Source organism: Listeria aquatica FSL S10-1188, assembly GCF_000525795.1.
GTDB lineage: Bacteria > Bacillota > Bacilli > Lactobacillales > Listeriaceae > Listeria > Listeria aquatica.
In genome coordinates this window covers 1-57,671 of the sequence record NZ_AOCG01000006.1, presented here as the reverse complement: position 1 = coordinate 57,671, position 57,671 = coordinate 1, and the positions used below count along the sequence as shown (strand labels likewise).

General features: G+C 40.7%; 51 protein-coding genes and 11 pseudogenes (1 of these 62 running past the window's edge). 48 read left to right on the top strand and 14 right to left on the bottom strand.

The window, feature by feature from the left end; genetic code table 11:
* A protein-coding gene (locus MAQA_RS04230; protein ID WP_036071709.1) for a formylglycine-generating enzyme family protein crosses the window boundary here: on the top strand, positions 1–770 show its 3' portion. The gene continues 88 nt to the left of window position 1, outside the view; 770 of the gene's 858 nt are visible here — the last part of the coding sequence; its start codon lies off the left edge, out of view; its stop codon occupies positions 768–770.
* 105 nt (positions 771–875) lie between these two features.
* Here the strand turns inward: MAQA_RS04230 and MAQA_RS04225 are convergent, their stop codons facing one another.
* Together MAQA_RS04225 and MAQA_RS16040 are read right to left on the bottom strand one after the other, a co-directional pair.
* On the bottom strand, positions 876–1,931 hold the full coding sequence (locus MAQA_RS04225; RefSeq protein ID WP_277619937.1) for an MATE family efflux transporter: 1,056 nt from the start codon (positions 1,929–1,931) through the stop codon (positions 876–878).
* Positions 1,932–1,941: 10 nt separating this feature from the next.
* Entirely contained in the window at positions 1,942–2,220 is a 279-nt protein-coding gene (locus MAQA_RS16040) for an MATE family efflux transporter (protein ID WP_277619936.1), read from the bottom strand.
* A gap of 148 nt (positions 2,221–2,368) precedes the next feature.
* On the opposite strand from MAQA_RS16040, the pseudogene MAQA_RS04220 reads away from it, so the two are divergent.
* From MAQA_RS04220 to MAQA_RS04150, 16 genes and pseudogenes are all read left to right on the top strand, one after another.
* A pseudogene (locus tag MAQA_RS04220) lies at positions 2,369–3,663 on the top strand (NCS2 family permease).
* 64 nt (positions 3,664–3,727) lie between these two features.
* Entirely contained in the window at positions 3,728–4,186 is a 459-nt protein-coding gene (lspA, locus tag MAQA_RS04215; RefSeq protein ID WP_036071706.1) for a signal peptidase II, read from the top strand.
* A 4-nt stretch (positions 4,187–4,190) separates the two neighbouring features.
* Positions 4,191–5,096: an RluA family pseudouridine synthase gene (locus MAQA_RS04210; protein ID WP_036071703.1), complete on the top strand. Its 906-nt coding sequence runs from the start codon at positions 4,191–4,193 to the stop codon at positions 5,094–5,096.
* Between the two features lie 285 nt (positions 5,097–5,381).
* Positions 5,382–5,513, top strand: a complete 132-nt coding sequence (locus MAQA_RS16035; RefSeq protein ID WP_277619935.1) for a hypothetical protein — start codon at positions 5,382–5,384, stop codon at positions 5,511–5,513.
* Between the two features lie 37 nt (positions 5,514–5,550).
* Positions 5,551–5,901 (top strand): P-loop NTPase family protein, encoded by a 351-nt coding sequence (locus MAQA_RS13560; RefSeq protein ID WP_052008459.1) that lies wholly within the window; start codon positions 5,551–5,553, stop codon positions 5,899–5,901.
* A gap of 190 nt (positions 5,902–6,091) precedes the next feature.
* A complete protein-coding gene (gene pyrR / locus MAQA_RS04200) occupies positions 6,092–6,640 on the top strand; it encodes a bifunctional pyr operon transcriptional regulator/uracil phosphoribosyltransferase PyrR (RefSeq protein ID WP_036071700.1) in 549 nt (182 codons plus the stop codon).
* Positions 6,641–6,793: 153 nt separating this feature from the next.
* Positions 6,794–8,080 (top strand): solute carrier family 23 protein, encoded by a 1,287-nt coding sequence (locus MAQA_RS04195; RefSeq protein WP_036071697.1) that lies wholly within the window; start codon positions 6,794–6,796, stop codon positions 8,078–8,080.
* A gap of 79 nt (positions 8,081–8,159) precedes the next feature.
* On the top strand, positions 8,160–9,077 hold the full coding sequence (locus MAQA_RS04190; protein ID WP_036071694.1) for an aspartate carbamoyltransferase catalytic subunit: 918 nt from the start codon (positions 8,160–8,162) through the stop codon (positions 9,075–9,077).
* Positions 9,064–10,341, top strand: a complete 1,278-nt coding sequence (locus MAQA_RS04185; RefSeq protein ID WP_036071692.1) for a dihydroorotase — start codon at positions 9,064–9,066, stop codon at positions 10,339–10,341. The genes MAQA_RS04190 and MAQA_RS04185 overlap by 14 nt, the downstream gene beginning before the upstream one ends.
* The gene (locus tag MAQA_RS04180) at positions 10,338–11,438 is read left to right on the top strand and encodes a carbamoyl phosphate synthase small subunit (RefSeq protein WP_036071690.1); all 1,101 of its coding nucleotides are present in this window, start codon (positions 10,338–10,340) and stop codon (positions 11,436–11,438) included. The genes MAQA_RS04185 and MAQA_RS04180 overlap by 4 nt, the downstream gene beginning before the upstream one ends.
* Complete coding sequence (gene carB / locus MAQA_RS04175; protein ID WP_036071688.1) at positions 11,431–14,616, top strand: carbamoyl-phosphate synthase large subunit; 3,186 nt, start codon at positions 11,431–11,433, stop codon at positions 14,614–14,616. Before MAQA_RS04180 ends, carB begins: the two co-directional genes overlap by 8 nt.
* 26 nt (positions 14,617–14,642) lie before the next feature.
* Entirely contained in the window at positions 14,643–15,404 is a 762-nt protein-coding gene (locus MAQA_RS04170) for a dihydroorotate dehydrogenase electron transfer subunit (RefSeq protein ID WP_036071685.1), read from the top strand.
* Positions 15,401–16,315, top strand: a complete 915-nt coding sequence (locus MAQA_RS04165) for a dihydroorotate dehydrogenase (protein ID WP_036071682.1) — start codon at positions 15,401–15,403, stop codon at positions 16,313–16,315. The genes MAQA_RS04170 and MAQA_RS04165 overlap by 4 nt, the downstream gene beginning before the upstream one ends.
* A complete protein-coding gene (pyrF, locus tag MAQA_RS04160; protein WP_036071680.1) occupies positions 16,312–17,019 on the top strand; it encodes an orotidine-5'-phosphate decarboxylase in 708 nt (235 codons plus the stop codon). Before MAQA_RS04165 ends, pyrF begins: the two co-directional genes overlap by 4 nt.
* A complete protein-coding gene (pyrE, locus tag MAQA_RS04155; protein ID WP_036071677.1) occupies positions 17,016–17,642 on the top strand; it encodes an orotate phosphoribosyltransferase in 627 nt (208 codons plus the stop codon). Before pyrF ends, pyrE begins: the two co-directional genes overlap by 4 nt.
* A gap of 138 nt (positions 17,643–17,780) precedes the next feature.
* On the top strand, positions 17,781–19,280 hold the full coding sequence (locus MAQA_RS04150; protein ID WP_036072157.1) for a polysaccharide pyruvyl transferase family protein: 1,500 nt from the start codon (positions 17,781–17,783) through the stop codon (positions 19,278–19,280).
* A 41-nt stretch (positions 19,281–19,321) separates the two neighbouring features.
* Here the strand turns inward: MAQA_RS04150 and MAQA_RS04145 are convergent, their stop codons facing one another.
* Positions 19,322–20,200, bottom strand: coding sequence for a mechanosensitive ion channel family protein (locus MAQA_RS04145; RefSeq protein WP_173400307.1), 879 nt, complete (start codon positions 20,198–20,200; stop codon positions 19,322–19,324).
* 308 nt (positions 20,201–20,508) lie between these two features.
* Between MAQA_RS04145 and MAQA_RS04140 the strand changes: the two genes are divergently transcribed.
* The 10 genes and pseudogenes from MAQA_RS04140 (at position 20,509) to MAQA_RS04090 (ending at position 28,802) form a co-directional block, all read left to right on the top strand.
* The gene (locus MAQA_RS04140) at positions 20,509–21,003 is read left to right on the top strand and encodes a PTS sugar transporter subunit IIA (protein WP_036071675.1); all 495 of its coding nucleotides are present in this window, start codon (positions 20,509–20,511) and stop codon (positions 21,001–21,003) included.
* Between the two features lie 47 nt (positions 21,004–21,050).
* Positions 21,051–21,882, top strand: a pseudogene (locus MAQA_RS04135) (PRD domain-containing protein).
* Positions 21,883–21,906: 24 nt separating this feature from the next.
* Entirely contained in the window at positions 21,907–22,383 is a 477-nt protein-coding gene (locus MAQA_RS04130; RefSeq protein WP_036071672.1) for a PTS transporter subunit EIIC, read from the top strand.
* A 30-nt stretch (positions 22,384–22,413) separates the two neighbouring features.
* Positions 22,414–23,863: pseudogene (locus MAQA_RS04120) on the top strand (PTS transporter subunit EIIC).
* Between the two features lie 126 nt (positions 23,864–23,989).
* On the top strand, positions 23,990–24,682 hold the full coding sequence (locus MAQA_RS04115) for a copper homeostasis protein CutC (RefSeq protein ID WP_036071668.1): 693 nt from the start codon (positions 23,990–23,992) through the stop codon (positions 24,680–24,682).
* Between the two features lie 72 nt (positions 24,683–24,754).
* Positions 24,755–25,627: a CvfB family protein gene (locus tag MAQA_RS04110; protein ID WP_036071666.1), complete on the top strand. Its 873-nt coding sequence runs from the start codon at positions 24,755–24,757 to the stop codon at positions 25,625–25,627.
* A 96-nt stretch (positions 25,628–25,723) separates the two neighbouring features.
* Positions 25,724–26,437: pseudogene (liaF, locus tag MAQA_RS04105) on the top strand (cell wall-active antibiotics response protein LiaF).
* Positions 26,434–27,486: a sensor histidine kinase gene (locus MAQA_RS04100; protein ID WP_036071663.1), complete on the top strand. Its 1,053-nt coding sequence runs from the start codon at positions 26,434–26,436 to the stop codon at positions 27,484–27,486. The pseudogene liaF and the gene MAQA_RS04100 overlap by 4 nt, the downstream one beginning before the upstream one ends.
* Positions 27,483–28,125 (top strand): annotated as a pseudogene (locus MAQA_RS04095) (response regulator). Before MAQA_RS04100 ends, MAQA_RS04095 begins: the two are co-directional and overlap by 4 nt.
* 17 nt (positions 28,126–28,142) lie before the next feature.
* Positions 28,143–28,802 carry a potassium channel family protein gene (locus tag MAQA_RS04090; RefSeq protein WP_036071659.1) on the top strand — a complete coding sequence of 220 codons (660 nt, stop codon included), beginning with the start codon at positions 28,143–28,145 and terminating at the stop codon, positions 28,800–28,802.
* Positions 28,803–29,151: 349 nt separating this feature from the next.
* Here the strand turns inward: MAQA_RS04090 and rnjA are convergent, their stop codons facing one another.
* Entirely contained in the window at positions 29,152–30,819 is a 1,668-nt protein-coding gene (gene rnjA, locus MAQA_RS04085) for a ribonuclease J1 (RefSeq protein WP_036071657.1), read from the bottom strand.
* A gap of 5 nt (positions 30,820–30,824) precedes the next feature.
* Entirely contained in the window at positions 30,825–31,034 is a 210-nt protein-coding gene (locus MAQA_RS04080) for a DNA-dependent RNA polymerase subunit epsilon (RefSeq protein WP_036071655.1), read from the bottom strand.
* 454 nt (positions 31,035–31,488) lie between these two features.
* Between MAQA_RS04080 and MAQA_RS04075 the strand changes: the two genes are divergently transcribed.
* The 3 genes from MAQA_RS04075 to MAQA_RS04065 all read left to right on the top strand — a co-directional run bounded on the left by MAQA_RS04075 (position 31,489) and on the right by MAQA_RS04065 (position 34,747).
* Entirely contained in the window at positions 31,489–32,259 is a 771-nt protein-coding gene (locus MAQA_RS04075) for a Cof-type HAD-IIB family hydrolase (protein ID WP_036071653.1), read from the top strand.
* Positions 32,260–32,483: 224 nt separating this feature from the next.
* Positions 32,484–34,382 carry an OPT family oligopeptide transporter gene (locus MAQA_RS04070; protein ID WP_036071650.1) on the top strand — a complete coding sequence of 633 codons (1,899 nt, stop codon included), beginning with the start codon at positions 32,484–32,486 and terminating at the stop codon, positions 34,380–34,382.
* Between the two features lie 11 nt (positions 34,383–34,393).
* Positions 34,394–34,747: a hypothetical protein gene (locus MAQA_RS04065; RefSeq protein ID WP_036071648.1), complete on the top strand. Its 354-nt coding sequence runs from the start codon at positions 34,394–34,396 to the stop codon at positions 34,745–34,747.
* Positions 34,748–34,779: 32 nt separating this feature from the next.
* On the opposite strand, the gene MAQA_RS04060 is transcribed toward MAQA_RS04065, so the two are convergent.
* From MAQA_RS04060 to MAQA_RS04050, 3 genes are read right to left on the bottom strand one after another with little or no spacing between them, the layout of a single operon-like run.
* Positions 34,780–35,355, bottom strand: coding sequence for a molybdenum cofactor guanylyltransferase (locus tag MAQA_RS04060; protein WP_036071646.1), 576 nt, complete (start codon positions 35,353–35,355; stop codon positions 34,780–34,782).
* A complete protein-coding gene (locus tag MAQA_RS04055; protein WP_036071644.1) occupies positions 35,342–36,001 on the bottom strand; it encodes an ATP-binding cassette domain-containing protein in 660 nt (219 codons plus the stop codon). Before MAQA_RS04055 ends, MAQA_RS04060 begins: the two co-directional genes overlap by 14 nt.
* 1 nt (position 36,002) lies before the next feature.
* Positions 36,003–36,674: a molybdate ABC transporter permease subunit gene (locus MAQA_RS04050; protein ID WP_036071642.1), complete on the bottom strand. Its 672-nt coding sequence runs from the start codon at positions 36,672–36,674 to the stop codon at positions 36,003–36,005.
* Between the two features lie 172 nt (positions 36,675–36,846).
* Between MAQA_RS04050 and MAQA_RS04045 the strand changes: the two genes are divergently transcribed.
* The 7 genes and pseudogenes from MAQA_RS04045 to MAQA_RS04015 all read left to right on the top strand — a co-directional run bounded on the left by MAQA_RS04045 (position 36,847) and on the right by MAQA_RS04015 (position 41,633).
* Positions 36,847–38,067 carry a molybdopterin molybdotransferase MoeA gene (locus tag MAQA_RS04045; RefSeq protein WP_036071640.1) on the top strand — a complete coding sequence of 407 codons (1,221 nt, stop codon included), beginning with the start codon at positions 36,847–36,849 and terminating at the stop codon, positions 38,065–38,067.
* Positions 38,043–38,531 (top strand): molybdopterin-guanine dinucleotide biosynthesis protein B, encoded by a 489-nt coding sequence (gene mobB / locus MAQA_RS04040; protein ID WP_036071638.1) that lies wholly within the window; start codon positions 38,043–38,045, stop codon positions 38,529–38,531. Before MAQA_RS04045 ends, mobB begins: the two co-directional genes overlap by 25 nt.
* Entirely contained in the window at positions 38,528–38,950 is a 423-nt protein-coding gene (locus MAQA_RS04035; RefSeq protein WP_036071636.1) for a molybdenum cofactor biosynthesis protein MoaE, read from the top strand. The genes mobB and MAQA_RS04035 overlap by 4 nt, the downstream gene beginning before the upstream one ends.
* Positions 38,940–39,179 (top strand): MoaD/ThiS family protein, encoded by a 240-nt coding sequence (locus MAQA_RS04030; protein WP_036071633.1) that lies wholly within the window; start codon positions 38,940–38,942, stop codon positions 39,177–39,179. Before MAQA_RS04035 ends, MAQA_RS04030 begins: the two co-directional genes overlap by 11 nt.
* Before the next feature lie 10 nt (positions 39,180–39,189).
* The gene (gene moaC / locus MAQA_RS04025; RefSeq protein ID WP_241463079.1) at positions 39,190–39,669 is read left to right on the top strand and encodes a cyclic pyranopterin monophosphate synthase MoaC; all 480 of its coding nucleotides are present in this window, start codon (positions 39,190–39,192) and stop codon (positions 39,667–39,669) included.
* 14 nt (positions 39,670–39,683) lie between these two features.
* Positions 39,684–40,690, top strand: a pseudogene (gene moaA, locus MAQA_RS04020) (GTP 3',8-cyclase MoaA).
* Positions 40,691–40,844: 154 nt separating this feature from the next.
* Positions 40,845–41,633 (top strand): SDR family NAD(P)-dependent oxidoreductase, encoded by a 789-nt coding sequence (locus tag MAQA_RS04015; protein ID WP_036071630.1) that lies wholly within the window; start codon positions 40,845–40,847, stop codon positions 41,631–41,633.
* Between the two features lie 40 nt (positions 41,634–41,673).
* On the opposite strand, the gene MAQA_RS04010 is transcribed toward MAQA_RS04015, so the two are convergent.
* From MAQA_RS04010 to def, 3 genes and pseudogenes are all read right to left on the bottom strand, one after another.
* Positions 41,674–42,168: a MogA/MoaB family molybdenum cofactor biosynthesis protein gene (locus MAQA_RS04010; protein ID WP_036071628.1), complete on the bottom strand. Its 495-nt coding sequence runs from the start codon at positions 42,166–42,168 to the stop codon at positions 41,674–41,676.
* A gap of 14 nt (positions 42,169–42,182) precedes the next feature.
* Positions 42,183–43,184, bottom strand: a complete 1,002-nt coding sequence (locus MAQA_RS04005; RefSeq protein WP_036071625.1) for a ThiF family adenylyltransferase — start codon at positions 43,182–43,184, stop codon at positions 42,183–42,185.
* A gap of 65 nt (positions 43,185–43,249) precedes the next feature.
* Positions 43,250–43,803 (bottom strand): annotated as a pseudogene (def, locus tag MAQA_RS04000) (peptide deformylase).
* Positions 43,804–44,541: 738 nt separating this feature from the next.
* On the opposite strand from def, the gene pdhA reads away from it, so the two are divergent.
* The 7 genes and pseudogenes from pdhA (at position 44,542) to MAQA_RS03965 (ending at position 51,212) form a co-directional block, all read left to right on the top strand.
* Positions 44,542–45,657 (top strand): pyruvate dehydrogenase (acetyl-transferring) E1 component subunit alpha, encoded by a 1,116-nt coding sequence (gene pdhA / locus MAQA_RS03995; protein WP_036072150.1) that lies wholly within the window; start codon positions 44,542–44,544, stop codon positions 45,655–45,657.
* A gap of 2 nt (positions 45,658–45,659) precedes the next feature.
* The gene (locus MAQA_RS03990; protein ID WP_036071622.1) at positions 45,660–46,637 is read left to right on the top strand and encodes an alpha-ketoacid dehydrogenase subunit beta; all 978 of its coding nucleotides are present in this window, start codon (positions 45,660–45,662) and stop codon (positions 46,635–46,637) included.
* Between the two features lie 78 nt (positions 46,638–46,715).
* Positions 46,716–48,332: a dihydrolipoyllysine-residue acetyltransferase gene (locus MAQA_RS03985; protein ID WP_036071619.1), complete on the top strand. Its 1,617-nt coding sequence runs from the start codon at positions 46,716–46,718 to the stop codon at positions 48,330–48,332.
* Between the two features lie 4 nt (positions 48,333–48,336).
* Positions 48,337–49,741 (top strand): annotated as a pseudogene (lpdA, locus tag MAQA_RS03980) (dihydrolipoyl dehydrogenase).
* A gap of 182 nt (positions 49,742–49,923) precedes the next feature.
* The gene (locus tag MAQA_RS03975) at positions 49,924–50,175 is read left to right on the top strand and encodes a hypothetical protein (RefSeq protein WP_241463078.1); all 252 of its coding nucleotides are present in this window, start codon (positions 49,924–49,926) and stop codon (positions 50,173–50,175) included.
* Positions 50,176–50,383: 208 nt separating this feature from the next.
* Positions 50,384–50,657 (top strand): annotated as a pseudogene (locus MAQA_RS03970) (UPF0223 family protein).
* Between the two features lie 21 nt (positions 50,658–50,678).
* The gene (locus MAQA_RS03965; protein ID WP_036071616.1) at positions 50,679–51,212 is read left to right on the top strand and encodes a DsbA family protein; all 534 of its coding nucleotides are present in this window, start codon (positions 50,679–50,681) and stop codon (positions 51,210–51,212) included.
* 54 nt (positions 51,213–51,266) lie between these two features.
* Here MAQA_RS03965 and MAQA_RS03960 read toward each other — a convergent pair.
* A pseudogene (locus MAQA_RS03960) lies at positions 51,267–52,210 on the bottom strand (magnesium transporter CorA family protein).
* Positions 52,211–52,410: 200 nt separating this feature from the next.
* Positions 52,411–53,025, bottom strand: coding sequence for a YktB family protein (locus MAQA_RS03955; RefSeq protein ID WP_036071614.1), 615 nt, complete (start codon positions 53,023–53,025; stop codon positions 52,411–52,413).
* A 178-nt stretch (positions 53,026–53,203) separates the two neighbouring features.
* Between MAQA_RS03955 and MAQA_RS03950 the strand changes: the two genes are divergently transcribed.
* The 3 genes and pseudogenes from MAQA_RS03950 to MAQA_RS03940 all read left to right on the top strand — a co-directional run bounded on the left by MAQA_RS03950 (position 53,204) and on the right by MAQA_RS03940 (position 57,103).
* Positions 53,204–53,956 carry an inositol monophosphatase family protein gene (locus MAQA_RS03950; RefSeq protein WP_036072148.1) on the top strand — a complete coding sequence of 251 codons (753 nt, stop codon included), beginning with the start codon at positions 53,204–53,206 and terminating at the stop codon, positions 53,954–53,956.
* A gap of 221 nt (positions 53,957–54,177) precedes the next feature.
* A pseudogene (gene typA, locus MAQA_RS03945) lies at positions 54,178–56,017 on the top strand (translational GTPase TypA).
* Positions 56,018–56,233: 216 nt separating this feature from the next.
* Entirely contained in the window at positions 56,234–57,103 is an 870-nt protein-coding gene (locus MAQA_RS03940) for a DUF5068 domain-containing protein (protein WP_036071612.1), read from the top strand.
* A 74-nt stretch (positions 57,104–57,177) separates the two neighbouring features.
* Here MAQA_RS03940 and MAQA_RS03935 read toward each other — a convergent pair whose 3' ends face one another.
* The gene (locus MAQA_RS03935; RefSeq protein WP_036071609.1) at positions 57,178–57,420 is read right to left on the bottom strand and encodes a YlaI family protein; all 243 of its coding nucleotides are present in this window, start codon (positions 57,418–57,420) and stop codon (positions 57,178–57,180) included.
* A gap of 163 nt (positions 57,421–57,583) precedes the next feature.
* On the opposite strand from MAQA_RS03935, the gene MAQA_RS14370 reads away from it, so the two are divergent.
* Positions 57,584–57,671, top strand: an 88-nt coding sequence (locus MAQA_RS14370; RefSeq protein ID WP_149023301.1) for a DUF1507 family protein, incomplete at its 3' end; no start/stop codon positions are given.

Here is a 57,671-nt window from a genome sequence, read left to right as displayed (position 1 = left end):
TTGAATTGCCTGCCTTTTATATAGATGCAACCACAGTCACTAATCAAGAATTTCAAGAATTTGTTCAGGATACAAACTATGTGACAGATGCAGAAAAATTTGGTTCCTCATTTGTATTTCATTACTTTTTAGACGAAGAAACAAAACAAATCAGTAAAAAAATAAATCAATTAAGTTGGTGGTTTGAGGTAGCTGGCGCAAACTGGAAACACCCAGCAGGACCGAATTCCTCGATTAGGGAAAAAATGGATCATCCAGTAGTACAGGTTTCTAGAAATGATGCCATTGCATTCAGTAATTGGGCCGGAAAGAGACTTCCTACAGAAGCGGAATGGGAAGTTGCAGCAAAAGGTGGTACGGATAGAGAACGTTATCCTTGGGGAGAAGATTTTTTACAAAATGGGACATATCACTGTAACATTTGGCAAGGAGATTTTCCGCTTGAAAATGAGGGGTTGGATGGTTATATGGATACTGCTCCTGTTCAAACGTATGAGCCGAATTTGTATGGTTGCTATCAAATGATCGGAAATGTTTGGGAATGGTGCTTAAATCCTGCTAGAATCAGTTTGAACGAATTTAATCATTATTCAGCAAATCGCTTTTGGAAAAATTTTCAAAGAAAAGATGATCAAATGTATGCGATTCGAGGTGGATCCTTTTTATGCCACCAATCTTACTGTAAGCGATATCGAATCGCGGCTCGTAATGGCAATTCCGGAATGTCCGCAAGTAACAATTTAGGTTTTAGATGTGCAAAAAATGGTTAAATGAAAAACTTCATTTCATTGAAACCTATTTTGTGTGTTTTAAGATAAAAGACCTCGAAAACACTTTTTTCGAGGTCTTTTTAGAATGAAAGAATGCTGAGCTTTTCAAAATGTATAATTCTTTTCGGTATAGCGAACACGAATCGAAAGAATAAAAGCAGCAGTGAAAAGTCCTGTACTGAGTCCGATCCAAAAGCCATAAGCGCCAAGTGAGCTATAGGATAAGAAAATCCCAACAGGAAGACCAACAATCCAGTAAGAGATGAAAGCAACAACTGAAGTGATGGCGACATCTTTATAGCCACGAAGCGCTCCAAGTACTGGTGAGAGGAGAGCATCAGCAAACTGGAATAAAATAGCATATAGTAAAAAGTGTGTGATCAAAGGAATTAAGTTTCCATCACTGGAGTAGAAGCCTGCTACTTGATCCCGGAAAAAGAAAAGGAGAGTACCGTTTAGCGTTCCTATAAAAATGGCTGTGATCATTCCTATATGGCGGTAAGCTTTAGCGCCATCAATCCGCTTTGCACCGGTTTCAAAACCAACAAGAATCGTAAGTGAACTTGCGATGCTGAGGGGGGAAGGCGTAAAGCAATGTACTAACACTGTTTGCTGACTGATGAGCAGCGAAATATCTGTGCCAAAACGACTCATTAAGATGGTGACTGCGGAGAATATACCCGTCTCGAATAAAATCGTTAGACCATTTGGAATGCCGATTTTAAGGATTTCCTTGATTTTTTGGAAGGAAGGTACGGATGGTTTACTGAAAATTTGAAAGTGCCGAATTTTACGGTGTGTCTCAATCAGCAAAATGGAAACGAGCAAAACAAGCCAATAGGTAATTCCTGTTGCATAGCCGCTTCCAGCACCTCCAAGTTCAGGGAAGCCAAAGTTTCCAAAAATGAGAAGGTAATTAAGTAAGATATTAACGGGGACGGTTGCAAGTGTAATCACCATACTGACTCGCGTTAAGCCTAGTGAATCAATAAAAGAACGCAACACAGCCGACAGGAAAAAAGCTGGAAGTCCAATAGAAATTCCTGTCAGAAAATGCCTTGCCGTCGATGTAACAGTGTCATTCAAGTGCATGTGTGTCAAAAGAATCGGAACTAGAAAAAGATTTATAAGGATGAGGATAAAAGCAATAATCAATGCCACATAAATACCATTATGAACGGTGGCTTTTACTTTTTTTGTCTTGTTTAGCGCCGATAAGTTGTGAAACGATTGGAGTAATAGCCATAAGAAACCCGGTCAAACTCGCGTTAACAGGGGACCAAAGTGAGCTTCCGATCGCAACTCCAGCAAGCGCTGTGCTTGAATAATGCCCACTCATTGTTGTATCAAAGAAAGTCATTGAAAAAAGAGCTAATTGTGTGATGACAATTGGAAAAAAGATGATGAAAAATTGTTTCCATTTTTCGAAATAACTACTTGCCTGCTGCATGAATTTCCCTCCCTAACGCAAGAATTATAGCACAGAATGACGCCTTTAGGAGAATTTACTTTTAACTATTTTTCTGCTATAATGGGAAGCCGTGACAAGGCGTATCCTTGTGGGCTGGGAGAGGGACAATTTTATATAGAGGTTATTTATGAAGAAACAACTCGATCGGATTTTTCAGTTAAGAGAGGAAAAAACTTCGATCAAACAAGAGCTTTTAGCAGGCGTTATTGGCTTTTTTTACTGTTGTTTACATCATCGCAGTTAATAGTTCTATTTTAGCGGAAGCAGGAATGAGTCAAGAAGGTGTTGCACTTGCTACGATTTTGATTTCTGCGATTGGCTGTATCTTAATGGGTTTTTGGGCTAATTTGCCGCTCATCTTAATGCCAGGTATGGGAATCAATGCGCTTTTTACGTATAGTCTTGTTCAAGGCGCAGGTCTTTCATTTGAACAAGCCCTGGCTGTTGTATGCGTATCAGGCGTGCTTTTCATGATACTCACCTTTACGCCACTTGCACAGCTTTTGAATGAGGCCATTCCGCTCATTTTAAAGCAAGCTATTACAGTAGGGCTCGGTCTTTTTTTTGATTTTTCTTGGACTGGAAAAAGGAAAAGTTATCGTTCGAGGCTCACACGCTATTTTAGAACTCGGGGCATTAAATGACAAGTTCGTCCTTGCAACTTTGTTAACGCTTCTTGTGACGATGATTCTTATTATCCGCAAGATTCCCGGTGCCTTTTTAATTAGTTTACTTCTAGGAACTGGGATTGGCTATTTATTTGGCGTAAATGGTTCATTCACTGGTGCTGCTTCGCTCAGTTTTGAGCCGTTAAAAAAGGTTTTCATGCAAATGGATTTTAGCGGAGTGACAGATGTTGCATTTTGGAGCGGTGTGTTTTCACTCACGATGGTCGTTGTGTTTGAAACGGTTGGATTAACATTTGGTCAAACTCGCCAGCTTGGGCACGAAAAGCGATTAGGAAAAGTGCTGCAAACAAGTTCCGTCATGGTATTTCTTTCCGGGATATTTGGGACAAGTCCAACGGTTTCGGCGCTTGAAAGTGGTTCGATGTCTGCGAGCGGTGCTAAAACGGGCCTAGCTTCTATTACAGCAGGACTGCTCTTTTTATCCGCCTTTTTCTTGATGCCATTTCTAGCGGTCATCCCTGGAAGTGCGGTTGCACCAATTTTGATTGTGATCGGGATGTCGATGGTGCAAGAAGTGCGCGAAATGAAATTCGAAAACGAAGCTGATATTTTTGCCTCGCTTTTGATCATTGTTTTCATACCGTTTACGTATAGCATTGCAGATGGAATCGCGGCAGGATTTGTCGCTTATCCCATTTTAAATGCGTTTGTAAAACGAAAAGAAAAAGTATCACGCATCTTGTATGTGATTGCAGCTTTATTTTTACTGCAGTTTATCATACAATGGATATAACACTACTTGAAAGGCTGCCCGAATCAAGCGGAGCAGTCTTTCTTTTGAAAAGAGGGACACACTTATGTATTATTATTTGATCACACTTCTTATTCTTATTTTGGATCAAGCGACGAAGTGGATTGTGATTTCGCAGATGGAAATTGGAGAAAAAATCACGGTGATCCCGGGTTTTTTATATTGGCTGAGTTACCGGAATAACGGTGCTGCGTGGAGCATTTTAGAAGGTAAAATGTGGCTCTTTTATATCATTACCGTTGTGGTCTGTGTGGCTATTATTTATATTATGGCGAAATATGCCAAAGGAAAACCACTTTTTTCCATTAGTTTGGCGCTTATTTTAGGAGGAGCGCTTGGCAATTTTATCGACCGGATTCTTCACAAAGAAGTGGTGGATTTTGTTTCAACGGTTTGGGGAAACTATCATTTCCCAATTTTTAATTTAGCGGATGCCTCACTTTCTATAGGTGTTGTTCTGATGCTGATTTACATTGTTTTAGACGATCGGAAAACGAAAGGGTAATCGAATGACTAAAAAAATCGTGCAAGTTGAAGAAAATTTAAACGGGGAACGTTTGGATAAGGCACTTTCGACTTTGACAGGCGAGAGCCGTTCGCTTGTTCAAGTGCTCATAAAAAAACAAGCGGTTCTTGTTAATGGTGAAAAAACAAAAGCGAATTATAAGGTGAAAGCTGGCGATGAGCTGAGCTATGAAATGGAAGAACCTGAAGAGCTTTCTGTTACTCCAGAAAACATTCCACTGGATATTTATTATGAAGATGCAGATGTCTTAGTGGTCAATAAGCCGCAGGGCATGGTGGTCCATCCATCAGCCGGTCATAGCACAGGAACGCTTGTTAATGCGCTACTTTACCATTGTACGGATCTTTCAGGGATTAATGGTGTCGTTCGGCCTGGCATTGTGCACCGGATCGACAAAGATACATCAGGCTTACTGATGGTCGCTAAAAATGACATCGCCCATGAGTCGCTTTCTGAACAGTTAAAAGCCAAAACGAGTGACCGCATTTATCTCGCACTTGTTCATGGTGATATCAAACATCAAAAAGGAACGATTGAAGCGCCGATTGGTCGAGCAAAAGAAGACCGCAAGAAAATGGCTGTAGTGGCGGATGGGAAAGAAGCGCGCACCCATTTCGAAGTGCTTGAACGTTTCGGGGATTATACCCTTGTGAAGTGCGAGCTCGACACTGGACGGACGCACCAAATCCGGGTCCACATGAAATACATTGGTCACCCGCTTGCAGGCGATCCAAAATATGGGCCCAAAAATACGCTAGCAGGAAACGGGCAGTTTCTGCACGCAAGCGAACTTGGATTCCTTCATCCGAGAACAGGGGAGGCTTTGCATTTTAAAGCCCCACTGCCGAAAATCTTTGAAGAAACATTAGAAAAGCTACGTGAAGAGTAAAAAAGAGCCAAATAAAAAACCATTCTTTTCCTCATTAAAAGAATGGTTTTTATGTTTCACTTGGTACAAAGCATCTTTTTTCGTTTTCGTCGCACGCGTTCTAAGATCAAGTGCCGCGTAAGGGCTGCGCTTGATTTCGGGATTAAGCAAGCCTTCACGAACACGCTTTTCACGCTTTTTTTTTGGCTTTTGATTTCGACATCAGCCATTCCTCCTTTTCTCAAACAATATAGAGGATAATACCACAGTGCTACATATTTAGCAATGAAAGAAAAGAGGGTCGCTATGAAAATTTGGATTATAGGTTCAGTTGCGAGCGGAAAAACGACACTCGCAAAAGAGTTACAAAAAGAGCTTGGCATTCCATATCATGAACTGGATGTTTTTGTGCACGGAACAAGCGAAAAAAAGTGCTAAGCGCTCCAAAGACTAGCAGTGGCAACAAATTAAAGAAATGGATAAGGCAGGAAACTGGATTGTGGAAGGGACTTACCGGGAATCTTACCACGATTTATTTACCTTAGCGGATGAGATAGTCTTTTTGGACCCACCGCTTGCGCTAAGAAGAAAACGTATCTTCATGCGGTACTTCAAACAAAAATGCAAACTTGAAAAAAGTCGTTATACCCCTAGCCTAAAAATGCTTCGAGCTATGTGCCACTGGACAAGTGAATTTGAAGCGAACCGGTCGAAGTTTTTACAACTGCTAGAAGAGCATGCAAATAGTTTTATAATAATTAAAAACCCATCTGAACTAGATGCCTTTGTTTGGAATCTAAAAACAAGGCAAGAAAAAAATGCCTAAAAATGATTGACAACAGCTTTATTTTCAGGTAAGCTTGTATCAATTGAAAAGATCCTTTAAATGTAGTCCAGAGAGGCTGAAAAGGTTAACGCTCATTTTGGAGAAGGTTCTCCATTTTAATTCGTGAGGTACGTCTATACCCTTTGCCGCTTTGGCAAAGGTTTTTTTTGTATCAAAGAGGAGGTTCCTTATGACAAATCAAGTTGTTGTGATGGACGGAGCAGCAATTACGCGGGCGCTTACTCGAGTGAGCTATGAAATTCTTGAGCGAAACAAAGGCACTGAGAATTTAGCGATCATCGGGATTAAGACACGCGGGATTTACCTAGCGAAACGAATTAAAGATCGGATTGATTCAATTGAAGGAACAGACGTACCGATTGGAAGTGTTGATATCGCACTTTACAGGGACGATCTTAGCTTCAAAAACGAAACCACCAAAGAACCCTCTGTAAATGGTTCAGAGATTCCTTTCTCGCTGGAAGGAAAACGAGTTGTGCTGGTTGATGATGTACTTTACACGGGGAGAACAGTGCGTGCCGCAATGGATGCACTGATGGATATTGGCAGACCGGATCAAATCAGCTTGGCTGTGCTTGCAGATCGTGGGCACCGGGAATTACCCATCCGAGCAGATTTCGTCGGGAAGAACGTCCCTACTTCCAAAGGGGAACGCATCGAAGTCCACTTGGAAGAAGTTGACGGCGCAGAAGATGCTGTCTTTATCTTAAAACCTTAAAAATCGCATACACCACTTTTTAATTGCAGTCCAGAGAGGCAGCGAAGAGTGTATCCATTTTCTAAAGAAAGCGTAGCTAGCTTTCCTTTGGGGGATTTATAAACTCTTCGCAACTTATTGCGAAGAGTTTTTTTGTAGAAGGGAGAATTTATAATGACAGAACAGCAAAACACAGCTTCAAAACCAGTACTTGATATTCATGAAAAGCCGGCGTGGCACCGGTGGATTATTTTAAGCATTCAACATCTTTTCACAATGTTTGGCTCAACGATTTTTGTTCCAAGCGTAACCGGGATGAGCCCAGGGGTGGCACTTGTTTCAAGTGGACTTGGGACCCTCGCTTACCTGCTTATCACACGCGGCAAGATTCCAGCTTATTTAGGCTCATCGTTTGCCTTCATACAGCCGCTTAGCATGTTCATTATGGAAGAACATTCCCCCGGATCCGTCATGGTCGGAACGTTCTCTGTAGGGGTAGTTTACGCTATTATCTCGTTGATTGTTTATTATGCCGGCGTAGACTGGATTCAAAAAGTCTTACCACCAGTTGTTGTTGGACCTGTCATTATGGTTATCGGTCTTAGCCTTGCACCAAGTGCCGCAAACATGGCAATGGGAACAAGCGCTGACATTGCGGACTATAGCTTCCGTTCTGTTGCTGTCGCGTTAATTACGCTTGCTGGAGCAATTATTGCTATGATGTTCTTTAAGGGATTCCTTGGGCTCGTTCCCATTTTGTTTGGTTTCTTTGTGGGCTACATCGCGAGCATTCCGTTTGGACTCGTTGATTTCACACTCGTTAAACAAGCCAGCCTCTTCCAAATTCCAGATTTCACGATTCCATTTTTGGATGCTGATCCGGTCGTAACCTTGACCGTGATTATCAGTATGGCGCCACTTGCTTTTGTTACGATGGCTGAGCACATGGGGCACCAACTTGTTTTAAATAAAATTACGAATCGTAACTTCTTTAAAGATCCAGGCTTACATCGTTCCTTGCTGGGTGATGGAACTGCATCGATCATCGCGTCGCTTGTCGGAGGTCCGCCAGTTACGACATATGGGGAAAATATTGGTGTACTTGCGATCACACGTGTCTACAGCGTATTTGTGATCGGCGGTGCTGCGGTATTCGCGATTTTGTTTGGCTTTATCGGCTACATCAATGCAATTATCACTTCCGTCCCACAAGCGGTGCTTGGTGGAATTTCCTTCCTACTTTTCGGCGTTATCGCTTCAAGTGGACTGCGAATGATGATCGATAACAAAATTGATTTAAATATTAACCGGAACTTAATTATTACATCCGTCGTTCTTGTAATCGGAATCGGTGGCTTTTTCGTCCAAATCAATTCAGTGAAAATCACTGGAATGGCGATGGCCGCTGTTGTTGGTATTATTCTCAACTTAATTATTCCTGAGAAAAAGAACGCAAAATGAGTTCATAAGGCCTCTTTTAGACCCTCTAAAAGAGGCGTTTTACTAACTGAATTAAATCTGTAGAAAGTTGGGATGCAAAATGAAACGTTTAGTATCAATGGAAGAACTATCACTTGGAGACATTGAAAACCTTCTTACACGTGCCGCAGCCTTTAAAAACGGAGAAAAAGCAACGATTGACGCCGGTCATTTTATCGTCAATATGTTTTTTGAACCAAGCACAAGAACACACTATAGTTTCGAAGTAGCCGAGCGGAAATTAGGATTTGAAGTGCTGAGTTTTGAGGCGAGTGAATCAAGTGTGACAAAAGGCGAGACCCTTTACGATACCCTCCTCACCATGCAAGCGCTTGGCGTTGAAGCTGCCGTTGTGAGGCATCCCGATGAAAAATTCTACGACGAACTTAACGATCTTGACATTGCAATTATTAGTGGCGGAGACGGTTGCGGGGAACATCCCAGTCAGTGTTTGCTAGACTTGTTTACTATTAAAGAACAATTTGGAAGCTTTGCAGGCTTGAAAGTAGCCATCGCCGGTGACATCTTACATAGCCGCGTAGCCAACTCTAATATGCGAGTGCTCAAACGACTCGGCGCAGAAATTTATTTTGCAGGACCAAAAGAATGGTTTGATGAAGAATCGCTAGCTTATGGAACCTACTTGACAATGGACGAAGCAGCGCAACAAGTAGATGTCATGATGCTACTTCGAGTGCAACATGAGCGGCACCAAAATGGAGCGATAGGGTTTCAAAAGGAAGACTATCATGAACGCTTCGGTTTAACTGAAAAGCGCGCCCAAATGCTGAAACAAGAGGCTATTATTATGCACCCTAGCCCAGTAAATCGAGACGTAGAAATTGCGGACTCGCTCGTTGAATCCAAGCAATCTCGGATTGTAGAGCAAATGACAAATGGCGTTTTTGTAAGGATGGCCATTCTAGAAACCATATTAAACGGAAAGCGTAAAGGAGCGGAAAAACATGTATTTAATTAAAAATGGACACATTTTAAGCGAAACAGGGGAACAAATTCAGCAAGACATTTTAGTGGAAGATGGGAAAATCATCAAAATCGCCTCTCATATCGATAAGCCTGAGGCAGAATCTTTTGATGCTGCTCGGAAGCTTGTCACCCCCGGATTTATTGATGTACATGTTCATTTACGCGAACCAGGCGGTGAACACAAAGAAACGATTGAAACGGGAACAAACGCCGCTGCAAGAGGGGGCTACACAACAATTTGCGCAATGCCCAATACGAAGCCAGTTCCTGATTCCCCTGAAATCATGACAAAACTTGTAGACCGAATTAAGGAAACCGCCAAGGTGCGAGTCCTTCCATATGCCTCCATTACAAAGGCACTGGGAACGGAAGAATTAGTTGATTTTCGTGGCTTAAAAGAAGCAGGCGCATTTGCATTTACAGATGATGGCGTTGGGGTGCAGTTAGCTGGAACAATGTATGAAGCAATGCTTGAAGCTTCTAAACTAGATATGGCTGTTGTTGCGCACTGCGAAGATAATTCGCTCGTCTATGGTGGCGTGGTTCATGACGGCTCCTTTGCTAAGAGTGAAGGCCTTAAGGGGATTCCAAACATTGCGGAATCCGTCCAAATTGCGCGCGATGTGCTTTTAGCAGAAGCAGCTAACTGTCACTATCACGTTTGTCACATCTCCACAAAAGAATCCGTTCGCGTCGTCCGAGATGCTAAGCGAGCAGGAATTCGTGTGACGGCTGAAGTTTCACCGCATCATTTACTTTTAAATGAAGAAGATATTCCGGGAAATATTGGAAACTGGAAAATGAACCCACCACTGCGAAGCAAAATCGATCAAGACGCTTTGATTGAGGGACTAGAAGATGGAACCATTGATTTCATCGCCACTGATCATGCTCCTCATGCAACCGCAGAAAAGGACGTTCCTATGCAAGAAGCGTCGTTTGGAATTGTCGGATTAGAAACAGCTTTTCCGCTTTTATATACGCACTTTGTGAAAACAGGAAAGTGGACGCTAAAACAGCTTGTGGACTGGATGACAATTAAACCGGCTAAAGCTTTCAAGTTGCCATTTGGCGAATTAAAATTAGGCGAAGCGGCTGACTTAACAGTACTTGACCTTGAAAAAGAGCAAGCCATTGATCCTAATCAATTTGCATCAAAAGGAAAAAATACGCCCTTTACTGGCGTTAAATGCGTAGGCTATCCAGTACTCACGTTATTTGAAGGAAAAGTCGTTTATAAGGGGGAAGTAAAATGAAAAAAAGAATTTTACTACTAGAAGACGGGACACACTTCATAGGCGACGCAATCGGAGCGGACAAAGAGACAGTCGGGGAAGTCGTTTTTAATACAGGGATGACAGGCTATCAGGAAACGATCACAGATCCATCGTATTACGGACAGATGATTACTTTTACGTATCCGCTTGTTGGAAATTATGGAATTAACCGCGACGATTTTGAATCCATTCAACCCGTTGTAAAAGGAGTAATCGTTCGAGAAGCTGCTAGGAACCCGTCCAATTGGCGAGAACAAATGACACTCGATGAATTCCTAAAAGAAAAAGATGTTCCGGGTATTGCTGGTATCGATACTCGCAAATTAACAAAAATGATTCGACAAGAAGGAACCCTTAAAGGACTTCTTGCTCCTTACGAAAATGAGACGGATAAAGAAAAGTTGCTCCATCATTTACGATCGGTTCGATTAAGTACAAGTCAAGTTGCTGAAGTCTCATCTTCCAAGCCATTTATCAGCCCAGGCGAAGGAAAACGCGTTGTCCTTGTTGATTTTGGTGTCAAAGGTTCCATCTTAAAAGAACTCAACAAGCGCAATTGCCATGTCACCGTTGTGCCGTATAACACGAGCGCTGCTGAAATCTTGAATCTTCATCCAGATGGTGTCATGCTTTCAAACGGGCCCGGGGATCCAAAAGATGTGCCAGAAGCTATCGAAATGGTAAAAGGCATTCAAGGAATTGTTCCGCTCTTTGGCATTTGCCTCGGGCACCAACTATTCGCACTTGCAAACGGAGCAGATACATTCAAAATGAAATTCGGGCACCGCGGTGCTAACCATCCAGTTAAAGAACTCGCAAGCGGTCGCGTGGACTTCACTGCACAAAATCACGGCTATTCAGTGGAGCAAGACTCGGTTCAAAATAGCGATCTTGTTGTGACTCACGTGGAATTAAATGACGGCACAATCGAAGGACTAGCACATGCTGAATACCCAGCTTATACCGTGCAGTACCATCCAGAAGCGAATCCGGGACCAGGCGATGTGAATTATTTATTTGATCAATTTATGGAAATGATGGATTTAGAACGGGAAGGACGGGTGGATCATGCCTAAAAGAACAGATATTGAAACAATTCTTGTTATCGGATCGGGACCAATTGTCATTGGACAAGCTGCTGAGTTTGACTATGCAGGAACACAAGCGTGCCTAAGTTTAAAAGAAGAAGGATACCGGGTCGTTCTTGTCAACTCTAATCCAGCGACGATTATGACGGATGCTGAAATGGCAGATAAGGTTTATATCGAACCGATCACACTAGACTTTGTCTCTCGAATCATTCGAAAAGAGCGACCTTCAGCCATTTTACCCACACTAGGTGGACAGACAGGGCTTAATATGGCGATGGAACTAGCTCGAGCTGGCATTTTAGAAGAAATGAATGTCGAAGTCCTTGGAACAGATTTAAGAGCGATCCAAAAAGCGGAAGATCGCGAAGAATTTCGGAACTTAATGAATGAGCTCGGGGAACCCGTCCCAGAAAGTGAAATCATTCATTCCCTTGAAGAAGCACATCAGTTTGTTTCGGAAATCGGCTACCCTGTCATTGTTCGCCCTGCTTATACACTTGGCGGGTCTGGCGGCGGGATTTGCCATAACGATACAGAACTCGAAGAAATTGTTGCAAGTGGCTTGAAACTTAGCCCCGTGACACAGTGTCTACTCGAACGGAGTATAGCGGGTTTTAAAGAAATCGAATATGAAGTGATGCGCGATGCAAATGATAATGTGATGGTCGTCTGCAACATGGAAAATATCGACCCAGTCGGTGTACATACAGGCGATTCCATTGTCGTTGCACCTAGTCAAACCCTTTCAGACCGAGAATATCAAATGTTGCGTGATGTCTCGCTTCGAATCATTCGCGCGCTTGAAATTGAAGGAGGTTGTAACGTCCAACTTGCCCTTGATCCAAACAGCTATGAGTATTATGTGATCGAAGTGAATCCGCGAGTTAGCAGAAGCTCGGCCCTTGCTTCAAAAGCAACAGGTTATCCGATTGCAAAACTAGCGGCTAAAATTGCGGTGGGGCTTACACTGGATGAAATCAAAAACCCGGTAACAGGGACAACTTACGCTCATTTTGAACCAACACTAGACTATGTGGTGGCGAAAATTCCTCGCTTCCCATTTGATAAATTTGAATCCGGAGATCGTCGCCTTGGAACGCAAATGAAAGCGACAGGCGAAGTCATGGCGATTGGACGAAACTGGGAAGAGGCGCTCTTAAAAGCAGTTCGCTCACTTGAAATCGGCTGTGACCACTTGTACCTTGAAGAAGCAGAACAGGCAACAGATGAAGTGCGTGACCGTAAGATTCGCTTTCCTGAGGATGACCGCTTGTTTTTCCTTGCAGCGGCTCTCCGGAAAGGAGAAAGTGTCACAAGCTTGCACGATAAAACGAAAATTGATTTATTTTTCTTGCACAGCTTTGAAAAAATCATTAAGACAGAAAGATTGCTCGAAGAACAAAATGGTGAGGCGAGCACACTTTATGAAGCGAAGCGCCTCGGCTTTTCCGACGCCTTTCTTGCTCGTCTGTTAGGAGAAACGGAAGACGAGATCTATCAAAAACGCAAACAGCTAGGAATTTGGCCGGTTTTCAAAATGGTGGATACTTGCGCCGCCGAGTTTGAATCCACAACGCCTTACTTCTACAGCAGCTATGAAGAAGAAAATGAATCGCTGCGCTCAGAAAAAGAAAGTGTTATCGTGCTTGGCTCTGGCCCCATTCGGATCGGACAAGGCGTCGAATTCGACTATGCGACCGTTCATTCCGTGTGGGCGATTAAGCAGGCCGGTTATGAAGCCATCATCATTAATAACAATCCAGAAACGGTTTCAACGGATTTCTCGATTTCCGACAAACTTTATTTCGAGCCGCTCACACTAGAAGATGTGATGCATGTGATTGAACTTGAACAGCCACGTGGCGTCATCGTGCAATTTGGCGGGCAAACTGCAATCAACCTCGCTGAAGGCCTAGAAGCGCGCGGAGTGAAAATCCTTGGAACCAGCCTTAGAGACATTGACCGCGCGGAAAACCGAGATGAATTTGAAAAAGCCTTGTATGAACTGAATATCCCACAACCAGCCGGAAAAACCGCAACATCAGTAGACGGCGCTATCCAAGTAGCCACAGAAATTGGCTATCCTGTCCTTGTGCGCCCATCTTACGTACTCGGTGGTCGCGCCATGGAAATCGTCGAATCAGAAGAAGCCCTGCGCTACTATATGGATCATGCTGTGAAAGTCAATCCGAAGCATCCCGTTCTTGTTGACCGCTATCTTCAAGGTCAAGAAGTCGAAGTAGATGCCATTTGTGACGGCGATCATGTACTCATCCCAGGCATCATGGAACACATTGAACGTGCAGGTGTCCATTCAGGAGATTCGATTGCGGTTTATCCCGCGCAAAGCTTAAGCGCAGCAGTCAAGGAAACCATCACCGATTACACGACAAAGCTTGCCAAAGGGCTAGGCATCATAGGAATGCTTAACATTCAATACATCATTAGTGGCGAAGAAGTCTTTGTGATCGAAGTGAATCCGCGTTCTAGCCGGACAGCACCATTCTTAAGCAAAATCACGGACATCCCAATGGCAAATGTGGCCACTAAAGTGATCCTCGGCAAGACACTTCAAGAGCTTGGATACGAAGCCGGTTTGGCCAAAGAAAAATCCGAGATTTTCGTTAAAGTGCCGGTCTTCTCATTTGCGAAACTGCGCAGCGTCGATACCTCGCTCGGCCCAGAAATGAAGTCAACAGGAGAAGTTATGGGGAAAGATGCAACGCTTGAAAAAGCGCTCTATAAAGGTTTTGTCGCAAGCGGGACTAAAATGCCGGACTACGGAACAGTTCTTCTAACTGTGGCTGACCGTGATAAAGAAGAAGCAATCAAACTCGCAGAACGGTTCAACAAAATCGGCTTTACGATCATGGCAACGTCTGGAACAGCAAAATCTCTTGAAGATGCAGAAATTCCTGTCCAAGCAGTGAAAAAAATCGGAGAAAATCACGAAACTTTGATTGACTATATTCGTAACGGACAGATCACGCTTGTAGTTAATACAATGACAAGCGGGAAACGAAAGGAACGCGATGGCTTCCAAATTCGGCGGGAATCGGTGGAAAATGGAGTGGCAGTTTGTACCTCCCTTGATACTGCCGAAGCGATCTTACGAGTTTTAGAGTCGCGCTCCTTTGAGATTGAAGCAATAGAATCTGTTTAAAATAAGCAGGAAACGGTGGTTTTGAAATGAAGCTAGAAAAAATGCGTGTCATCAGTCAAAAAGAAATTGCCGATCAAGTGTTTGAACTTGTTCTAATGGGCGATTGCGTAGCAGAAATGGCGCCAGGTCAATTCTTGATGGTGCGCTCAAACCGAAGCGATTTGCTTTTACGTCGTCCGATAAGCATTGCTTCTTATGAAAAGGAAGAAGGAGTTTGTACGCTGATTTATCGAGCGCTCGGAGATGGCACAAAAGCTATGTCCGAGCTTCAAGCAGGAGAATTTGCCGATGTGATGGGGCCACTTGGGCATGGTTTCCCACTTGAATCACTTGCAGGTAAAGAAGTGTTTCTCATCGGAGGAGGAATTGGTGTTCCACCGCTTTATCAGCTGGGAAGAGAACTAGCACAACTTGGAGCAAAACCGATTTTCATCAATGGGTTTGAATCAGAAAAAGACATTTTTCTTGAAAAAAGGATGCAAGCGCTTGGAGATGTTTATATCAGCACAGTAGATGGTTCGTATGGGACAAAAGGGTTTGTGACAGATGTTACAGAAAAACTCACAACACAGCCAGCGCGGGTGTATAGTTGTGGACCGCTTGCCATGCTTAAAGCTGTAAAAGCCGCATTCCAAGAGTCACAAACTTTCCTTTCGCTTGAGGAGCGGATGGCATGTGGGATTGGTGCCTGCTATGCTTGTGTGTGCCAAGCTGAAGATGAAACAAAACAACAGTTCAAAATTTGTACAGATGGCCCAGTTTTCCGGGCAGACGAGGTGAAATTATGAACCGATTACAAGTAGAACTTCCTGGTCTCCATCTTAAAAATCCGATTATGCCGGCATCTGGCTGTTTTGGATTTGGTCGCGAGTACGCGGAACAATTTAATTTAAATAAGCTTGGCGCGATCATGGTCAAGGCTTGTACGCCTGAGCCACGCCTTGGCAATCCAACGCCTAGAATTGCAGAAACACCCAGTGGAATGCTAAATGCTATCGGGTTGCAAAATCCTGGACTCGACCGCATTATGGAGGTAGAACTCCCGTTTCTTGAAAAATTTGAAACACCCATCATCGCAAATGTTGCTGGAAAAACGGAAGAAGATTATGTCACCGTTTGCGCGCGAATCGGGGACAGTCCTGTTGTGAAAGCGATTGAACTTAATATTTCTTGTCCGAACGTAAAAGAAGGAGGCATCACTTTTGGGACTGATCCTGATGTGGCCTACCGTTTAACGAAGGCAGTGAAAGCCGTTGCGAAAGTTCCTGTTTATGTGAAATTAAGTCCTAATGTCACAGATATTGTTGCGATTGCACAGGCCATAGAAGCTGCGGGCGCTGACGGGTTTACGATGATCAATACATTACTTGGAATGCGAATTGATTTGAAAACACGAAAACCAATTATTGCCAACCAAACAGGAGGCCTTTCAGGACCTGCAATCAAGCCCGTTGCCATTCGAATGGTTCATGAGGTGCGGAATGCTTCTGCTTTACCAATTATCGGTATGGGTGGGGTGCAGACGGTCGATGATGTATTAGAATTTTTGATGGCCGGTGCAGATGCTGTTGCAGTTGGCACACTTAATTTTACGGATCCCCTCATCTGTCCAAAACTAATTGAAGCTTTACCCAAGCGGATGGATGAACTGGGCATTGACAAATTAACGGACCTGAAAAAGGAGCGAAATAAAGCATGAAAAACCAGCCAATTATAGCTTTGGACTTCAGAAATGCTCAAGAAGCAGAGGCTTTTTTAAACCTTTTTGAAAATGAACCGCTTGCCCTTAAAATCGGCATGGAGCTGTTTTTTTCAGAAGGACCTGAATTTGTTTTGAAATTAAAAGAAGCGGGACATTTTATCTTTCTCGATTTGAAACTTCACGATATTCCAAATACCGTTAAAAGTGCGATGCGTTCGCTTGCTAAACTTGGCGTTGACCTCGTAAATGTACACGCGGCAGGGGGCAAGCAAATGATGGTGGAGGCTCTAAATGGATTAAATGAAGGAACACCTAAAGGAAAGACACGTCCGAAGCTTATTGCCGTGACGCAATTAACGAGTACAAGTGAAGCGGAAATGCAGCAAGAACAACTTATTTCCGTCTCACTCGAAGACTCAGTTCTACACTATAGCAAACTTGCAGAAGAAGCAGGACTTGATGGGGTGGTTTGCTCTTCTTTTGAAGCGAAGAGCATTAAGAAGCATACGAATGAAGCTTTCTTATGCGTAACTCCGGGTATTCGACTAGACACTGATTCGAAAGATGATCAAAAGCGTGTAGTGACTCCGAAAGAAGCAAGAAAGCGTCAAGCGAGTGCGATCGTTGTAGGTCGCCCGATTACACGAGCAGAAAATCCAAAAGTCGCTTACGAGCGTGTATTAAAGGAGTGGGAAATTTGATAGCGAAACAAACTGCCGAACAATTACTTAAAATTAAAGCCGTATTTTTGCAACCGAACGATCCGTTTACATGGGCTTCAGGAATTCGGTCACCGATTTATTGTGATAACCGTCTAACACTAGGGTTTCCGGACATCCGCAAATTTATTGCGCTTAACTTAGCCAAAAAAATCAAACAGGAATTCCCAGGCTGTGAGGTTATAGCTGGAACGGCGACAGCAGGAATCCCACATGCCGCGTGGGTAAGTGACTTACTCGACTTACCAATGGTCTATGTTCGCGGTGAAGCTAAAAAACATGGAAAAGGGAACCAAATCGAAGGTCCAGTCCAAAAAGGACAAAAAGTGGTCGTTATTGAAGATTTAATTTCGACGGGTGGTAGTTCTTTAAAAGCAGTGGATGCACTGAAAGAAGCCGGCTGTGAAGTGCTTGGTATTGCTGCGATCTTCACATATGGATTAGAAGAAGGGGAAACTCGTTTTGCGCAAGCAGGCGTAAAGCTTGAGACGTTAACGGATTACGAAACACTCATTGAAGTGGCATGTGAAGAAGGTTATGTCACAGAAGCGGATATGAGTACCTTACGAGAATGGAAAAAAGATCCGACTGCATTCGGGAAATAAATTTCATGAAATAACTAAAAGTATTGCTAGTTTTTTGATATAATGCTAGTGATACTTTTTTTATTTTGCAAAAATGGAACTTAATGAATGCTTAGGGACGTGACAAATTTATGAAAAAAAATTTTGATTCGTTCGGGAATGCGGCCAACAGATGTTTATACTGCAGAAGATATGTATTTAAGAGACCGAACCGGTTTTAATAATGGAAATTTAGCTTATCAGTATAGTATTTACAGAACACTTTGGCAAGAAGAAACAGAACTTGTTCCAGATGGACTTTCAACAGACCCAAGCCGAGCAGCACGATATAATGAAGAATATGATGCCTATATCATTCCACTAGCAGATGCTTTTCGCGAAGATTTTAGGCCGCAACTGCGCAACTATACAGCACTCATTAAACAATTAAACATCCCGGTTATCGTAACGGGCGTCGGTCTCCGGGCAGCGTATGAACCGCAACTTGAACAAGGCTTTTCGTTTGATGAAGACGTAAAAGAATTCGTTAAAGCTGTGCTAGAAAAATCAGCCAAATTAGGCTTGCGAGGCCAGATCACTGCTGACTATTTAAAGCAGCTTGGATTTAAAGAACAAGAAGACTATGAAGTGATTGGCTGTCCATCACTTTATACCTTCGGATCTGAACTTAAAATTCGCGATTTAAACTTGCAAAGAGACTCCTTAATTGCGATCAATGCTTCTCCCGTATCAAGTGAAGCTTCTTTGCAATTTTTAAACGAGGTGATCCAGAAGCATCCGAATTACTACTTCATCCCGCAACATTTGGATGAGTTCCACTTGATGTATGCAGGTGGTCCAGATATTTCCAGTGATCGGCAAAGCTACCCCGTTTCCATCCTTGATTGCTATTATAAAGAAGGCCGCGTAAAATATTTTACTAGTATGCCTAGTTGGTATGACTTTATGCGCCAAGCATCATTTAGCATCGGGCCACGATTACATGGGAATGTTATCCCGACAATCGTTGGAACACCGAATGTATCTTTTGTTCAAGATGCCAGAATGCGCGAACTAGCGGCTTATCATAACTTGCCTCACGTAACGGCAGAAAAACTATCGGAAATTCAAAATCTAGAGGAATTACTTGGACAAGTGGATTTAAAGTCAGCTGAAAAAGTTCAAAAGCAAAATTTTGATCGCTTTATTGACTTTTTAGATGCCAATCAAGTCCCGCATATCTATACGGAAAATAGAGACCGAAAAGAAGCGCCCCTTGATATTGAGATTGCGGCACTTACCTTTCCAGAAAGCGCCGAGCCGATTACGGTGCTAACGGGAGTACCCCTCTATGAGCGGATTCAAACTGCATCTAGGTTGTTAAAAGAAAGACACCAAGTCAAAGTGGATTATGAAAATCACAGACGCGATTATCAAATTAAACAATTGACGGCCCAATTAAACCAAACTAAAAATCAGTTAACAAACGAACAAAAAGCTAAACAAAGCCTAGAAACAAAGCTAAATGAATCCGAACAAAAACTTACGCAAGCAAATACTCGGCTTGAGAAACAACAGGCAGAAATCAAACACTACAAGGGCACGCTAAACCGTAAAGCTGTCCGCGCAACGTTAAAAGTAACAGATTCACTTGCCAAACTAAAAGGACGTACTCCATAAAAAAACCTGTTTTCCAAATTCATTTTGGAAAACAGACTTTTTTAAGTTTGTGCTGTTTTAACAACGGGGGTTGCGATCGGTAAATCGATTCCAGCTTTTAGCAAGGCTTCGCGAATTTTTTTCAGTAAATCGCGCTGAACACCAAATTGTTCCCCATTTACGGCCGTACCTACAATGCGAATTACTTGGTTGGTTCCGTCTGAGCTTTCAACTCCGAGCACAGCAGGTGTTTCAACAATGTTTTTGTTGCTACTCTTTTCTTCTTCACAAATTTGTTCGATGATTTGAATCGCTTTTTCTGTGTCCGCTTTTGGACTAATCGCAACATCAACAAGCACACGCATATTGCCGCGAGAATGATTGCTTACAATCATGATCTGACGGTTTGGGATAAAGTGAAGTGTTCCATCAAAGTCACGAACTTGAGTAGTACGTAGACCTAAGTTTTCCACATATCCATTGACGGTATCAAGGGTGATACTATCTCCGACATCAAGCTGACGCTCTAGCAAGATGAAAAAGCCTGTCACAACGTCACTTACAAGCCCTTGGGCACCAAAAGCAATCGCTAAACTCGCTACTCCAGCTCCAGCAATTATAGCTGTTACATTAATAAAGTTTTGCAAAATTAAAATCGCAAATACGAAGAACAACACATACCCATAAAAGTTTAAAATCAAGCCTTCGAGCGTATCCGCGCGGTTGTTTGAAACAGCTGGATTGCGCCGGTACTTTTTGAAAAAACTTTTGATGATCTTAGAGCCCGCGTATTTTAAAATAAAGTAAAGGATGATTAAAACGAGAATCTCAAGACCAACACTGATGACTTTTGAAATCACGGCATCCCAATCAATGGATTTAAACCATTTGGTAAAGTAGTTCACGCTTTCAGCCACATCCTTTGTTGTTTCTTTTTCCATTTCATCCAACCTTTCTTTCAATGAAATGTCCCTTCTCATTTTAACAAAGGCTTTCTAGTGAGACAACCGAAATGAAGATGAGAACGAAGTTTAAAAAGCAGTTTTCTCCGTTTCTTGCGAAAAATACTTGCTTTTTCTAACAAAAAAAGGTAAAATAGGCGTTGCAATTAATAATATCGTTTTCATGTTACTGTTACGAACAGGCATGGAAGGTTTGAAGAGACAACTGTGTCCCATTCTAGACTTTCCGTGTCTTTTTTTTATTTTTTGTCTCACTTGTGTGAAGTAGCTTTTGAGGAGGAATACGTATGTTTAAAAAAAATGTTCAAAAAAAGAAAAAAGATGAAAGCATCTACGCGCATGCAACAGGAAATTTTGTGCCACTTGAAGAAGTTCCAGATCCTGTTTTTAGCGGGAAAATGATGGGTGAAGGCATTGCCATTAAGCCAACTGACGGAACAATTGTAGCGCCTGTTGATGGTGAAATCATTCAACTCGCTGAAACAAAACATGCTTTTGGGATCCGCACAGCTTTAGGAGAAGAAATTCTTGTCCACATTGGTCTTGAGACCGTAGCCTTAAAAGGAGAAGGTTTCGAAGTACTTACTAAAATGGGGGAAAAAGTGAAAAAAGGCGAACCACTTATTAAAGCTGATCTCGCTTATATTGAAGAAAACGCAACAAGCACAATTGTTCCAATGGTTGTGACAAACAGCCCAGAAGGAAAGTTTGATTTTGATTGGAAAAAAGTAACAGAAACAGTTGCTGGCGAAACGGAAGTCTTCGTTACAACACTTAAATAAAATAAGAAATCGTATACATTCACTTGAAAGCAAAAGAGGGAAGCTAGATGAAAATCATTCGGATCTTAAATAACAATGCAGTCGTGCTAAAAGATGGCAACGAAGAAAAAATTGCCATTGGTGCGGGTATTGCCTTTAACAAAAAAAAGAAACGATGTTGTTGCTACCAATAAAATTGAAAAAATGTTCGTGATGCAAGATGAATCTGAACATTTTCAAGAACTATTGAAGCGCATCAATGAAGAATATTTTGCGGTATCCGAAGAAATCATTTCCTATGCAGAGGTTACGCTTCCCTTCAAGCTTAGTGAACATATTCATATTTCGCTAACAGACCATCTGGCTTTCTCGATTGAACGATTAAAAGAAGGAATTATTCTTCAAAATCGTCTCTTGAATGAAATTAAAGTTCTTTACGAACCAGAATTTAAAATCGGTCTTTGGGCGATTAATCATATCAAAGAACGTTTTGGACTCGATATGCCTATTGATGAAGCAGCCTACATTGCGCTTCACATTCATACAGCTAAAATCGGTGCTGGAGATATTCATGAAAGTGTTAGACAAGCATCCATCATTTCGAGCATGATTGAAGTGATTACATCAAGTCTTCGGATCACACTTTCAGGTCAGGATATTGCTTACGAGCGTCTTATTACTCATCTGCGTTTTGTACTCAATCGAGTGGAGAAAAAAGAACTTCACACGATGGATGACGAAATGCTTACAATGATCAAGAAAAAATTTGAATTTAGTTTTAATACTGCGAAGAAAGTGGCAGATTTGCTCAAAGAAAATTACAAGTTGCTACTTCCAGAAGCAGAATTAGGATATATTGCCCTTCATGTGGAAAGATTGAGGAGCTTTTGGGAAAAATAAATTTTTAGGAGGCATTTTAAGATTATGGACGTATTAAAACGATTTGCAATCGGTGCGGTTTATCCGATCATTGCGCTTGTAATCATTGGGGTTTTCTGGCTTGCGTATGCAGCAACAGGCATGAAAGCCATTGATTCAATTTATCAAGGACTCATTCTTATGTTCCCGCTGATTGTATCGATGGGAATCGCGATTGGAATTGCAAAAGATCATAGTGGAGCATCTGCTCTTGCAGGAGCAGTTGGCTGGCTCGTTTACGCGGCTGTTATTGTTTCTCTGAATTTTCCGAAAAACGGAGTCTTTACACCTACAGAATTCTCCGCTAATTTCAACTTTTTAAGTGGAATTTACATGGGGATTGCAGCGGGAGTACTTTATAACAAATTCTACAACATTCGTCTTCCAGAGTGGTTGGCGTTCTTTGGTGGTCGTCGTTTTGTTCCGATCGTCACATCTGTTGTAGCCTTGTTTATAGGGGCTTTTGTAGCGGCAATTTTCTAAGGAATTGAAAAGAGAAATGGAGGAAATAACATGTTAGGTGGATTACAAAAAATTGGGAAAGCCCTTATGCTTCCAATTGCCGTACTTCCGGCAGCGGGACTTTTAAACCGCCTTGGGGCTGATGATGTTTTCAATGTACCATTTATTCACTCAGGTGGGGCAGCACTATTTACATTCTTATCATTATTATTTGCAATCGGGATTTCAATTGGACTTTCAAAAGACAATAGTGGAGCAGCAGGACTAAATGGTGCGATTGTCTTTTTCATTTTAAACTTTGGAGTTATCGGCGTAAATTCAAGTATTAACATGGGTGTTTTTGCAGGTTTTATCGCAGGTTTAACAGCGCCGATTCTTTATAATTATATGTATGACAAAAAAAATCTTTGGAAACCAAGAATTTTTAGATGGCAAACATGTAGCCATTATTATTAATGCCGTATTAACTTTACTTCTCGTTGTTATCTTTGGAGCTGCTTGGCCAACAATTCAAAACGGCTTAGACGCACTTAATGGCTGGATTACAAGTGCAGGAGCATTCGGTTCAGCAATCTATGGAATTTTAAACCGTGCACTCATTCCAACAGGCCTTCACCACGTACTAAATACGTATTTGTGGTTTGGGTATGGGGACTTTGTGGATGCTGCCGGACAGATGGTTCATGGTGACATTAACCGCTTCTTCGCAGGCGACCCAACAGCAGGGACATTCCAAGTTGGTTTCTTCCCAGTCATGATGTTTGGTCTTCCTGGGGCTGCCTTTGCGATGTACCTAGCAGCGAAAAAGAAAAATCGTGCTGAAGTTGGCGGAATGATGTTATCGCTTGCTGTTACAGCTTTCCTAACAGGGATTACAGAACCGATCGAATTTACATTCATGTTTATTGCACCATTCCTATACGCGATCCACGCAATTTTAATGGGTGTATCGATGTTTGTGACGAATTTACTGGGCATTAAACTTGGCTTTACCTTTAGCGCTGGGGCGATCGACTTTGTCCTTAACTTTACGAAAGGACATAATGCATGGCAGCTAATTCCGATCGGACTCGTATTCGCAGTTATTTATTTTGTTCTCTTCTATTTCATCATCAAAAAGTTCAACTTAAAAACACCAGGACGTGAAGATGAAACAGAAGAAAGCCTCGCGATGGAAATGCCAAATGCAGAAGTGCAAGAATCCGCAGCATCACTTGGCGCAACAGAAGCAGACCTTCCAAATGGGAAAGTAGATAAGTACGAACAAATGGCGCGAGGATACCTTGGTGGACTTGGCGGAGAAGACAACCTTGTGAAAGTGGATAACTGCACCACACGTCTTCGCTTACAAGTAAAAGATGCGGATTTGATGAACGAAGCGGCACTGAAAAAATCAGGAGCACGTGGGGTTGTGAAAATTAATAAAGAAAATGTGCAGATTATTGTTGGAGCAGACGTTGAGTTTGTGGCAGATAAGATGCGAGATATTACGGGTAAATAATAAAAATACAAGCGACAAGCGAAATGCGCCGTGTAACTCGGACATTTCGTTTGTCGTTTTTTTACGATTGAAACTTGAAATTTGTTTCGTTTTTCTAGATAATAAAAAAGATTGGAGTGAAGCGAAATGTTAGAAGTGATTGTGGAAAATGCAGAAGATGCCAAGTTAGCTGAAATATATGGAGCAAACCGGCTGGAAGTTGTTTCGGCTATCAGTGAAGGGGGACTTACCCCGAGCTACGGGGTGTTAAAAGAAATTGTCGGAGCGACAAGCTTACAGACGATGGTCATGATACGCCCACATAGTCATTCTTTTGTATATAGTGAAAGCGACCAGCGAGCGATCCAAACAGATATAGAGGTTGTAAAGGAGCTAGGAGCATCAGGCATTGTGTTTGGAGCAGTGACAGCTTCCGGGGAGATTGATACAGCACTACTTGAAAAAGTGCTTGAATGGAAAGGAAATTTGCGATTTACATTTCACCGCGCGATTGAAGCGACAAACGACATAGAAAAAGCATATGATACCTTGAAAACTTATGGCAAGAAGATTGACCAGGTTTTGACTTCAGGCGGCACAAAAAGCGCTATGGATTCGATTCCGCTACTTCAAAAATGGATAACAGAAAGTCGCGAAGATCCTGATGCGTTGTCAATTTTAGTAGGCAGTGGTGTGACCGATCAAAATATTCGTGAGCTACATCTCGCTCTTTCAAATGACGCTTATCACGTAGGTGGCGGAGCAAGAATTTCTGGAAGCTTTGCTAATTCGCTAGATCCTGAACGAATTGAGCGCATCCAAGCGATAATTAACAACTGAAACACGTGTAGCCATCAAGTAAGGGATAAGGTATAATGAAGCAAAGAAGAAAAAACGAGGTGGACCAGATTCGTGAATAATCTAATTGGAAAAAGCGTGACCATGAGCGTGAAAGAAATCATGGAAGATGGCTTCTTGCTTGAAAAAGATGGAGCAACTGTTCGGATGAAAAAAGGAAATACGAGCCGACTTGACTTAACTCCTGGCGAAGAAATTTTAGTTTTTCTTTATGTCGACTACGATCACGAACTAACGGCAACAACGACGATTCCAAAGGTACAAGTAGGTCACTACGGTTTTGGGACGGTAACGGAAGTTCGAAAAGATCTAGGCATCTTTATGGATATTGGAATTGAAAAAGACATTGTGATCTCTATGGATGATATGCCTGCACTATCGCATCTTTGGCCGAAAAAAGGAGATCGTTTAATGCTTGCTTTGCGCGTGGATGATAAGGAGCGAATTTGGGGTGTTCTCGGGTCTGAGACAGAATATAAAACGATTGCTCATGCTGCTAAACAAGAAATGTTTAATCAAAATGTCTCTGGGACGGTATATAAGTTATTAAAAGTCGGTTCGTTTGTTTATACGGATAATGGCTATATTGGCTTTATTCATGAAAGTGAGCGAACTTCTGAACCACGACTTGGCGAATATTTGAAAGCGCGAGTGATCGCCGTTAAACCAGACGGATCACTTAATCTTTCTCTTCGTGGGCGCGTTCATGAAGTCCTTAGCGATGATGCGGAAATGATTTTGACCTATCTGCGAAGCGTGGGGGGAGAAATGGGCTTTGGCGACAAGTCTAATCCAGATGCTATTCGCGGGAAATTTGGGATCAGTAAGGCACAATTTAAACGTGCACTTGGGACGCTTATGAAAGCAGGAAAAGTAACGCAACAAGCGGGCCTTATTACAAAATTAACGGAAGAAGATTCAGACTAAAGTCTTAGTGAGGGGTACACCTGTAGCGGTTTGCCCCTTATTCGACTTCTTTTTATAATAGAAAAAGGTTCAATGTGAAAAAAAGGAGGTGTCGCTATGAAAAAAATCGAGAGCTCTGTTCTTTTTTTTGTTTATTGTAATTGTGGCGCTTGGTATTGGACTTGAAATGCTGTTTAGATGGCAGCTTCTTGTTGTTTTTGCGCTTGGAATTATTTTTTTATACACATCAAGAAAAGCTGGGATTTCTAAGAAAAAGCAGCGCAATCGTTTATTTTTAGCCGCTGTTTTCATTTTACTGGCTGTGCTTTTAACGACATCTTTTTAAAATCGGAATTGTTATTTTCGGCATTTTTGCGATTTTTCATTATATCAACCGTAAACGTGCACCTGAACTTTTAATGGTAGAAACAAAAGAACCAGGAAAAATAGATCGTGTTAATCATTTCATTAAAAATCAGTGGTTTGGAAACCAGCGTGTACTTGATGTGGTTTACGAGTGGGAAGACATTAACATTCAAACTGGAATTGGAGATACAATCATTGACCTAGGCAATACGGTTTTACCAACCGGTGAAAGTGTCATCATGATTCGTAGCATTTCAGGGAAAATTCGCTTGCTTGTTCCGTTTGACCTAGGAATTTGTCTAGAGCACTCTGCAATTTTTGGAAAATTACAGTACGATAAAAAAAACAACATCCGTTCAAAATGATTCAATCAAACTTTATTCAGACAACTACGAGACAGCTGCGCGTAAAGTGAAGATCGTGACTTCTGTTGTGCTCGGTGATTTAGAGGTGATTCGTCTATGACCTATACACGCACGCAGATGATTCTTTGCTCGACACTAATTTTTATCACTTCAATGGTTGGCAGTTTAATTTATTTTTTTGTCAGTGGTTTAACGTGGTATGAATTTTTAATTGGAGTCAAAATCTTGTATTTGCCCTTTGTGATTTTTGTACCTCTTACTTCTATTTTGGCGGGGTTAATGGTTGGAGCTGTTTCAGGCTATTTAATCAAACAAAAGTTTGAAGGAATTGATTTTGAGATTCGCTTGCTAGAGCAAGGGGATCTTGAGAAAAAATTTCAAGAGGAAGAAAATTTAGTAGAAGTGGCGCAAGTCTACAAGCAAATTGATCGATTACGTGATAAAATGAAATCGCAGACTTTACTGACACAAAAAATTGCCAATGAAAAGGCTGAAATTAGTGGTGAAACAAAAGAAGCGATTCTTTCGGAGGAACGGCACAGGATTGCACGTGAACTGCATGATTCTGTTAGTCAGCAATTGTTTGCCGCAATGATGCTTTTATCGGCTTTAAACGAGCAAGTCGCAAAAGATGATTCCCCCGTTTTGAAAAAGCAACTTCGAATGGTAGAATCGATCGTAAATGAGTCCCAGTCAGAAATGCGCGCGCTCCTCTTGCACTTGCGTCCAACTCAACTAGAAGGAAAATCGCTTAAGAAAGGGATGGAGCAACTTCTTAAAGAATTGACAACTAAACTCCCTATTAAAGTGGAGTGGCAAATTGAGAATCTTCAGCTCCAAAAAGGTATTGAAGACCATCTATTTCGAATTGTACAGGAACTGTTGTCCAACACTCTTCGGCATTCAAAGGCAAAGCTTCTAGAAGTTCGCTTTGTAGAAATTGATAATATGGCGGTTTTGAAAGTCGTTGATGATGGAGTCGGATTTGATATGAATGCTGTTCCACAAGGCTCATATGGTCTACAAAACATGCGTGAACGGGTGCAGGAGTTCGGTGGAACGATTAAAATTATCAGTTTTCCAAATAAAGGAACAAGTGTTGAAATTAAAATCCCTTTAGTGGCTGAGAAGGAAGTGGACGAAGAATGATAAAGGTATTACTTGTAGATGATCATGAGATGGTACGGATCGGGGTATCCGCTTATTTATCCGTTCAAGATGATATGGAAGTTGTTGGTGAAGCAGAAAACGGACGTGAAGGTGTAGAAATGGCTCTTGAGTTACGTCCAGATATTATATTGATGGATCTTGTCATGGATGAAATGGATGGAATTGAAGCCACCAAAGAAATCCTTCAAAACTGGAAAGAAGCAAAAATCATCATTGTCACAAGTTTTATTGATGATGAAAAAGTATACCCTGCACTTGAAGCAGGGGCAAGCAGTTACATGTTAAAAACATCAACGGCAGGAGAAATTGCTGATGCAATTCGTGCTACATACGGCGGGGATTCAGTGTTTGAACCGGAAGTAACAGGCAAGATGATGCAACGCTTAACAGCAAAACCAGAAAAAAAACTTGCATGATGACCTGACTAACCGCGAACAAGAAATTTTACTTTTAATTGCGGAAGGAAAATCCAATCAAGAAATTGCCGATGAGTTGTTTATCACGCTAAAAACAGTGAAAACACATGTGAGTAATATTCTCTCTAAACTAGATGTACAAGACCGTACCCAGGCGGCAATTTATGCGTTTAAACATAATCTAGTGAAGGAAGATGAGTAAGAGAGGAGAGAATTCGTATGAAGGAAGGATTTGCGGTTATTGGCTTAGGACGGTTTGGCGGAAGCATTTGCCGTTCACTTGTTGAGCAGGGGATGGAAGTGCTCGCGATCGATTCTGATGAAGAACGTGTCAATGAGTATATGTCAGTTGCTACCCACGCAGTTATTGCGAATTCAACAGATGAAAATGCATTACGTCAGCTAGGAATTCGGAATTTCGAACATGTGATCGTTGCGATTGGTGAAGATATTCAGTCGAGTATTTTAACGACTTTAATTCTAAAAGAAATGGGTGTAAAACTCGTTACAGCAAAAGCAACGAATGATAAGCATGCAAAGTTGCTCGATAAAATTGGTGCAGACCGAGTGGTCCATCCAGAACGAGATATGGGACGAAGAATTGCCCATTATATTGTCTCAAAGAACATGCTAGACTATTTGGAGTTGTCGGATGAATATAGCTTAGTTGAAATTTCGGTTTCCGATCCACGCTTTTTTGACAAAAGTTTGCAAGAACTTGATTTTCGAAATGCCTATGGCGTAAACATTGTGGGCATTAAGCGTGATCAAGAAATGATCATTACTCCTGAGGCGACAGCAATTTTGCAGGATGGAGATATTTTGATTGTTATTGGCTCCGATGATGATATTGAACGATTACAAGAAAAAATTCAATGAGAGTTTTATGATAAGTCGAATCAACTTAGTTGGTCGGCTTTTTTTGTTTGGGCATTTTTTCGTAGAAAGCCAATTAATTAGCGCTGATTAAATTTGAATGCAAGTGGATAATTTTTTACTGTCACTATATAGTTTGGTGAAAAATGAAAATACTTTTGAGTAGGCTAATCCGTTATTTTTACTTGAAGATGGCAGATTTTTTTGGCTTTTCACTTCAGAGTCTTGATTTCTAGATAACGATGGTTCTCGTGCTTTTTGTACTTTCATTTATTTTTCACTGGAGAATGGCGAGTAATGAAGAATAAATAAAAAAAGCTTGATGTCAGCAGTTAAACTGACATCAAGCTTTTTATACTTCCATAATAATTGGTAAAATCATTGGACGACGCTTCGTTTTTTCATATAAAAATGGTTGAAGCGTATCAGTGATTTCATTTTTTATTTCCGAACGTTGTGGATTCTTACTCTTCATCAGTTTTTCTAACTGACGTTTTAGTAAGTTTTGCGCTTCGCCAATCAAATTCCCGGATTCACGCATGTAGATAAACCCACGTGAGATGATGTCAGGGCCAGCCATCACTTTTGCTTTATCCATATCGACGGAAACAACAACAGTAACGAGTCCTTCTTCTGAAAGAATACGACGATCACGCAAGACAATATTTCCAATATCGCCAATACCACTACCATCAATATAGATGCTCGCAGCTTGGATTTTACCAGCTACATGTGCAGACTCACTTGTTAATGCAAGCACATCTCCGTTTCCACATATAAAGCTATTTTCTATTGGAACATCACATTCTTCAGCCAGTTCAGCATGAATTTTTTGCATCCGGTATTCCCCGTGGATGGGCATGAAGAATTTTGGCTTCATCAAACGAAGCATAAGTTTTTGTTCTTGTTGACCACCATGTCCAGAAGTATGAATATTGTTGACTTTGCCATGAATCACTTCTGCACCAGCTTGATACAGTAAATTGATCGTTCTATTCACACTAATCGTGTTTCCTGGAATAGGGGACGAGGAAAAGACAACGGTGTCACCAGGTTGAATCTGGATTTGTCTGTGCGTACCATTTGCGATTCGAGATAATGCGGCCATCGGTTCCCCTTGGCTTCCTGTACAAAGAATAGTGAGTTCGTTTGCTGGGATACGATTGATTTGATTAGCTTCAACAAATGTATTTTTAGGCGCTTTAATATAGCCAAGCTCTTGACCAATGGTAATAGCAGATTCCATGCTTCTACCAAATACCGCAATCTTACGTCCAGTTTCAATAGAGGATTCAACCACTTGTTGAAGTCGGTAGATATTAGAAGCGAATGTAGCGAAAATAATTCGTCCAGGAACATCCCGAAAGATGTTTTTGATGCTTTCACCAACAACGCGTTCACTCATTGTGAAATTTGGAACTTCGGCATTTGTACTATCGGATAATAAGCAAAGCACTCCTTCTTTTCCGATCTCTGCCATTTTAGTTAAGTTTGCAGGTTCGCCGACTGGTGTAAAATCGAACTTAAAATCACCAGTATGAACAATATTTCCAGAAGGAGTCTTAACGACAACTCCATAAGTATCAGGGATACTATGCGTTGTTCTAAAGAAAGATACACTCGTTTTACGGAACTTAAAGACGTCATCTTCTTCAAACTCATAGATTTTAGTTTGACGTAGTAAGCCGTGTTCTTCTAATTTATTGCGGATAAGTGCACTTGCAAGCTTTCCAGCATAAATTGGAATATTGATTTCACGAAGAAGGTAAGGAACTCCACCAATATGATCTTCGTGACCATGGGTAATAAATAAACCCTTTATTTTTTCTTTGTTTTTAACGAGATAATTATAATCTGGAATAACATAATCAATTCCGAGGAGCTCATCTTCCGGGAATTTAATTCCAGCATCAATTAAAATGATTTCATCTTGAAATTGTACGCCATACGTATTTTTACCGATTTCGCCAAGTCCACCCAAAGCGAAAACAGCTGTTTCATTGTTTTTAACAAATTTCATAGAGCTTATTTCTTCCAGAGCTTAAAGTCTGGTTGCCTTTCTTCATAAGCAAGGTGCTTTTCACTAAGCGCATCAATATGTTCGATGTGGAAAGGCTCAGTTTTTAAATTTTGGCGCACTTCAACTTCATCATTTGCTTCGATATAAAGTGAACGTGTTTTTTCACGCACCGGTGTTTCGGTGCTTGTTTCTTGATAAAATACTTTAAAAATCATTTTATTCTCTCCTTTAATAGTAAATATTCAAAAGTCAGGAAATCTAGTCTTGATCCGAACTTTTAAGTCGATTTTTGGCGGATATATTTAGTTATACAGCATCAGAAAAACTGAAAAAAGGCAAAACGAAAACAATCACAGTTCTCGAGTTTTCAAACTTGTGTCGCGTTTTTCTTTTGCAAGACTTTAATCGCAAAGCAGCTCGTCATGAATTTTCACAAATTCTTTGAAGAGCAAACTGCATTAAAATCTTATTTTTTCCGTTTCGTTGTAGGTTTCTTACTTTATCCGAACTATATCCTTGCTTTCTAATATACCATAAAAATGTATAAATGCTACAGGAAAGTGCTTTTTATTTTTTGAAAAAAAGTTCTTTTTCATGATTTTACAACCATTTTGGGTTGATTTTTGATATACTGGTAGCGGATAAATTGATTGGGTGAAGGAGTAGATTATGAGTAAAATTGTCTTTTTTGATGTGGATGGGACGCTTTTTGATGACAACAAGGAAATTCCAGCTTCCACAAAAACTGCTGTGAGAGCACTGAAGGAAAAAGGGATCTATGTAGCGATTGCAACGGGGAGAGCCCCTTTTATGTTGGACGATGTTAGAAGGGAACTGAATATCGATTCGCTTGTTTGCTATAACGGTCAGTATGTGATTTTTGAAGGAGAAGTCTTATTGAAAAATCCACTTCCGCAAGAATCACTTGAACGCCTAATCACAGTAGCAACAGAAAACGATCATCCTATTGTTTTCTCGGCAAGTGATACGATGCGTGTTAATTTGCCGAATCATCCTGGAGTTTCTAAGGGAATGAAATCACTAAAACGGGAATATCCGAAAGTGGATGCTAACTACTATAAGGGGCGAAATATCTATCAGTGCTTGCTCTTTTGTGAAGAAGAGTTTGATTCGTTTTATAGTGAAAACTTCCCGCAGTATCGCTTTATGCGCTGGCATGATGTTTCTGTTGATGTTTGTCCAAGTGACGGCTCTAAAGCTCGCGGAATTCGTAATATGATCAAGAAATTAGGCTTTTCAATGGAAGATACTTATGCATTCGGCGATGGTCTAAATGACATTGAGATGTTACAAGAAGTAGGTTGTGGTGTTGCAATGGGAAATGGACGACCAGAAGTCAAAGCTGTTGCTGATTATGTGACGACATCTGTATCTGATGATGGGATATTAAATGGTTTGAAGCAAATAGGGTTGTTGTGAGATTATTCTGATTGTTTGAAACGAAAGCAATTTTTATAATTTAAAAGTCCTGTATTGTGGAAAAATAACTTTTCCTTTGTGGGGTCAATTGTCATTTTTTGTATGATTTCTAGAAAAAGGTTTGTCAAATCGCCCGTGGGAGTGTAAGATATTAACAGTTGCTTTTGTGCTGTAAAGCAAGTAATTAATAAAAAAAAGTTCATTAATGAAAAAGGGGTGTTTAAATGAGTGAGCAAAAAGGAAACAAACCATTTGTTCCTTATGTACCGGCATCAAAATCCCTTCCAGAAATCACAGGTTTTTCGATTGTATTAGGGGTTATTTTAGCGATTCTTTTCGGTGCGGCTAATGCTTATCTCGGGTTGAAAGTTGGTTTAACGGTTTCGGCGTCTGTTCCAGCAGCCGTTATTTCAATGGGGATTCTAAGAGGTATTTTTAAACGTGATTCAATACTTGAAAACAATATCGTACAGACGATGACGACAGCCGGGGAAGCATTAGGTGCTGGAGCTGTATTTACAATTCCTGCCTTATTCTTACTCGGTGTTGAAATCAATCAAATCATGTTGATTTTCATCGTGCTAACTGGGGGATTCTTGGGTGTGTTCATGATGGTGCCGCTTCGTCGGATGCTGATTGTCAATGAACATGAAACATTGCCATATCCAGAAGGGACTGCCTGCGCGGAAGTACTTAAATCCGGCGAAACGGGTGGTTCACAAGCTAAGCTTGTCGCACTTGGTTTTGTAGCAGGAGGACTTGTTAAGGTATTAACAGATGGTTTTAAATTGTTTAAAAGTGAAGTTCAGGTGGGTGTTTTTAAATTTCAAAATGCTTTCGTAGGAACACAAATTTATCCTGCACTTGTAGGCGTCGGCTTTATTATTGGCCCTAAAATTGCTGGACAAATGGTTGCCGGTGGTTTGATGGCTTCACTTGTACTTGTTCCAACTATTGCCTTTTTTGGTGGAGAAAGCGCTCAAGTGATTTTCCCGGCAACAGAAGCTTTGCGTAGTTTAGACGTAGCAGCGATCTGGGATAATTACATACGCTATATCGGTGCTGGAGCTGTTGCGGCCGGTGGTTTGATTACACTTATTAAGACTTTACCAGCGATTTTCCAAACACTTCGTAGTACAGTGCAAAGCATGAGTAAGCATAAAAAACATCATTTAATGGAATTAGAACGGACTGACCGCGATATTCCGATGAAATGGGTTTTAATTTGTACAGCTGCCATTTTGCTTATTATTGCATTTGATCCATTTACAAATGTTGGAATTATTGGTGCACTTGCAATCGGAATTTTTGGATTCTTATTTGTAACCGTAGCATCCCGAATTGTTGGGATTGTCGGAAGTTCATCCTCACCTGTATCCGGAATGACCATCGCAACGCTTCTTATTGTAGCGCTTGTGTATAAGGCATTTGGATATCACGGTAATGAAGGAATCTTGTTGACATTAACCGTCGCTGCCATTGTATGTTCGGCGCTTGCGGTTGCAGGAGACATTTCACAAGACCTTAAAACAGGTTATCTTGTTGGAGGTACCCCGTGGAAGCAGCAAGTTGCCATGATGATTGGTGTTTTAGCAAGTGGTCTTGTGATGGGGTATATCTTGACGCTACTTGATAACGCTTATGGAATGGGTTCAGCAGAACTTCCAGCTCCTAAAGCGATGTTAATGAAGATTCTTGCGGAAGGAATTTTAAATGGAAACTTGCCGTGGGATTTGATCTTCATTGGTGTATCCATTGCCGTTGTCGTTGAATTTATGGGACTTAATTCGCTTGTATTTGCCGTTGGTCTTTACTTGCCGCTTAACATCAGCGCGACAGTTATGTTCGGTGGATTTGTCCGCATGATTGTTAACGGTGTTATTAAGCGTAAGAAAGAAAAAGAAGAAGGCAATACACGGATTGAACGTGGAACGTTATTTGCTTCTGGGTTGATTGCTGGGGAATCTCTTCTTGGCGTTGTGATTGCCTTTATCATTTCGCTCAACTTAAACATTATTCCAGCGAATGTTCTAATTGAGAACCAGTGGCTGCCATTCATTGTCTTTATCATCATCTGTGCACTGCTTTATATCGCGACAGTTCCTCGTAAGAAAACAAACTAAGAGGTGAAAAAGTGTGGCGAGAAAAAAAAGTCAACTTGATTGATCAGATTCCTGTGTTGAAAGAAAAACTACAGGTCATAGATGAGGGGAAAGCGAGCTTTCTTGTGATTGAACGAAAAAATCCAATTGAAAAAATCGCGATTCGTTTTTTTAAACAGCCAGCTTTCCGAAAAATTAATTTAGATGTTGAAGGAGCGTTTATTTTAAAACGTCTTGATGGCATTAAAAATGTGGCCGAGTTAGAAGTGGATTTTAATGAAGCTTTTGGAAATGATGATGGAATGAGCCTTGCGCGCTTGGTTCGTTTTCTTCAGATCGTAGATTCATACGGTTGGTTAAAATGGAAAAACAAACCGCAAAACTAAAAATGAGCATCTGCTAAATCTAGCAGATGCTCTTATTTTGTATTTTGATTAAAAAAGTGAGGCTCAGCCCAAGAAGGAAACATCAGCGGCTCGCTAGTAAGCAAGTCGAGCAAACTTTTGACTCGGTGTTCCCGAGATGCGATCGCCTCTTCAATTTCCGTTTTGAAAAAGGGAAGATGTGCAACTAAAAAGTGTTTTTTAAGAGGCGTAGCCGCGTAAACATTAGTAGCTTGTACAAGCATGCGAAGTTCGTCATCAGTGAGGCGCGGTAAATCAACTGGAAGAATTAAATAACTTTGCCCCGTATCAAACGAGTCTTTTTGGCTGACACTATAAAGTCCCCCCAGTGGTCCATATTCCGTAACTTCACTTAAGTCAGGAACCAGCTGGATGTGCTTTTTGGAATGAAAAAGCCTTTGCATTGGCTGAATTTGAGCTTGATTGACTGAAATAAAGATCTCACGAGTGAACTTTTCAAGCTTTTGAATAGTTTGCTCGACGAAACAAAGCGAGCTCCCTTCGGGTCTATAAAAAGCTTTGTCACTACCAAAACGACTTGATTTTCCACCAGCAAGGACAATTGCTTTCAATGAATCAGTCTTTTTCAAGTTGACCACCCTTTAAACGAAGAATTTCATCTGTGAGCATTTGCGCTTCTGAGCGATAATGCGTGACAAAAATAACTGGAATGTCAAAATCACGGGCCATTTCTCGAACGAGATCCATACAGATAAAGCGGGTTTCTTCATCAAGTCCATTAAAGGGTTCATCTAGTAGTAGTAGCCTTGGATTTACGATCATTGCTCGTGCCATAGCGACTCGTTGCTTCTCACCACCAGAGAGTTTTTGTACAGACGAATAGAGGAGATGGGAAATTTGTAAATAATCACTTATATAACGAACTTGTCTTTCAATCGCTTCCTTGTTTTTTCGTGTTGTTTTATTTACTTTTAAACCAAAAGCAATATTTTCAAAGACATTCAAGTTAGGAAAAAGCGCCAAGTTTTGGAATAAATAACCAATCTTACGTTCAGAAGCAGGGAGACGTAGAGCAATTGAAGTATCTTCAAATAAAAGCTCTCCAAACTCGATTTTCCCTTGGTCGATCGGCTTTAATCCACTGATACATTGAAATAAAGTAGATTTACCAACACCACTTGCTCCCATAATAGCTGTGATTTGTGCATTAAACTCATAGTCCACTTTTAAATCATGAAACGGCATTTGTTTAGAGAAGGCAAGCTTTAAATTCATCCTACATCCCCCTCATGAGCTGACTTTGGCGAATAGTGAGGATATGAATAATAAAAAGAGCCGCAACGCCAATGAGTAAGTTAAATAATCCTAAATAGAAGGCGGTACGTAAATCACCTTGTTGAACCATGAAATAAATGCTTGAAGCGATGGTATCGGTTTTTCCTTCAATGTAGCCTGCTACCATAAGCGTCGCCCCAAATTCGCCCATCGCTCGGCAAAAACTAAGCAAAATACCAGCTAGAATCGGTTGCCAACAATTGGGCAAGATGACTTTTCGGAAAATCTGACCAGAAGTAGCAGAAAGCGTTTCAGCTGCCCAAACGAGTTCATGATCAATTGAAAGAAATGCGGCTTTCAATCCCTGATACATAATGGGTAAGATAATAATCGTTGTTGCAACAATCGCCCCAGCTAAAGAAAAAATAAAACTAAAGTGGAAAGTATCATATAAAAAAGCTCCAAACCCGTTATTTTTTCCGAAAAGACTTAGAAGAAGTAAACCAACAACAGTTGGCGGTAAAACAAGCGGCAGTAAAATGAGCGTTTCAATAGGAAGTTGCCATTTTGAATTGCGCTTTGCAAAAAAGTAACTGAGCGGTAACATCGCAAGAAAAGCAATGACCGTTGATAAAAGTGCGATAAAGATCGAATGCCAGACAGGTGTAAACATAGAAATCCTCCAAGTTAGCATAAAATAGTTTTTCTTTTATTATGGCGCCATAAAGCGAGAACTGTCAAACAAGAATTAAGAAAAAAAGAGATTTGCTGTTCATTTTTCTTGAATTACGGTATTATAGTAATGAAAAAAACGGTTAGAGATTGTGAAAAGGGGATAGGTAAATATGATAGAAAGAAGAACAACGATTCCTTTTAGCGAGGCAAGACAAATTGTTACGGAGCACGTGGAGCAGTTGAAGCCTGTTTCAGCTGGGCTGTTTCTTGCAAGAGGGAGGGTTTTGGCTGAGTCCATTTATGCACCTTTTCCGTCGCCTTATTTTCGTCGTTCTGGCTATGATGGCTTCGCAATATGTGCAGAAGACGATCATGATTTCCCGATCACACTTGATGTTGTGGCTGAAATCCCGTGCGGGGCTACTTATAACAAACGCCTGAATCCAGGCGAAGCTGTGCGAATTATGACGGGAGCAAAAGTTCCTGAAGGTGCAGACAAAATTATTATGCTGGAACAATCACAAACAACTGAAAAGAGTAATGAAATTCGCTTAATTAATACACAACCAAGCAGTAACATCACAGAAATAGGCACAGAGTTTCAAAAGGGTGATTTACTGCTCGAAAAGGGACACCAATTAAATGCGGGTTCGCTTAGTTTGCTTGCTTCTTTTGGGATAACAGAAGTGAAGGTTTGGTCAAAACCTAAAGTGGCAATTCTTTCGACAGGTTCTGAACTGGTTGCGGCAGGGGAAAAACTGCCTGATGGTAAAATTTATAATAGCAATGAGCCACTTCTCGTTTCTCTTGCGGAAGAATACGGAGCTGAAGTGGTCTATCATGAGGCGCTTTCGGATGATTATGAGGTGACATTGACTCGTTTGCGAGAAATTGCTGGAAAAGTAGACTTGATTTTAACGACAGGTGGCGTTTCTGTTGGCGATTTTGATTTTATGGCTGAAATTGCTAAACACGAAGCCCAGTTACTTTTTAATAAAATTCAAATGCGGCCGGGAAGTCCGACAACGGCCATGATATTTGAAGATACGCTACTTATTGCGCTGTCAGGAAACCCTGGCGCTTGCTTCACAGGCTTTCACTTATTTGCGGAGCCAGTTATTCGAAAGTTTTCTGGAGAGGCTTCGAGTATTGTTGAAGTAAGGGGTGTGATGGCTCGGGATTATTTGAAAAATAATGGTTATGATCGCTTTTTGCGCGGGAAAGCTAATTTTTCGGAAGGAAAGTACCAGGTAGAGCCTATAGGAAGCGATATGTCGAGCGCACTTGGGAATCTTCCATTTGCGAATTGTCTTATAATGATTCCACGTGGTAAAGTCGGAAAAGCAATAGGAGAAGAGGTTCGAGTATGGCTGCTATCCTCCAAGTTGTAGGGTATAAAAAGAGTGGGAAAACGACATTTATGAATCAACTCATTCAACAAGCGAAAGAGAAAGGTTTTACGGTCGCTGCTTTAAAGCATGATGCGCATAACTTTGATATGGACCATCCAGGAACGGATAGTTTTAGTTTTCGCGAAAACGGAGCAGATCATGTGGCACTTACTTCGAACCGGCAGTTTGCACTTCTAAGCCATATAAGTCTTTCTTTAAAGCAAGCCTTAGAGCGCTTACCAAAAACCGATTTGGTGGTCATCGAGGGATTCAAAGATGCCTCGTTTCCTAAGGTTGTGTTTGTGAAGAGTTTAGAGGAATATGTGGAGCTTAAGACAAGTTTAACCGAAGTACTTGCCTTTGCTTCCTTTTGCCCGCTTGCTAACGAACACATCCAGTTTATAGCAGAAGATGAAAAATGTGAACAACTGGCTGAATCACTGATAGAGGAGTTTTTAATATGAAATACGTAGCGCTTACAGAGGAAAAAATTGAGATTGAGCCGTTGTTTGCCAAACTAATTGATCCGAAATATGGAGCAATCAATACATTTACAGGAACGATTCGCGAATGGACTGGTGAAATACATACCGAGAAAATCCGTTATACTTCTTATAAAGAAATGGCCTTAAAAGAAATGGATCGACTTGCGACTGCTGTAGAGAAAGAGTATGATGCAAGCGTTGTTGTCGTACATCGTTTAGGAGAACTAGAACTTTCGGATATTGCGGTTTTTATTGGAGTTGCTACGGCACACCGAGCGGAAAGTTATGAAGCTTCCCGCATGATCATTGAAGAGTTGAAAAAAAGAGTGCCGATTTGGAAAGAAGAGTTTGACACAGATAAAATCAGATGGGGAGGTTCAAGCAATCATGAAAATTAAGTTTTTTGCTCATCTGGCTTTAAAGGTGGGAGAAGAGAGCCAAATTAACCCAGTGGGCTGCAAAGTCGTCGGAGATTTACGTGATTTAATCAGTAGTGAATTTCCTGAAATTGCGTTAGATTTGCCGAATTGTATGCTTGCTGTTAACATGGAATTTAAACAGGATGAAGATCATCTTCCAGAGACGATTGAAGAAATTGCCGTGATTCCACCTGTAAGCGGCGGATGAGGAAGTGAAAATGGGAATGGATCAACTGACACATTTTAATGCAGAAAACCGCGCTCAGATGGTTGACGTTACGGAAAAAGAAGAAACACGTCGCGTTGCGGTTGCAGAAGTGAAAGTTTGGATGCAAGAAGAAACACTTACGCGCATCAAAGCTGGACAAATTAAAAAAGGTGATGTCCTTGCTGTTGCGCAAGTAGCCGGAATTATGGCTGCCAAAAAAACAAGTGAACTGATTCCGATGTGTCATCCACTGATGACGACAAAAGCAGATTTGTCGTTTCAAGACAATGGGAAAGATACTCTCCAGATAACGGCAACGGTTGTCACAGTTGGAAAAACAGGTGTGGAGATGGAGGCACTCACAGCAGCGACTGTAGCTGGGCTTACGGTTTATGATATGTGTAAAGCAATGGACCGGGGGATGGAACTAAAAGAAGCACGTCTGCTCAAGAAATCTGGAGGAAAAAGTGGCGATTATTCGTCAAAATAGCAGGAGGTTGTAAAATGGAATTGTTAACAGACCGTTTTGGACGCGTCCATGATTATATTCGAATTTCCGTTACAGACCGTTGTAACTTGCGGTGCGTCTATTGCATGCCAGAAGAAGGGCTGAAATTTTTGCCTCATGAAGAAGTGCTCCAAAAAGATGAAATCATTGATTTTATGAAAATCATGGTGCAATTTGGAATAAAAAAAAGTGCGAATAACTGGTGGTGAGCCGCTACTTCGAACGGATATTGTAGAAATCATTCGGGGGATTTCTGCGATTCCAGAAATTGAAGACATAGCTGTTACGACAAACGCCATGTACTTAGCCAAAAAAAGCAGAGGCTTTAAAAGAAGCTGGATTGACGCGAATTAATGTTAGTCTTGATTCACTTCATGAAGATCGTTTCCGTGAAATCACTCGTGGCGGTAGGCTTCAAAAAGTGATCGATGGTCTGAAAAAAGCAGAAGAGGTTGGACTCTTCCCAATTAAACTCAATGTTGTTTTAATAAAGGGTCAAAATGACGATGAAATTTTGGATTTTCTTGATTTTACGAAGGATAAAGAAATCAATATTCGTTTTATTGAATACATGCCAATTGGTCATGCTGGAAACAGTTGGAAGGAAAAATATTTATCCCTTGAAACGATTTTTGAAAAATGCAAGGAACAAGGTCTTGAATATGAGCCAATCGATACCGTAACGGGCAATGGACCATCTGAAAATTATCGCTTAAAAGGCGCTAAAGGTTCCTTTGGTTTGATTCACCCTGTAAGCTCGCATTTTTGTGATAATTGTAATCGTTTAAGACTAACAGCGGATGGATACATCAAAGCTTGTCTTTACTGGGATGAGGAGTTAAATATCCGTCCCTTTATCCAAAATGATCCAGAAGAATTGATTCGTTTAGTGAAACAATCTATTGATAATAAACCAGAGAACCATGAAATGGCGCTAAAGTTGCAAGATGAAAACACCTCACATAAACCGACTTGGCGGCGTATGAGTCAAATAGGTGGTTAATAACAAAAGAGAGAAGCTTGTTCTAGGGGGAACAGGCTTCTCTCTTTATATTAGGTGAAGTAAATAGTGGATCTCAATCCTTTGACAAGCTTATTTGAGCGGCGTAAACTTAAAATGTAAAGCGCTTTCAAAAATGACGAAGGAGAGATAATTCATGAAATTACAAGACAAAGTTGCAATCATTACAGGGGGAGCGGCTGGAATAGGTTTTCAAACCGCATTACTTTTTTTGAAAGAAGGGGCACGTGTTGTCTTCACAGATGTAAATCAAACAGCTGGGGAAGAAGCTTTAAGCGAACTAAAAAAGGTAAGCCAAGAAGTCCTTTTTGTTAAGCAAGATGTAAGCCAAGAAGTCCTTTTTGTTAAGCAAGATGTAAGCCAAGAAGCTGACTGGGAAACAGTTGTCAAGAAAACGAAAGAGACTTTTGGACGAATCGATATTCTATTTAATAATGCTGGCATCTACGTGATTAAGCCTATTCCAGAAATTACAATGGAAGACTGGAACCGAATGATGGGAATTAATGTCACGGGTGTCTTTTTGGGATTAAAACACGTTCTTCCAGAAATTGAAAAAACAGGTTCAGGCTCCGTGATTAATGCTTCGTCCATTGCAGGCCTCAAGGGAAGCCCAGGACATCTTATGTACGGAGCTAGTAAAGGAGCCGTTCGTTTGATGACGAAAGATGCAGCAGCAGAATATGCGGCAAAGGGGATCCGGATTAATTCGATTCATCCTGGATACATCACAACACAAATGGCTAACTACGCTTCTGAAACACTCAATTTAACAAAACGCGAACTCGATAAGAGTTATCCACTTGGACGGATGGGGAAACCAGAAGAGGTAGCGAAGATGGTTCTCTTTTTGGCTTCTGATGATTCTGCCTTTTCAACGGGCGCTGAATTCGTTTTGGATGGCGGCGTAACCAATATTGTTTGAGCCTAAAAAAAACGCTTCAGAAATTTTTCTGAAGCGTTTTTTATAGTTGTTTTCTTCGCTCGGCAATTAAATGAGGTAGCTCAGGTAAAATCAAATTTTGCATGCCTGTTTGGACAGCGTTTTTTGAACCTGGCAAAGCGAAGAATAAACTATCCCGTTTGGTGAATCCGGCAAAAGCCCGAGATGCCATTGCCTTTGATCCGATTTCTTGATAGCTGATCATTCGAAACAACTCCCCAAACCCAGGAACCTCTTGCTCAATTTGTTGGAATAGGGCTTCAAAAGTTACATCCCGTTTCGAAATTCCTGTTCCCCCCGTTGAGATTAAGCAAGAAATTTGTTTTTCTTCTAGTCGCTTGAGAGCTAGGCGGATTTCATCAGCATCATCAGGGACAAGGACACGCTCTAAAACAGGATGCCCACTTGCTTCCAGTAATTCTTTAATCATCATTCCGCTAGCATCGGTTTCAAGTGTTCGGGTATCGCTGATTGTGAGTATCGCGCAGTCTACCTGTAAAACATTAGAATCGTGCAAAAAACAACTCCTCCTCAATTAAAAAAATGGTGGTAAGCTTTTTTAGCATCAGTCAAGTCACTCGTTCCATGGATGAGCACTCGACCATTTTTAAAGACAGAAAACGTATAAGCAAGAAACTCGAAAGTGAGGATAAATGGATTTTGACTGAATTCGATTTTCTCGGCTTGAAGTCGATTTATAATTTGTATAAATTCAGCACGCTTACGATCAGGAAGTCGAAACTGAACGGTATCTTTCCCACAAAGCGCGATTGGCTTTTCCGAAAAATTTATTTCAGGAGCGACTTTTGAACTGCAGGAAGGGCAATCCGACCTTTTGGCAACTTTTAGTGGCTGAAAGGTCATCGTCCAATTATCTAGTTGATAGAAAACGTTATATTCAAAGTGCTCATCCAAAAGTAGTCGAGTGAGCAATGAGACTTGAAATCCAGCAGTAATTGGAACAAGCGGTGCATGAACGCCAACTAATTCACAACTCGTTTCGTTCGTTTGCGGTGTTTCGCCAATTAAACAAGTTAGACAAGCAGAGTTTTGGCTTCGAACTGGAAATAAACTGGCGTATGTTCCTGCACAAGAAGTGTAGATCCACGGCAAATCATGTGTGTGGCAAAAGCTATTTAAAAAGCGCCTCGTTGTAAAGTTGTCGGTACAATCGAGGACTGCATCCACTTCGGAAGCATACTCAGAAAGGGTTTCAGCATTAGCATCGTCAATCACACTCTCGATTTGAACATGTTGATTGATGGCTTCAAGATGCTTTTTAGCAGCATAAGCTTTTGGAAGTTTATCGCGAACATCTTGTTCTGTAAAAAGCGTTTGCCGCTGCAAATTACTCCACTCAACGAAGTCACGGTCAATCAAAATGAGTTTTTTAAATCCCATTCGAGTGGCAAGTTCTGCCGCGTAACTTCCAAGCGCCCCAACCCCGACAATTAAAAGGGTAGTTTGCATAATTTTCTTTTGACCATCCGTGCCGATTTGACGGACACGCATTTGGCGATCGTAGCGATCCATTTTGATCCTCCTTTACTCAAAAAAGATGCCCACTTTCGTTTTAAAAGGGGCATCCTGTGGATAAGTTAACCTAATACATCGACATCTGGTGGCAGATAGGAAGGATTGTTCTTGTTGATGTGATCGTAAAACATGATGCCATTCAAATGATCAATTTCGTGTTGAACAACAATCGCTGGGTATTCTCGTAACCGGAGCTTAATAGGGTTTCCGTCCTCATCAAAAGCTTCAACTGTGATGCGTTCATTTCGAACAACATAACCCGGCACCTCTCGATCAACCGATAAGCAACCTTCTCCGCCAGCAAGGCAAGCTTCCTGTACAGAATAACTTTTAATTTTAGGATTATAAAGGACATAACTATAAAGTTTTTCTTTATCATCATGAACATGAACAGCAATGATTCGTTTCGTTACAGCAAGTTGGGGAGCAGCTAAGCCAACGCCTCCACGAAGACCATACTTTTCAGCAATCTCTTCGTCTTGACTGTTTTTTTAAAAAAAGTAAGCATGTCTCGCCCTAATTGTTTTTCTTCTTCCGTTAAAGGAAAAGTCACTTCTTTAGCTACTTCTCGAAGTGCAGGATGACCTTCCCGGACAATATCTTTCATTAAAATCATTTTTTTCGCCTCTCCTGTTTTTGTTCTCTTCCTATTGTAACAAAAGTTTTAAAAAAAAAGGAATGAATTGCTTTGCGCTGGAACAGTTTCTTTTTTTTTTTAGATTAAATCCGAACGATTGGGAGGATTTAAACTTTTATATTCGTTTTCATTGTTTTGATTAAATCTAATTAGTTTGTGATTTCACAAACTATATTATTTTCCTTTGATTTTTTCATAAAGGGGTGTAATAACATGAGGATTTCAATATTATATAACAGGTGGATTTGGTGTGTCAGGATTTTAGTACAGAAGATGAAAAACGAATAATCTAAGTGATACAGCGATTGTAAGCGATAAAAAAAGCGGATTCATTATATTGACTTCAATTGAATACTAGTGTAAATTAAAAGAGAAGGTTAGTGTGTTACTAAGGTTTGGAATGGAAAATAAAACAGTTAATTTTTTCTTTTGAAAAGAGAGGTTTGCTCAGTTTGTGAATGAACACTATTCAATTCAATATGAAAAGACCCCAACTCATAATTAACTGTAGCCCGATAAATCAGTGCGATAGAAGGAGGATTCCTCAGGTTTAGCCGCAAAGTGGATGCAATCAGGAAAATTTCTTCTATATTATTATGGATTCTCAATCTTTGTAGTGCATAATCAGGTTTTGCAAAAGAGTGTTTCGGGAATGTGAATGATGGCGCATTCATTTTTTCGATTACGAATTTTTCTAACGAAAGGACGATGTACGTAATGGCTTCTAAAACGAAGAAGGCAATAGTTGATGTGAAAAAGCAATTCGATGCGATTTCCAAGCAATTTGAAATGGTTCAAATTCTAAATGAAAAAGGAGAAGTGGTGAATCCTGATTTAATGCCAGATTTGACTGATGAACAACTGGTTGAACTGATGACACGTATGGTTTGGACTCGTGTTCTTGATCAAAGATCGATCTCGTTAAATCGTCAAGGCCGTTTAGGATTTTATGCACCAACAGCTGGACAAGAAGCTTCTCAACTCGCAAGCCAATATGCGCTTCAAAAAGAAGATTATATTCTTCCCGGCTACCGTGATGTACCACAAATGATTTGGCACGGTTTACCACTAACAAAAGCATTCTTGTTCTCTCGTGGACACTTTGTTGGTAACCAATTACCAGAAAATCTGCATGTACTTCCTCCTCAAATTATTATTGGGGCACAAATTGTACAAACAGCAGGTGTGGCACTTGGACTTAAAAAACATAAAAAAGATGCGGTGGCAATCACTTATACAGGTGATGGCGGCTCATCACAAGGGGATTTCTATGAAGGTATGAACTTTGCTGGTGCTTTCCATGCTCCTGCCATTTTTGTTGTCCAAAATAACCAATTTGCGATTTCAACACCTCGTGAAAAACAAACAGCTGCTCCAACGCTTGCTCAAAAAGCTGCTGCAACAGGAATTGTGGGTATTCAAGTAGATGGAATGGATCCACTTGCAGTTTATGCGGCAACTAAGTTCGCTCGTGAACGGGGTGTGAGTGGAGAGGGCCCTACTTTAATTGAAACAATGACTTACCGTTATGGTCCACATACACTTTCTGGAGATGATCCAACTCGTTACCGTACGAAGGAACTTGACGGTGAATGGGAACTTAAAGATCCAATCGTTCGTTTCCGTGCTTTCCTTGAAGGAAAAGGCTTATGGAATGAAGAAAAAGAAAACGAAGTGATTGATCGTGCGAAAGAAGAAATCAAACAAGCCATTAAAGAAGCAGACGCGATACCAAAACAAAAAGTAACGGATCTGCTTAAAAATATGTATGAAGTTCCAACAGCCAACGTAAAAGAACAATTGGCAATTTATGAAGCGAAGGAGTCGAAATAATCATGGCGCAAAAAACAATGATTCAAGCGATTACAGATGCGCTTGCAGTTGAACTTAAAAACGATGAAAACGTCTTGGTTTTTGGAGAGGACGTAGGTAAAAACGGTGGGGTATTCCGTGCAACTGAAGGGTTGCAAGATGAATTCGGTGAAGATCGTGTTTTTGATACACCGCTTGCTGAATCAGGAATTGGCGGTTTAGCAATTGGTCTTGCTCTTGAAGGCTTCCGTCCTGTACCTGAAATTCAGTTCTTTGGCTTCGTTTTTGAAGTAATGGATTCCGTAGCTGGTCAAATGGCTCGTCTTCGCTACCGTACTGGTGGAACTCGAAATGCACCGATTACAATTCGTGCACCATTTGGTGGTGGTGTTCATACGCCTGAACTTCACGCTGACAATTTAGAAGGTTTGATGGCGCAATCACCTGGTCTTAAAGTGATCATCCCATCAACTCCTTACGATGCAAAAGGATTACTCATTTCGGCAATTCGTGACAACGATCCAGTCGTGTTCCTTGAACACATGAAACTTTATCGTTCTTTCCGTGAAGAAGTTCCAGAAGGTGAATACACAGTTGAAATCGGAAAAGCTGCTGTTCGCCGTGAGGGAACAGATGTGACGATTATTTCTTACGGTGCAATGGTTCAAGAATCGATCAAAGCAGCTGAAGCACTTGAAAAAGAAGGGATTTCTGCTGAAGTGATTGATCTTCGTACAATTAGCCCATTAGATACAGATACCATTATTGCTTCTGTTAAGAAAACAAATCGTGTGGTCATGGTTCAAGAAGCTCAAAAACAAGGTGGAGTGGCTGCTAATGTGATTGCTGAAATCAATGATCGCGCTATTCTTTCTCTTGAAGCACCTGTTATGCGTGTAAATGCTCCTGATAGCATTTTCCCGTTCTCGCAAGCAGAAACTGTTTGGCTTCCAAACCATAACGATATCATTGAACGAGTGAAAGAAGTTCTAGCATTTTAATTGAAAGAATTGGTCAAAAGGCTTTTTTAAAGCCTTTTGACTTTTGGATAAACGACTAAAACAGGAGGCTTAATTAGAATGGCATATTCATTTAAATTACCGGATATTGGTGAAGGTATCCACGAAGGCGAAATCGTTAAATGGTTTGTAAAACCGGGCGATAAAATCGAAGAAGACGAGTCTTTATTCGAAGTGCAAAATGATAAATCGGTCGAAGAAATCACTTCGCCTGTTTCAGGTACGATTAAAGAAATTAAAGTAGCTGAAGGAGAAGTCGCGACTGTTGGACAAGTTCTTGTCACTTTTGATGGAGTAGAAGGTCACGAGAATGACGCTGAAGAACAAGCAGCACCTGCCGAAGCAAAAACAGAAGCTGCTAGTGGTGGCGGTAAAGGAATCTTTGAATTTAAACTTCCAGATATCGGTGAAGGGATTCATGAAGGCGAAATCGTTAAATGGTTTGTAAAACCTGGCGATCAAGTTGAAGAAGATCAAGCCATTTTTGAAGTGCAAAACGATAAATCGGTTGAAGAAATCACATCTCCAGTTGATGGAACGGTTAAAGATATTTTAGTTGACGAAGGAACAGTCGCGACTGTTGGACAAGTTCTTGTCACTTTTCTAGGGGACTTTGAAGGTGCTGAAAGTAGTAGTGCGGCCCCTGCAGCTGCAGAAGAAAAAGCGGCGGCACCCGAAGTTGCAAATATTGCGGCTACTCCAGCTACTGGTGGAAACGGTGTTCCGTCCGTTCAAAAAGATCCAAATGGACTTGTGATTGCAATGCCATCTGTTCGCAAATATGCACGTGAAAAAGGCGTAAATATTCGCGAAGTTGCGGGTTCTGGTAAAAATAACCGTATCTTAAAAGCGGACGTAGATGCTTATCTAAACGGAGAACAACCGGCACAAGCGGCCACTTCTGCAAGTGAACCAACAAAAGCAGAAGCAACTCCACAAGCAGCGAAAAAACCAGTTCCTGCTGCAGGTGAGGAATTCCCAGAAACACGTGAAAAACTTACACCGACTCGTCGTGCGATTGCAAAAGCAATGACAAATTCGAAACATACAGCACCGCACGTTACGTTAATGGATGAAATTGAAGTTTCAGCCCTTATGGCGCACAGAAAACGTTTCAAAGAAGTGGCGCTTGAAAAAGGCATTAAACTTACTTTCTTGCCATATATTGTAAAAGCGCTTGTAGCAACTTTGAAAGAGTTCCCAGTGCTTAATACAACGATGGATGATGCAACTGAAGAATTGATCTATAAACATTATTACAACATCGGAATTGCAGCTGATACGGATCACGGTTTATATGTACCGGTTGTAAAACATGCAGACATGAAATCAGTGTTCACTATTTCTGATGAAATCAACGAATTAGCTGGAAAAGCACGCGACGGAAAACTTACTGCTGATGAAATGAAACATGGTTCAGCAACGATTTCGAACATTGGTTCTGCCGGTGGACAATGGTTCACACCAGTTATCAACTATCCAGAAGTGGCGATCTTAGGAGTAGGACGTATTGCTGAAAAAGCGATTGTTCAAGATGGCGAAATTGTAGCAGCACCAGTCTTAGCACTTTCTCTAAGCTTTGACCACCGTGTTGTTGACGGTGCAACAGCTCAAAAAGCGATGAACAATATCAAACGTTTACTGAACGACCCAGAATTATTACTAATGGAGGCGTAAAATAATGGTTGTAGGAGATTTTCCAGAAGAAAGAGATACAATAGTTATCGGTGCTGGCCCTGGTGGTTATGTAGCTGCAATTCGTGCTGCACAACTTGGACAAAAAGTAACGATTATTGAAAAAGAATATTACGGCGGCGTATGTTTAAACGTTGGCTGTATTCCTTCAAAAGCATTGATCACAATCGGTCATCGCTTTGAAGAAGCTCGTTTTTCCGAACACATGGGTGTGAAAGCAAAAGAAGTAGACCTTGATTTCACAAAAGCACAAGAGTGGAAAGGCGGCGTTGTTAACAAATTAACAACAGGTGTTAAAGGTCTTCTTAAAAAGAATAAAGTGGAAATGGTGAGCGGGGAAGCGTTCTTTGTGGATGAACATTCACTTCGTGTTATTCATGAAGACTCTGCACAAACGTATACCTTTAATAATGTCATTATTGCTACGGGATCTCGTCCAATTGAAATTCCAGGTTTTAAATATGGTAAACGTGTCTTGAATTCAACTGGCGCACTGGCACTTCAAGAAGTTCCTAAAAAACTAGTCGTTATTGGTGGCGGATATATTGGAACTGAACTTGGCGGAGCTTTTGCAAATCTTGGTACAGAACTAACTATTTTAGAAGGTGGCCCAGAAATTCTGCCAACGTATGAAAAAGACATGGTTTCACTTGTAAAACGTAGCTTGAAGAACAAAAACGTTGAAATCGTTACAAAAGCACTTGCTAAATCTGCAGAAGAAACAGAAGATGGCGTGAAAGTAACCTATGAAGCGAACGGTGAAACACACACAATTGATGCTGATTACGTGCTTGTCACTGTTGGTCGTCGTCCGAATACAGATGAAATTGGGCTGGAACAACTTGGTGTGAAAGTTTCAGAACGCGGTTTAATTGAAGTGGACAAACAAGGTCGGACAAATATTCCAAATGTATTTGCGATTGGCGATATCGTTCCTGGTGTTCCACTTGCACATAAAGCAAGTTATGAAGCAAAAGTTGCTGCAGAAGCAATTGCTGGTGAAAAAGTGGAAAACGATTATACTGTACTTCCAGCTGTCGTATTTAGTGATCCAGAACTTGCATCTGTTGGTATGACTGAAAAAGAAAGCGAAAGAAAAAGGTATCGACGTAAAAGCATCGAAATTCCCACTTGGTGGAAATGGACGTGCCTTGTCACTTGATGCTCCAGAAGGTTTTGTTCGTCTTGTTACGCGTAAAGAAGATGGACTTGTTCTTGGCGCTCAAGTAGCCGGAATCAACGCATCCGATATCATTTCTGAAATTGGACTTGCCATTGAAACAGGCGTTACAGCAGAGGATATCGCACTTACGATCCACGCGCATCCATCGCTTGGTGAACTAACAATGGAAGCAGCCGAGTTAGCTCTTGGTCGCCCAATTCACATTTAAAGTCAAATACGCTGTTTACATGTTTGTAAACAGCGTATTTTTTTGCTAGAATGAGAGTGCGAAGGAGAAGCACTTATTTCATAAAATCCAATAAGAATCCAGGTGTTAAAAAATGGAGAGACAATTTCATATTCCGCGTTTTTTTATTTGTCATCTTGATGATCTTAACAGGCGGTTTATTCGTGCTCACACTGATCAATTTTGGTGTCGGTTTTATTCATGAAATGCATGCGACAGATGGTTGGCGTGCAGTAGTTCGCATTATCATGACACCATTTACTAATCCCGTCATCGCACTTCCAATTGCTAGTGTTTTCTTGCGTTACAGTATCGTTTTCGTTTTACAATATCTCATGCCCGTTTTGTTTTTTATCGGTCTCCATTTTGCGAGGATCGATTATATGGAACGACATGCAGAAGCGCACAGCTATTAATAACAAGGGGGACTTCAGTTACAAGAAAACTGAAGTTTTTTTATGGCGTGAAGCGCATTTTTTGAAAACGAAAATAGGAACATGCTAAAATAGATCTAAGGAATGAAAGCTAGAAACAGCAAGATTCCCTCCAGAAAATGAGGGGAGAAGCTCGTTTTAAAAAGACTGCTTTCGGATTTTAGAAGTCTTCCGAGAGGAATGAAAAAAAATGAATTATAGCTATCCATTAAATATGGACTGGTCGAAAGAAGAAATTGTTACTGTAATTCGATATTTTGAGTCGATTGAAAAAGCATATGAGTCAGGGATTGACGTACAGGAACTAAAAAAAACGCTATCGTGATTATAAGCAAGTTGTGCCTTCCATTGGAGAAGAAAAACAGCTTGGAAAAGAATTTGAAGCGGTAAGCGGCTATTCGCCTTATCAAGTTATGAAACTCGTAAAAAATACAACGACTAGTACAATCAAGATGCGACCTTAATAAAAAGAGGAGGAATTTGAAATGGATATCAGTCAAATTAAAGCGGCGGAAGTAAAACCAGAAGTAGGCATTCATCTTACAAGAAGTGAGAATGCCAAAGTGAAAGTCATGTCCTTTATTAATTTGCGTTGCCCGTATTGCAAAAAATGGCATGAGGAATCACGAGATGTCTTGTCGAGGTTTATCGAAGAAGGCAAAATAGAGCTGATCATCAAACCGTTTGATAAAGAAAAAGAATCCTTACAACGTGGTAATGTAACCCATCGCTATTTAAATTATGATGCGCCGTTTGAATCGCTACAAGCGATAGATAAGATTTTCGAAACACAAGAAGAGTGGGGAAGCTTGTCACTGGATGAAGTTGCGCAATATATGGAAACAAAACTAGGCCTGAGCGAACAAAACAACCAAGAAGCAACAAAAACCATTATTGAAGAAGCAGGACGTGCAAATGTGACGCTTGTGCCAACTGTTGTTGTAGGTGAGCATATTTTTGATGAACATATCACACCAGATGAACTCACTGCACTTCTTAATGAAGAATTTGGTAAATAAAAAAAAGCTGTGTGCGCGTAAAAATCGTGCATACAGCTTTTTTTTATTTGGCTTTTAAAAGAACTTGCGGCGCCAAAAAACGAAGGCAAGCGTACCGGCGATACCGAAAGAAATGCCGAGAGTTAAAACCCAAGCAAGAGGCATGTGCATAAACGGTAAATCTACGTTCATCCCGTAAAAGCTAAAGACCATCGTAGGAATCGTTAAAATAATGGTGAAAGAAGTTAAGAACTTCATCACAATATTCATGTTGTTAGAAATAATCGAAGCGTAAGCATCCATCATTCCGCTTAAGATATTGGAATGAACTTCTGCCATTTCAATTCCTTGTCGATTTTCGATGATTACATCTTCCAGCAAGTCCTGATCTTCTTCGTACATTTTGACAATGTTTTGACGCATCATTTTATCAAGCACAAGCTTGTTTGACTTTAAGGCAGTGACAAAATAAACTAGACTTTTCTCGATCCCCATGAGGTCGTAAAGTTGTTTATTTTTCATGGATTCGTGCAGTTCTTTTTCAATTTCATCCGTTTGACGATTCAAGCGTTTCAAGTGACGCAAGAATTGCGTTGAAATTAAATACAAAATCTGCAAAGCAAAACGTGTTTTCATGTGCGTATAAAAGCCCTTGATTCGGCGTTTAACAAAAGACTGGATGATGGAACTATCAATTGTACAAATGGTAATAAAATAATCTTTTGTCAAAATAATTCCCATCGGAACCGTTTCAAACGAAGCATAATGGATATCATCTTCATCCGCAACTGGAAAGTCACAAATGATTAAAACAGAATCCGTGTCATCATCCGTTCAATCCGGGCGCTTTCATCTTTATCGAGTGAGTCTTCCAAGAATTCGAGTGGAATTTGATATTCTTCTGCAACTTGATTAATTTCTTCTGATGTTGGGGCTACAATATTCACCCAAGCATTGCGTTCAGGCATTTCTAGCTCTTCAAGTTTCCCGTCCGCATTTGATTTGAAAATTTGGTGCATCGCTAAAACCTCCTCAATCTTTTCATTTAAGCAGGTACATCGCACCTCGGAGATAACCTAAGGCAAAATGGACCAGCTTCTTTAAACTTCGATGCGGATCTGGTTCACTCGGTTTTCGGTTCATTTTTTCCATTAGATTATTCACTCCCTTTCGTATTCAACTCTACCATTATAACGGCTTTAAGCCTATTTGTACATGGTTATTTTATGGCAAGTCGGTAGAGCGGTAAAAGATGATCAAAAATGGTTTCTACTTCCAGTAAAAAGCTGTCGAGGGATTGCAAAATGGGGTCGTTTTCTTGGTAAACTTTACCAACAAGAAATTCTCCTTTTTTTACATCACGAAATCGGACAAGCGTGTCTTCGAGTGATTTTTCTTGAAGTGGAAAATAATCAGGGATGGTGTGATCTTTTGAAAGGCTATAGTTGTTTGCTGATAGCTTTTTGAACAATTTTTCTTGCTTTAAAAAACGTTCTGCAATTTTTTGACGTTCTTTGTTTTCATAAATAAAAGCGAGCCAGACAAAAACATGATCCTCGAATAGTCCCACCTGAAAGTGAGGGTGTTTTTTGTAGCCGCGCTTATCATTAGCGATGGCAAGCCAAGTGCTTTCTGGTGGATTTACAGAGCGGCGTGCGTGTTTTGCGATATGTAGAAACATCTCGGTTCCAAGCTCTAGGCTAAGAAATGAAGTAAGTGTTTCTCCGAGTTGTTGAAATTTTGGCTGGATTTCTGTTTGAATGGCCTCCATCCGTGCGTCAAGCCCAGGTTGTTTCATCGCTTTAAAATCCTTTTTTGAAAAAGCTTCGGTCATTTTTAATTCCTCCCAGTTTGAAATCGTGCTCACCCTTTCATTATATAAAAGAACAACTGGCAAGGCAAAGCAACTGGCTTTCTTCACAAGTAGAGATGTGCTGTGCTAAAATGAGGATAACAAATTGAAGGAGCGGGATCATGTGAATAAGCAAGAAATAGTGGAAGAGGCAAAAGAAATGATGAAAGTTTTTCTCATGGAGGCTAAACAATATATAGAAGCTTCGTTTGAAAAAGAGCTATGGATCGAAACGAAATCTAGTCGGAATGATTTGGTGACAGAGGTCGATCAATATATAGAAGCGCTTTTTACACGTTATTTGAAGCAATATTTCCCGTCACACCGGATCTTTGGCGAGGAAAACGCTGAACATAAAGTAGAGTCACTTGAAGGTGCCGTTTGGATTATTGACCCAATCGATGGAACGCTCAATTTTGTGGAACAAAAGCGCGATTTTGCGATTTCTATAGCTTTATATATGGATGGAATTGGCGAATACGGGATTGTTTATGACGTTGAAAAAGATGATTTGTATGTGGGAGAAAAAGGAAAGGGAGCGACCTTAAATGGACGTGAAATCCGAAAAGTAAGCGATAGGCGTGGTGTGGCAGATAGCCTTCTTATTGCAAACTTAAGCGCGGTGAACCTCTATCCAAAATTAAAAGAGGCAATCCGAGTTTCTCGCGGTTTACGTCTTTACGGAGCTGCGTCACTTGAATTTATGGCAGTTGCGACAGAGCGCGCCGGTGCTTATCTTGCAGCGAATCTCGCGCCATGGGATGTTGCAGCTTCAAAAATCATTGCTGAAGAACTTGGATGTATCGTTTCAAGGCTTTCTGGAGAAGAAATTGATATGCTTGAAAAAGGAACTTCAGTTGTTGCCCTTCCAAAGGTGTACCAAGAACTTCAAAATTTATATCTAAAGAAATGAAAAAATTGCTTTTCTGAAAACAAATGTGTGTTTTCTTTCATCAAGTTGTGTTATAATAGGTGAGTTGAATTTAACGGATCGATCGGCTGCAAGAGGAAAATAATCGTTATTTTCCTCTTTATTTAGGCTCTAATGCAGTTTTGATCTTGACAATAGAAGTTTTAGGATCAGCTTTTCGTTTGAAAACGACTGAAAGCCTATTTTTAGGAGGAAACTAGAAAGTGAAATTAAGAGAAGATATTCGTAATATTGCAATCATTGCGCACGTTGACCATGGTAAAACAACGCTTGTGGATGAATTGTTGAAACAGTCTGGAACATTCCGTTCCAATGAACATGTGGATGAGCGTGCGATGGACAGTAATGACCTTGAAAGAGAACGCGGCATCACAATTTTAGCGAAAAATACAGCAATTGATTATGAAGGTGTACGTGTAAATATCATGGATACACCTGGACACGCCGACTTTGGTGGAGAAGTAGAACGAATCATGAAAATGGTTGATGGGGGTTTTGCTTGTCGTAGATGCTTATGAAGGAACAATGCCGCAAACGCGTTTTGTACTAAAAAAAGCGCTAGAGCAAAACTTAACACCTATTGTTGTTGTGAATAAAATTGACCGTGATTTTGCTCGTCCAGAGGAAGTTGTCGATGAAGTATTGGAACTTTTCATTGAGCTTGGAGCTAATGATGACCAGCTTGAATTCCCGGTGATTTATGCTTCTGCAATTAATGGAACTTCAAGCATGGATTCTGATCCAGCAAATCAAGAAGCTACCATGAAGCCTTTACTGGATACGATCATTGAACATATTCCAGCGCCAGTTGATAATAGCGATGAGCCGTTACAATTCCAAGTATCACTTCTTGATTATAATGATTATGTGGGTCGTATCGGAATTGGCCGTATTTTCCGCGGAACAATGCATGTAGGACAAACGGTTGCACTTATGAAATTAGATGGCTCGGTCAAACAATTCCGGGTAACGAAAATGTTTGGTTTCTTCGGCTTGAAACGAGTTGAAATTGAAGAAGCAAAAGCAGGCGATTTGGTGGCTCTTTCTGGAATGGAAGACATCTTCGTTGGTGAAACGGTAACGCCGTTTGAACATCAAGATAAACTCCCAGTACTCCGGATTGATGAACCAACGCTACAAATGACATTTGTAACGAATAACAGTCCGTTTGCTGGACGTGAAGGGAAGCACGTGACAAGTCGTAAAATTGAAGAACGTTTGATGGCTGAGCTTCAAACGGATGTATCGCTACGTGTGGAACCAACGAATTCTCCAGATGCTTGGACAGTTTCTGGACGCGGTGAGTTACATTTGTCGATTTTAATTGAAACGATGCGTCGTGAAGGGTATGAACTTCAAGTTTCAAAACCAGAAGTGATCATTCGTGAAATTGATGGTGTGAAATCAGAGCCCGTTGAAGATGTGCAAATTGATACACCAGAAGAATTTATGGGAGCTGTCATTGAATCTATCAGTCAACGTAAAGGTGAAATGCAAAACATGATCAATGATGGAAATGGGCAAGTGCGTCTCCAATTTAAAGTGCCTGCACGTGGACTGATTGGTTATACGACGGATTTCCTATCCATGACACGTGGATACGGAATCATTAACCATACGTTCCTTGATTATGAACCAATGCAAACAGGGCGCGTTGGTGGACGCCGTAATGGAGCTCTTGTTTCAATGGAAACTGGAAAGACAACCACTTACGGAATCATGCAAGTCGAAGACCGTGGAACAATTTTTGTAGAGCCGGGAACAGAAATCTATGAAGGTATGATCGTTGGTGAAAATAGCCGTGAAAATGATATCGCGGTTAACATTACAAAAGCGAAACAAATGACCAATGTTCGTTCGGCGACGAAAGATCAAACGAATGTGATCAAGCGCCCACGCCATTTGTCCCTTGAAGAATCGCTTGAATTCTTGAATGATGACGAGTATTGTGAAATAACGCCTGAAAATGTTCGCCTACGTAAAAAGATTTTGAACAAGAATGAACGTGAAAAAGCAGCAAAACGTAAAAAAAGCGCAGAATGATTGATAAAGACGATATAGCCTTTGTGCTGTATCGTCTTTATTTGTATCAAAATCTGGTTTTTGGTATATTGAATGTATAAAAAAATAAGTTGATAAGGAGTAACCGAAAAAGGGGGATTTTTTTTAGGCTTGTTTTTTTAAAAGAAATGTTTGTAACATAATTGTAATGTTGGGAGATTTCTGTTATAGTAAAAGTATCAGGAAGGAGTGTGTACGATGAAAAAGTGGTTAAGTGCCATGATGATTTTGATGGTAGCCCTTTTTGTTGTAGCTTGTGGTTCCGATAAATCTGCTGACAAAGAGAAAAAAGAAGAGAGCAAGCAGGAACAAAAAGCTGAGAAAAAGGATAAGAAACCAAAGGAAAAAAGTGACGAGAAAGAGTCAAGTACAGCTAAATCTAATGAGGAAAAAGCTAATGATTCTTCGTCCGAGAGTAAAGATGCAACAACGAAAGAGGATACGAATAAATCGGAACCATCAACAAATACAAATGAATCTAAGAGCAGTAAACAAACTCCAGTCAAACAAACGATCGCAGCTCCTCAGATTTCAAAAAGTGCTTTTATGGTATCGAATGTTGAACCAATCACAGGAGGTAAGGTGACAACAGTTTATGGCAGTTATTCACCAACTTTTATCAAAGATTTTGGTTCGCTGACAATTCGTGTGAATCAATATAAGGTGGAAAAAGTAGAAAAACCAACGAAGAAAATCGACCAGTATTCCCCAGAAAGTTCGATTCAAAATGGCGGTTATGTAGTGACGATTGATTTTTCCATCTTTAACCAAATAAATGAGAATTTGACATATAAGCCTGAACAAATCAGTTTAGCTGGGAATTCTTCTGTTACAGGAGGAAGCTTAGATAACTTTGTACCTGCTAAATACAAAATTAAAGGTAGCACAAGCGATCCTTACGTATTTGCTCCAGGGAAAACGGCTGAAGGTTTTGTCACTTATATTTTAGATGATGCTAAATTTGAAGACTTGAAATCCAATCCTCGTCTAGCAGTTCCAAATCCGAGCAAAATGGATAACAAAGCTGTAAAAGGCGACGATGAAATTGCAACTTTTAAAGTCCAATAATAAAAAGCTTGGAATCGAAGGAATTTACAAGAAATAATTATTCTTGTAATTCATCACTTCGTTCCAAGCTTTTTTTATTCTGCGTTTTCTTTTTCCCTAGCTTCAACTTCACGTTTTAACTGGCTGAAGGGTTTGGTAAATGATTTATTGAATCGGAATTTTCCAGAATTAATGCGCTCCATTGTTTTTATGGCAATACGGTGATCGCACTCAGGACATAGATATAACCGAATGGGTTTATTTCTCAATCGCTTTGTTTTGAAATCGCGATCATCTAGTTCATTGACAGTTCCACATAAAATACAAGTTGCTTTCATTCTTATCACCTCGATGTTTTTATTATAACATGTTTTGAAAATCAAGGAAAAGGATGATTTTATGAATAGAAAGCATTTGCAGACTGTTTTTTTTTATGCTATACTTTTAGGTATAGAAAGAGTAGATTAAGCGTTTATCGCGTACGACAGGGGGTCATCTGTGATGGATCAAACGGATCATCGGAATCAGGCGGTGGAGTTACTAAAAGAAGATGCGAAGCGAATACTACAGCTCATTAAAGTTCAGATGG

Excerpts from the sequence above, each read along its gene's own strand:
- MAQA_RS04180 (WP_036071690.1), top strand. The coding sequence starts at position 10,338 with ATGAAAAAAAGAATTTTACTACTAGAAGACGGGACACACTTCATAGGC.
- MAQA_RS03940 (WP_036071612.1), top strand. The coding sequence starts at position 56,234 with ATGAAAAAGTGGTTAAGTGCCATGATGATTTTGATGGTAGCCCTTTTT.
- MAQA_RS03965 (WP_036071616.1), top strand. The coding sequence starts at position 50,679 with ATGGATATCAGTCAAATTAAAGCGGCGGAAGTAAAACCAGAAGTAGGC.
- MAQA_RS04045 (WP_036071640.1), top strand. The coding sequence starts at position 36,847 with ATGATAGAAAGAAGAACAACGATTCCTTTTAGCGAGGCAAGACAAATT.
- MAQA_RS04005 (WP_036071625.1), bottom strand. The coding sequence starts at position 43,184 with ATGGATCGCTACGATCGCCAAATGCGTGTCCGTCAAATCGGCACGGAT.
- lspA (WP_036071706.1), top strand. The coding sequence starts at position 3,728 with ATGTATTATTATTTGATCACACTTCTTATTCTTATTTTGGATCAAGCG.
- MAQA_RS04070 (WP_036071650.1), top strand. The coding sequence starts at position 32,484 with ATGAGTGAGCAAAAAGGAAACAAACCATTTGTTCCTTATGTACCGGCA.
- MAQA_RS04115 (WP_036071668.1), top strand. The coding sequence starts at position 23,990 with ATGTTAGAAGTGATTGTGGAAAATGCAGAAGATGCCAAGTTAGCTGAA.
- MAQA_RS13560 (WP_052008459.1), top strand. The coding sequence starts at position 5,551 with ATGGATAAGGCAGGAAACTGGATTGTGGAAGGGACTTACCGGGAATCT.
- MAQA_RS04055 (WP_036071644.1), bottom strand. The coding sequence starts at position 36,001 with ATGAATTTAAAGCTTGCCTTCTCTAAACAAATGCCGTTTCATGATTTA.
- MAQA_RS04170 (WP_036071685.1), top strand. The coding sequence starts at position 14,643 with ATGAAGCTAGAAAAAATGCGTGTCATCAGTCAAAAAGAAATTGCCGAT.
- MAQA_RS04100 (WP_036071663.1), top strand. The coding sequence starts at position 26,434 with ATGACCTATACACGCACGCAGATGATTCTTTGCTCGACACTAATTTTT.
- MAQA_RS03990 (WP_036071622.1), top strand. The coding sequence starts at position 45,660 with ATGGCGCAAAAAACAATGATTCAAGCGATTACAGATGCGCTTGCAGTT.
- MAQA_RS04140 (WP_036071675.1), top strand. The coding sequence starts at position 20,509 with ATGTTTAAAAAAAATGTTCAAAAAAAGAAAAAAGATGAAAGCATCTAC.
- MAQA_RS16035 (WP_277619935.1), top strand. The coding sequence starts at position 5,382 with ATGAAAATTTGGATTATAGGTTCAGTTGCGAGCGGAAAAACGACACTC.
- carB (WP_036071688.1), top strand. The coding sequence starts at position 11,431 with ATGCCTAAAAGAACAGATATTGAAACAATTCTTGTTATCGGATCGGGA.
- MAQA_RS04050 (WP_036071642.1), bottom strand. The coding sequence starts at position 36,674 with ATGTTTACACCTGTCTGGCATTCGATCTTTATCGCACTTTTATCAACG.
- pyrF (WP_036071680.1), top strand. The coding sequence starts at position 16,312 with ATGAAAAACCAGCCAATTATAGCTTTGGACTTCAGAAATGCTCAAGAA.
- moaC (WP_241463079.1), top strand. The coding sequence starts at position 39,190 with ATGGGAATGGATCAACTGACACATTTTAATGCAGAAAACCGCGCTCAG.
- MAQA_RS04190 (WP_036071694.1), top strand. The coding sequence starts at position 8,160 with ATGAAACGTTTAGTATCAATGGAAGAACTATCACTTGGAGACATTGAA.
- MAQA_RS04090 (WP_036071659.1), top strand. The coding sequence starts at position 28,143 with ATGAAGGAAGGATTTGCGGTTATTGGCTTAGGACGGTTTGGCGGAAGC.
- MAQA_RS03955 (WP_036071614.1), bottom strand. The coding sequence starts at position 53,025 with ATGACCGAAGCTTTTTCAAAAAAGGATTTTAAAGCGATGAAACAACCT.
- MAQA_RS03935 (WP_036071609.1), bottom strand. The coding sequence starts at position 57,420 with ATGAAAGCAACTTGTATTTTATGTGGAACTGTCAATGAACTAGATGAT.
- MAQA_RS04165 (WP_036071682.1), top strand. The coding sequence starts at position 15,401 with ATGAACCGATTACAAGTAGAACTTCCTGGTCTCCATCTTAAAAATCCG.
- MAQA_RS04075 (WP_036071653.1), top strand. The coding sequence starts at position 31,489 with ATGAGTAAAATTGTCTTTTTTGATGTGGATGGGACGCTTTTTGATGAC.
- MAQA_RS03950 (WP_036072148.1), top strand. The coding sequence starts at position 53,204 with ATGATGAAAGTTTTTCTCATGGAGGCTAAACAATATATAGAAGCTTCG.
- MAQA_RS16040 (WP_277619936.1), bottom strand. The coding sequence starts at position 2,220 with ATGCAGCAGGCAAGTAGTTATTTCGAAAAATGGAAACAATTTTTCATC.
- pdhA (WP_036072150.1), top strand. The coding sequence starts at position 44,542 with ATGGCTTCTAAAACGAAGAAGGCAATAGTTGATGTGAAAAAGCAATTC.
- MAQA_RS04185 (WP_036071692.1), top strand. The coding sequence starts at position 9,064 with ATGTATTTAATTAAAAATGGACACATTTTAAGCGAAACAGGGGAACAA.
- MAQA_RS04035 (WP_036071636.1), top strand. The coding sequence starts at position 38,528 with ATGAAATACGTAGCGCTTACAGAGGAAAAAATTGAGATTGAGCCGTTG.
- MAQA_RS04195 (WP_036071697.1), top strand. The coding sequence starts at position 6,794 with ATGACAGAACAGCAAAACACAGCTTCAAAACCAGTACTTGATATTCAT.
- MAQA_RS04030 (WP_036071633.1), top strand. The coding sequence starts at position 38,940 with ATGAAAATTAAGTTTTTTGCTCATCTGGCTTTAAAGGTGGGAGAAGAG.
- MAQA_RS04145 (WP_173400307.1), bottom strand. The coding sequence starts at position 20,200 with ATGGAAAAAGAAACAACAAAGGATGTGGCTGAAAGCGTGAACTACTTT.
- MAQA_RS04130 (WP_036071672.1), top strand. The coding sequence starts at position 21,907 with ATGGACGTATTAAAACGATTTGCAATCGGTGCGGTTTATCCGATCATT.
- mobB (WP_036071638.1), top strand. The coding sequence starts at position 38,043 with ATGGCTGCTATCCTCCAAGTTGTAGGGTATAAAAAGAGTGGGAAAACG.
- pyrR (WP_036071700.1), top strand. The coding sequence starts at position 6,092 with ATGACAAATCAAGTTGTTGTGATGGACGGAGCAGCAATTACGCGGGCG.
- MAQA_RS04210 (WP_036071703.1), top strand. The coding sequence starts at position 4,191 with ATGACTAAAAAAATCGTGCAAGTTGAAGAAAATTTAAACGGGGAACGT.
- MAQA_RS03985 (WP_036071619.1), top strand. The coding sequence starts at position 46,716 with ATGGCATATTCATTTAAATTACCGGATATTGGTGAAGGTATCCACGAA.
- MAQA_RS04150 (WP_036072157.1), top strand. The coding sequence starts at position 17,781 with ATGCGGCCAACAGATGTTTATACTGCAGAAGATATGTATTTAAGAGAC.
- rnjA (WP_036071657.1), bottom strand. The coding sequence starts at position 30,819 with ATGAAATTTGTTAAAAACAATGAAACAGCTGTTTTCGCTTTGGGTGGA.
- MAQA_RS04080 (WP_036071655.1), bottom strand. The coding sequence starts at position 31,034 with ATGATTTTTAAAGTATTTTATCAAGAAACAAGCACCGAAACACCGGTG.
- MAQA_RS04015 (WP_036071630.1), top strand. The coding sequence starts at position 40,845 with ATGAAATTACAAGACAAAGTTGCAATCATTACAGGGGGAGCGGCTGGA.